Below are 55,971 nucleotides of genomic sequence, written 5' to 3' on the forward strand. Positions count from 1 at the left end.
TTCAATGGCTTGTGGGGTTGGCGCCCCCTGTTCCCCGATCCTGCGTTGCGCCCCGAATCAATCAAGAACGGGCGGGTAGAACCACTACCCGCTGCACGACGCGCCTTGTCTCGGAAAACGGGGGGCGCCAACGCGGACGTGCGATTCAATCAGCGTCTCCCTAGACGGGGCCATCGAGCACCGGGACACGATGGATCACCAGACCCGGCTGAGGGCCGGCGAGGTCCAGGTGATGAGTGCGGGCACGGGCATCCGGCACAGCGAGTTCAACGCATCAACCACCGATCCGCTGCACTTCCTGCAAATCTGGATCATCCCGGATCACAAGGGTGGCGAACCGTGCTACGCCCAGAAGGATTTTTCGGGTGCCGGCGGGCACGTCCTGCTGGTCTCGCCCGATGGCCGGGATGGCTCCCTGCCCATCCGGCAGGACGCCTGCATCCACAGGCTCCGGATGGCGCACGATGCCACTCGGTTTCCGGCGGACCCGAGCAGGGTCTATTACGTACAGATCACCCGAGGCGAACTGACCCTGAACGACCAGACGATGGCTGCCGGCGACGGCGCCACCATCCGCCAGGAACGCGGGCTCGAATTCACCACCGACGGCGAGGCCGAGGCCCTGCTGTTCGATCTGCGCGGCGGCTGATGCCGCCCCCCTGACGAGGACACACCCATGTCACTGAAGCTTCAGACCCTCATCGCCAGTACCCGCCCGGGCCGCATCGGCCCCTCCGTGGGGGACTGGTTTCATACGCTGGCCAGTGAACACAACGCGTTCCAGTGCGAGCGGGTCGACCTGGCCGACTTCCAGCTGCCGGTATACGACGAGCCCCACCACCCCCGGACGCAGAAGTACACGCAGGAGCACACCCGGAACTGGTCGCGCAGTGTCGCCAGCGCCGATGCCTATGTGTTCGTGATCCCCGAATACAACTACTCCGCACCCCCCGCGCTGATCAACGCCCTCGATTACGTCTATCCAGAGTGGAATTACAAGCCCTGCGCGTTCGTGAGCTACGGCGGGGCCTCCGGCGGGCTGCGCTCGGCACAGATGGCCCGGCAGATGGTGACGGCCCTCAAGATGATGCCGATCCCGGAGGGCGTGATGATCCAGATGCCCTGGAATCACCTGGACGACGAGCGGCGATTCGTCCCCGAACCGATGCACGATGAATCCGCCCGGGGCATGCTGGAAGAACTGGCGAAATGGGCCCGCGCCCTCCGGCCCATGCGCGACGCGACACCCGGAGCCCCCCGATGAGCAACACCCTGGAGACCACCGAACAGCCCTGTATCGCCTCGCCTGCCCCCTGCGCGGCAATCGAGACCGTGCTGCAGCCCCGCGAGCGCGACCTGGGCGGCTTCTCCGTGCGCCGGGTGCTGCCCACCGCACAACGGCGGATGGTCGGGCCGTGGATCTTTTTTGATCACATGGGCCCGGCGCGCTTCCCCGCAGGCGAGGGGATCAACGTGCGCCCGCACCCGCACATCGGGATCGCGACGGTCACCTACCTGTTCCAGGGCGAGATCCTGCATCGCGATTCGCTGGGCTCGCACCAAGCCATTCGGCCCGGGGATCTCAACCTGATGGTCGCCGGACGCGGCATCGTCCATTCCGAGCGGGAACGACCGGAGGTCACAGCCGAGGAACACACCCAACACGGGCTGCAGCTGTGGCTCGCCCTTCCGGAAGCCGACGAGGAAACCGAACCCGCCTTTCACCACTATCCGGAACAGACGATCCCGACCGTCACCGTCGAAGAGATCCCCGTCCGCGTGATGATGGGTAGCGCCTATGGCGTGCAGTCGCCGGTGCGGGTGTTTTCCGAGACACTCTATCTGGAGGCCCGCCTGCAGCCCGGCCAGACCCTCACCCTGCCCGATGGCGACGAACGCGCCGTCTATGTGGTCTCCGGCGAGCTGCGCGCGCAGGACACCGCGATGCCAGCCCATTCGATGACGATCTTCTCCCGCCAGTCCGGCATTGCAGTCACCGCCACCACGGCCTCGACCATCGCCCTGGTTGGTGGCGCACCCGTGGGCGAGCGCCACATCGAATGGAATTTCGTCTCCAGCCGCCGCGAGCGCATCGAGCAGGCCAAACAGGACTGGCAAGGCGGCCGCTTTCCCAGGGTCCCCGGCGACGAAGACGAGTTTATCCCCCTGCCCTGAAGGTCCCCTGCTGGCGACGGACTCGAGCTACACGAGCCGCGTTGCCACAACCAGCCCCTGCCGGGCGGCATTCGGGCGCACTGATCAGGCCGGTAGCGGCAGGTGCCCCTGATAAAGAAATTGGCTCAACGGGAATTCATACAGAGTGCCGTCGCGGGGCTTGAGGAAGCGGACGCATTCCGCGTTGAGCTGGCACAGCCAGGGGTCCTGGCGCGTCGGCTTGTTGCGGGTAAACGGGCGCGCATTGAAGAGCGCGAGGTTCAGGCCGGCCTCGCGGTCACGGGCAGACGCATACTCGAACAGGTCGACGCCGCTCTCGCGCATGATGGCACCCAGGGCCTGTGTGGCCTGGTAGTCGGCGGGGTGCCGCAGCCGCTTTATGTGTTCCGCGAACGGAGGCTCGTGGAGCTGCAGGCCATCGGGGCTCAGGTAGCGCGCGGCCAACAGGGTGTGCTGTGTATCCAGCTTGCGCGCTGGCGGCGTCGCCATGCCGTGCCAGAAGACGAACCGGTAATAAGCGGCCTCGGCCAGGACGGTGCGCTCGCGCAGGGCGCCGTAGAACAGGCTGGGCTCGTGGCGACGGCCGAAGCGCGAACCATGGCGCAGTGGCGGATAGCGAAACGGGGTCGCCAGCAGATAATGCAGCCGTTCCGTGCCCGGGCGCCGGGGCGGCTTGGTCGCCTCCAGCATCTCCTCCAGCACAGCCTGACGGTCGAGTGAGGAAACGAGCTGGTTGGTAGCGACCTGCTCCTGGCTCTCGACCAGGCGCAATACCTCCCCTCTCAGCGTGACGCGCGGCGCGGCTTCGACCAGCGCATTCCAGTCCGGCATGTCAGTTTCGCATCACAGCTTGCCGCGGATCGCGTCGAGATACTCCAGCACGCCCACCAGCCCCTGCACCGTGCGGATCTGCTCGGCGGGCACTCCGCCGGTGTGATGATTCTGCGTGTGCATCCAGTGTTTCATGGCCGCGGCGTCCCCGCCGGTCAGGACGTACAGCGCGCGATAGCAGCGGATCAGCAACAGCGCCAGCTCGCCCGGCTTGCTGGCCGGATCGATGTTGCCGCGGCTGATATCCGTACGGCCGCGCCCGACGACGTCGCCCAGATCAGCCTGGGTGAGACCCAGCGCCTTGCCGGCATTGACCAGCGCCTCGCGCAGGACATCCGCGCGCTCCGGGACGGCTACCGTTGCGACACTCATGGCACACCTCCACACCAATCATGCACATTTACAATCATTATGTGCTTTATGCACATTATGGATCGAGATCCCGCGAAATACCAGCAGCCTGGACATCCACGCACCCCGGCAAGCCACAACGGGCACACTGTCACGAACTGGATGCGCACAGGGCTCCCGGTCCGTGACAAAACCCTCTATGTTGAGGGTGTCGATGGACACAAATCACAACGAGGCAAGGAATGACGGTGATCAGAATGCGAGCGGCGTACGGACGACTGGCAGCGGTGCTGGCGCTGGTCGGAGTATTCGTGCTGGCCAGTGCCTGCGCGCCCCGTGTATCGGTACAGGAGGAGCGCGAACTGGGGGACGAGCTGGCCCAGGACCTGAACGCGGAGCTGCCGATTGTCGAGGCGCCCGCGATCCGCGATTACATCAACTCGCTGGGCCAGTCGATTGCGGCGGTGGCCGATGACCGCGACGAGATCGACTACACCTTCTATGTCGTCAACGGCCCGGACGTGAATGCCTTCGCCGTACCAGGCGGGCACATCTACATCTATCGCGGGCTGATCGAACGCGCCGACGACATGTCCGAGCTGGCCGGGGTACTGGCGCACGAGGTCGGACACGTAGTGAAGCGCCACGGTATCGACCAGTGGCGCCGCGCGCAGCAGGCGGAAATGGGGCTTGCGGTCGTCTACGGCGTGATACTCGGGCGCGACCCCGGCGCGGCCGAGCAGGTGGCCGTGCAAGTGGGTGCGGCGGGCGTGTTCGCCGGCTACAGCCGCGAGGCCGAACGCGAGGCGGACGACGTGGCCATCGGCTATCTGGTGGATGCGGGTATCCATCCGATCGGCCTCGTCTCGTTCTTCGAGACCCTGCTGGACGAACGCGATCGGGACCCCAGCCGGGTCGAGCAGTTCTTTGCTACCCACCCCGCTACCCGCGAGCGCGTTGAAAACACCCAGGCCCGGATCGACTCGATACCGGCGGAGACGCTGGACGGCCTAGCCCGCGACAGCGACGATTTCCAGCGTTTTCGCCGCGAGGTCGAGGCGTTGCCGGAACCGGAGTCGGACTAAAACGCCATGTCCATGCTTACCGCGTTACTGCTCATGATCGCGCTTCTGCTCGCAGCAGCAGCGCTGATCATCTGGCAGGCCAGCATCCTGTTCAGCATCGAGATCACAGACGGCAAACCCCGGGCACGACGCGGCGACGTGCCCATGCACTTCGAACATGCCGCCCGGGATATCGCCCGCCGCTACGGGATCCAGCGCGGGCGCCTGACCGCCATGCGCACCCGCGAGGGCCCTCGCCTGCGCGCCTCCAGCTCTATCCCACGGGAGGCGCGCACCGAACTGCAGACCGCCCTGCAACGCATCAAACTCGGGCGTCGCCGCAGAAGAAGACGCCGCTAAGGGAGACGCCGAACAGGGCTACGTCGGCCTGCCCAAAGGCCGTCAGGACCGGCACGCCCCGCTTTGTGCCCCCATCGTCCGCAGATCCTCCGGACCCGGGATGATCAAGCCGCCCCTTCGCCATGATCGGGGGAACGACTCGATGCCGCCCCGGTCGGAAAACCGCACGGAACCACAACGCACGAAAGGACAACGGCCCATGGCTGAGCAGGATGACGCACTTTTTCGCCCCTACAGTCTGGGCCCGCTGGAACTTCCGAACCGGATGCTGATGTCGCCGCTGACGCGCTCGCGCGCCGGACAGCCAGGCGATGTGCCCACGGACCTGAACGCCGAGTACTACGCCCAGCGCGCCGGCGCCGGTCTGATCATCAGCGAGGCCACCCAGGTCTCGCCGCAGGGCAAGGGCTACGCGTTCACCCCGGGCATCCACTCGCCCGAGCAGATGGCGGGCTGGCGCAAGGTGACGGACGCCGTGCATGGCGCCGGCGGACGCATCCAGGCGCAGCTGTGGCACGTGGGCCGGATCTCGCGCCCGGAGCTGCAGCCCAATGGCGCACTCCCCGTCGCGCCCTCCGCGATCAAACCCGAGGGGGCCTACACCTTCATCAGCGCCGAATCGGGCATGGTCGAGGTGCAGCAGCCACGCGCGCTGGAGCTCAACGAACTGCCCGGGATCGTGGAGCAGTACCGTCAGGGCGCTCGGAATGCCAAGGCCTCCGGCTTCGACGGCGTGCAGATCCACGCGGCCAACGGCTATCTGCTGGACCAGTTCATCCGCAGTGGCAGCAACCATCGCACCGACGCCTACGGCGGCCCGGTGGAGAATCGCATCCGCCTGCCGCTGGAGGTGGTCCAGGCCGTGATCGAGGTCTGGGGCCCGGAGCGGGTCGGCATCCGTGTAAGCCCCACCGGCAGCTTCAACGGCATGCACGACGACGACCCCCTGGAGACGTACAGCACCTTCGCCGAGGCCCTGGACGCCACCGGCATTGCCTACATCGAGGTGGTAGAAGACTCCTTCCAGGGCAACCACGAGACCGGTCGCCCGGAATCCATCATCGAGGCGATCCGTTCGCGTTTCAGGCGTACCTACATCGGCAACGGCGCCTACACCGCCGATGAGGCCCGCCAGCGCATCAACGCCGGGCGCTGCGACCTTGTCACCTTCGGCCGCCCGTTCATCGCCAACCCGGACCTGCCCGAGCGCTTCCGCCGGGGCGCCTCGCTCAACGAGTGGGACGAAGCCACCTTCTACGGCGGCGACGAACACGGCTACACCGACTACCCGGCGCTATCCGACTGAAACCGACCCCCGGGGGTCCCCGGGGGTCATTTACGCAACCCATGCACGCGTGGCGTCTTGCCCTTGTCCTGGACCCGGCGTAGACTGCGGCTCGATGCGCACTGCCAACCGTCATACGTGGCTGCACGCCCTGCTGGTCCTGAGCCTGGTGCTGGCCGTGCCCCTGCTGCAGGGCGCAGGGCTGCACCTGCACGTGGGCGATCACGATCATCACGATCACCCCTCGCCGCTGCATGCGGCGCACGATGCCGAGCATGTGCACCATCATAACGAGGCGGCCGAGGTCGATCTGACGCCGCAGGCCACCGGCAAGCCGGTGATCGGATTCGATCTGCCCGGCGCGGCGCTGCCCACCACGGCCGGCGACCTGTCCGTGGCGACCCCACGCGCACCCCCGCGCATCGCCGACCTTGCCTGGCCCCTTCGCGCATCCCCTCCCTGGCTCGCGCCGCCGCTGCGCGGGCCGCCCGCCTGACCCGTTGATTGGAACGTAGCGTGCTGACGCCTTTCGGGGCGCAGCCTGGATCGTCATCAATGGGGAGTGCTTCCCATGCCCAATTCGGTAACTTCCTGGTCGGTCGCCGGACTGATCGGACTGCTTTGCCTGCCCGCCGTGCACGCGGACACGGACCGCTGGACCCTGGAGCGCGCGGTCACGCACGGGCTTTCTGTGGCCCCCGAGGCCGAGGCCTTCGAACACCGTATTGACGCGCAGCGCGGCGCGCGCGATCAGGCGGGACGCTGGCCCAACCCGACACTGGAGGCCGAGGCCTCCGACCGGCTCGGGATGGAGGACGGGCGCGGCGGCTATTCGCTGAGCGGGATCGCCGTGACTCAGCCCCTCCCGCTGTGGGGGCAGATCGGACACCGCCGTGATGCCGCCAGCGCCCGTCTCGCCGCGACCGAGGCGCAGACCCACGCCGACCGCCTGGAACTGGAAGGCCGGATCGGCGCGGCGTTTCATGCCTGGCAGCAGGCAGAGGCGGGGTTCGAGCTGGCGCGCGAGCGCCTGGACGAGGCCGAGCGCCTGGGGCGCATCGCCCGACTGCGACAGGAACGCGGCGACCTCTCCGAACGCGAGCGGCTGCGCATCGACCTGTTCCGTTCCGAGGCCATGCGTCAACTGGAGGCCGCCGAGGGCGAACGGACCGAGGCCCGCGCCACCCTCGCCGCCTGGCTCGACCGGCGCCCGGCCGGGATGGGCACCGCCCCCGCCTTCGACGCCCCGCCGCCGCGGCCCACCCGGGCCGCGCCCGGGACGGTGGTGGACCGCCACCCCGCCCTGCGCGCTGCCTCCGAGCGGCAACAGGCGGCGCAGCTGGAGATTGCCCGTGCCCGCGCCGAAGGGCGCCCGGACATCGGCATCCGGCTGTTCCAGGAACGTGAGGTGATCGACGGCCGCCGCGACACCTCGACCGGCATCGGGCTACAACTGGAACTACCGCTGTGGGACCGCAACCAGGGTCGCGTGCGCGAATCGGTGGCGGATCACTACACCCGCCAGACCGAGCGCCGGGCCCTGCAGCGCGACCTGACCCGACAGGTCGAGGTCGGCACCGTGCACCTGGCGCACCTGCTGGACGAACTCGAGCGCCACCGGGGCGAGACGCTGGCACCCGCCCGGCGCGTGCGCGAGCTGACCTACCGCGGCTACGAGGCCGGCGAGGCCTCGCTGCTGGAGCTGCTCGAGGCCTACAACACCCATTTCAACGCGATCGAACAGGAACACGAGCTGCTCGCCCAGAGCTGGGCCGAGTGGCGCGAACTGCGCATCGCAGCGGGGCTTAGCCTCGCGGAGGACACCCAATGACCCACCGAATCGCCCAGGGAATCGCCCATCGGATCACGCGCATCATCACCCTGCTGGCCCTCGCCCTCGCGACGGCCCTCGCTACCGGTCCCGCCCTGGCCGACGACCTCGAGATCACGCACTGGGGCGCCGAGCTGGAATGGTTCCTGGAGGCCGGCGCCCCGGCGCCGGGGGCAACGGAGACCTTCGTGGTCCATGCCACCTGGCTGGACGACTTCCGGCCGGTCACCACGGGGGAGGTAACCCTGCAGATGCATAACCGCTACGGGGAGATATTCAGCGAGGCCACGGCCGGCCTCGACCGGGAAGGCATCTTCGCGGTCCCCCTGACCCTGCCCGCGCCGGGACGCTATTACCTGACGGCCGTCCACGAAGACGCCGACGGCATGCGCGAGAGCACGCTCGGTCAGGTACACGTCCCCGGGGATCACGACCAAGGGGACGAAGATCACGGTCACGACCATGACCATGACCATGCGGGCGACGACCGCAGGCATGCCCATGGCGAGGACGACCACGGAGACGATCACGGCCACGATGACCATGGACACGATCACGGCCATGGCGACGAAGGGCACGCGCACGACGCGGACGACACGATCACCTTTCTCAAGGAGACCCAGTGGCGCATGCGCTTCGCCACCGCCCCGGCCCGTTATGAGCCGTTCGCCGAACGCATCGAAGTCCCGGGGACCATCCGCGAGGTACCCGGCAAGCGCACGCGGCTGATCGCGCCCGCCGATGGCGTCATCACGGCCGACGGGGAATGGCCGGCACCCGGGCGCGAGGTCAACGCCGGGGACAGTCTGATGCGTCTGGCGGTCTTGCCGGACAGCGGCACCTCCAGCGGCCTGGCCCTGGATCTCGCCCGCGCACAGGAACGTCTGACCGCGGCCGAGGCGGATCTGGAGCGTCTGACGGCGCTCGCCGAGGAGGGCGTGATCGCCGACAGTCGGGTGGTGGAGGCCCGCCGCGAACGCAACACCGCGCGGGCCGAACTGGACGACGCCCGCGACCGCCAGGAACGGCTCGACGGTAGCGCCGTCTCCGGCACCCTGGCCCTGCGCGCCCCGGCGGGTGGCCGGGTGGAGTCCCTGGATGTCAGCCCCGGAGAGGTCGTCCAGGCCGGCCAGCAACTGGCCCGCGTGCTCGATGGCGAGACGCTGTGGCTGGTGGCGCACCTCTACCCGGCGGACCTGGAGCGGGTCACCTCCCTGGCCGATCCGGCCATGCGCCACCCGGGCAGTCGCGAGTGGCATGCCATCGGCGGCGAACCGGTCTGGGAAGGCGGTGCATTCGACGGGCCCGGGCAGACGCTGCCGGTCGCCTTTGCGCTGGAGGACACGGACACCCGGTACCGGCCCGGCATGCCGCTGACCGTCTCGCTGGCGGCAGGGCCATCGCGGCACCGCGTCACGCTCCCGGCCGCGGCACTGATCGACGACGACGGCGTGCAGGTGGTGATGGTCCAGACCGGGGGCGAGACGTTCGAGCGGCGACCGGTGCGTACCGGGATTCGTTCCGCCGGCCGGGTGGAGATCCTCGCCGGGGTCGAGGCGGACGAACGGGTGGTGGTCCAGGGCGCCTATGCAGTCCTGCTCGCGGGCCGCGATACCGATGACATCGGCCACGGCCACAGCCACTAGGAGGCCACCCAATGCTGGATCGACTGATTCGATGGTCCCTCGCCAACCGCCTGCTGGTGATGGCCGGGGCCCTCGGCCTCCTGCTGCTGGGCGCCTGGCAGGCCAGCCAGACCCCGATCGACGTATTCCCGGACCTGACCGCACCCACCGTAACGGTGATGACCGAGGCCCCCGGCCTGGCCGCCGAGGAGGTGGAACAGCAGGTCAGCTACCTGATCGAGTCCGCGGTCAGCGGCGCGAGCGGGGTGCGCCGCGTGCGCTCGCAGTCCGTGGCCGGCTTCTCGCTGGTGTGGGTGGAGTTCGAGTGGGGCGAGGAGATCTACCAGGCCCGGCAGGTCGTCAACGAGCGGCTGGGGCGCGTGCAGGCGCAACTCCCCGAAGGCGTCGCCGCCCCGCAGCTGGGGCCGATCAGCTCGATCATGGGCGAGATCGCCTATCTCGGCGTACGTGACGACGCCCGTGCGGATGGCATGCGCGCCCGCGAAGTCGCGGACTGGGTGGTAGCGCGGCAGCTGGAGGCCATCCCCGGCGTGGCCCAGGTGACCACCCTGGGCGGCCAGGTCCGCCAATACCAGGTGCAAGTCTCCCCGGAGCGCCTCGCGGCGTTCGGCCTGAACCTCGCCGAGGTCCGGGACGCACTGGAACAGGCCAGCCGCAATGCGGGCGGCGACCGGCTCAGCGAGGGCGGCCAGGACTACCTGATCCGCTTCCTCGGTCGCGCCGAGCGGCTGGACGAGATCGAACAGGCCGTGGTCGCAGTACGCGACGGCATGCCGATCCTGGTACGGCATGTCGCGGAGGTCGCGATGGGGCCCTCCATCCCGGTCGGGGATGGCGGCGTGAACGGCCACCCCGGTGTGGTGCTGGCCGTCTCCAAACAGCCAGATGCCGACACCCTCGACCTGACGCGTTCGATCAACGAGACCCTCGCGCGGCTCGAAGCCGGCCTGCCCGAGGGTGTCACCATCGAACCCAACCTGTTCCGCCAGGCCGATTTCATCCAGACGGCAGTGGCGAACGTGGGCAAGGCCCTGCGCGACGGGGCGATCTTCGTGGTGCTGATCCTGCTGGTGTTCCTGCTGAGCGTACGGATCACGCTGATCTCGGCGCTGGCCATCCCGCTGTCGTTGACCGTCGCCCTGCTGGTGCTGCACGCGCTGGGCATCACCATCAACACCATGACCCTGGGCGGCATGACCATCGCCATCGGCGCGCTGGTCGACGATGCCATCATCTTCGTGGAGAACATCTATCGCCGCCTGCGCGAGAACGGCGGCGACCGCGATCGGGCCAGCCTGGACGAGACCGTACGCCGGGCCTGCTCGGAGATGCGCTATCCGGTGGTCTATTCCACCGTGATCATCATGCTGGCGTTCGCCCCGCTGTTCTTCCTGAGCGGGGTGGAGGGCCGCCTGCTGCAGCCGCTGGGGCTGGCCTATCTGGTCGCGATCGCGGCCTCGCTCATGGTCGCCCTGACCGTGACGCCGGTGCTCGCCCGTTGGCTGCTGCCCGCGGTCGCGGAGCGTAGCGCGGGTCGCGAACCGCCGGTGGCCGCGGCCCTGCAGCGCGCCTACCGCCCGCTGCTGCGCGCCACCCTGCGCTTTCGCCGCAGTGTGGTGGTCATCTCGGCAGCCCTTGCCATCGCCACCCTGGCGGCCACGCTGCTGCTCGGGCGCTCCTTTCTGCCCGACTTCAACGAAGGCAGCCTGACCATCGAGATGGCGACCCCGCCCGGCACCGGCCTGGAGACCGCGGCGGAGATGGCCGGCCAGGTGGAACGCTGGCTGCTGGAACAGGATCCGATCCTCTCCGTCGCCCGCCGTACCGGACGGGCCGAAGGGGCCGAACACACCCAGCCGCCCCATCTGAGCGAACTGGATGTCCGTCTGGGCCCGCTGCCGCAGGGGAAGGAAGCGTTTCTCGAGGAGCTGCGCGAGGGGCTGGCCGCGTTTCCTGGCCAGTTCAACATCGGCCAGCCGATCTCGCACCGCATCGACCATATGCTGACCGGCGTGCGCGCGAACCTGTCGGTGAAGATCTTCGGCCCGGGCCTGGGCGAACTGCAGCGCCTGGCGGGCGAGGTCGAGCGAACCCTCGAGGGCATCGACGGCCTGGTCGACCTGTCGATCGAGCCCGTCGCCGCGGTGCCACAAATCCGGCTGCATGCCGATCGCAGCGCCCTCGCCCGCTACGGCCTGACCGTGGCCGACGCCGCGGAGACCCTGGAGACCGCTTGGCGCGGCGCCCGCGTCGCCCAGATCTTCGAGGGGGAGCGGCGTTTCGACCTGGTCGTGCAGCTGCCCGTGGAGCGGCGCGAGCTGGACCGCCTGGCCGACATCCCGATGCGCACGCCGACCGGGCACAACATCCGGCTGGGCGACGTGGCCGAACCGCGGATCGAACGCGGCCCCGCCCAGGTCAACCGCGAAAACGCCGAACGCCGCCTGGTGGTCAGCGCCAACGTGGCAGGGCGTGACCTGCGCGGGGCGGCCGACGAGGTCCGCGCCACCATCGACGAACGGGTAGCACTGCCCGAGGGCTATCGCGTGGAACTGGGCGGCCAGTTCGAGGCCGAGGCCCAGGCCAGCCGGACCATCGCCATCGTGTCCGCCGGCGTCCTGGTCGCCATGCTGGTGGTGCTGCAACTGGCCCTGCGCTCGCTGACCCTGGTCCTGCTGGTGATGGTCAACATCCCGCTGGCGCTGATCGGCGGGGTGATCGCCGTGTTCGCCATGGGCGGCGTGCTGACCATCGCGGCGCTGGTCGGGTTCATCACCCTGTTCGGCATCGCCGTGCGCAACGGGCTGCTGCTGATCAGCCGCTACCAGAGCCTGGCGGCCGAGGGCGTGCCGCTGGACGAGGCCGTGGAACGCGGCGCACTGGAGCGGCTGACGCCGATCCTGATGACCGCGCTCACCGCCGCGCTGGCGCTCGTCCCGCTGGCGCTGGGCCTGGGCGAGACCGGCACCGAGATCCAGGCCCCGATGGCCATCGTGATCCTCGGCGGCCTGCTCGGCTCCACCGCGCTCAACATGATTGTGCTGCCGGCCCTGTACCACTGGGTCCGGTCGCGCGCCGCGGCGCGGGCCTGACGCCGGTTCGACCCTGACGCTGTGGCGTCATGACGCCACAGCGCTACAATGAACCTTGTATCCATCATCCCGGAGGCTCCAATGAACGAGCCGAACAAGCGTTCCACCGTGTATTTCGAACCGGACCTGCACCGCGCCCTGCGTATGAAGGCCGCCTCCACCCAGTGCTCGATCTCCGATCTGGTCAATCGCGCCGTGCGCCAAGTACTGATCGAGGACCAGGAGGATTTGAGGGCGTTCGAGGATCGCGTTGCAGAGCCGACCATGTCCTACGAGGCGCTCCTCGACGACCTGAAGGCGCATGGCAAGCTTTGAGGTTGTGGTCCGCAAGTCCGTCGCCAAGGATCTGCGACGGGTTCCCGACAGGGACGTACGCCGCATCCTGGAGCGCATCGCTTCGCTGGCAGAGGACCCCCGCCCACCGGGCAGCGAGAAGCTTTCCGCGCAGGAACGCTACCGTGTGCGGCAAGGCGCCTACCGCATCCTCTACGAGATCCAGGACGAGCAACTGATCGTCACGGTGGTGAAGATCGGCCACCGCCGTGAGGTCTATCGGTAACTCTAGGTGTGATCTCTCAACAGGCTGTCAGACGGCGACGTCGGCCAGGTGGCCCTTGCCTTCCAGCCAGGCGCGGCGTTCGGAGGCGCGTTTCTTGCCGAGCAGCATGTCCAGCAGCTGCATGGTGTCGTCGGCGGCGTCGAGGGTGAGCTGCACCAGGCGCCGGGTGTCCGGGTTCATGGTGGTCTCGCGCAGCTGTAGCGGGTTCATCTCGCCCAGCCCCTTGAAGCGGGTCACGGAGACCTTGCCCTTCATCTTTTCCGCCTCGATGCGTTCCAGCACGCCGGCCTTCTCGTCGTCGTCCAGGGCATAGAAGGTCTGCTTGCCGACGTCCACGCGGTAAAGCGGCGGCATGGCGATGTACACGTGCCCCCGCTCCACCAGCGGGCGGAAGTGCTTCAGGAACAGCGCACACAGCAGCGTTGCGATGTGCGCGCCGTCGGAGTCGGCATCGGCCAGGATGCAGACCTTGCCGTAGCGCAGCCCGTCCAGGCTGGCCTGGCCCGGGTCCACACCCAGGGCCACGGAGATGTCGTGGATCTCCTGCGAGCCCAGCACCTGGTCAGGGTCCACCTCCCAGGAATTCAGGATCTTGCCACGCAGCGGCATGATCGCCTGGAAGTCGCGATCGCGCGCCTGCTTGGCGGAGCCGCCGGCGGAGTCGCCCTCGACCAGGAACAGCTCGGTGCGCTCCAGGTCCTGGCTGGCGCAGTCGGCCAGCTTGCCCGGCAGGGTCGGGCCCTGGGTGACCTTCTTGCGCACCACCTTGCGCCCGGCGCGGCTGCGCTTTTGCGCGTTCTGGATCGCCAGTTCGGCGATGCGCTCGCCCTGCTGCGGGTGCTGGTTCAGCCACAGACTGAAGGCGTCCTTGACCACGCCGGAGACAAACGGCGCGGCCTGACGCGAGGACAGGCGTTCCTTGGTCTGCCCGGCGAACTGCGGGTCCTGCATCTTGAACGACAGCACACTGGCGACCCGTTCCCAGACGTCTTCCGGGGCCAGCTTGATCCCGCGGGGGAGCAGGCTGCGAAACTCGCAGAACTCGCGCACGGCCTCGGTCAGGCCGGTGCGCAGGCCGTTCACATGCGTCCCGCCCTGGGTGGTCGGGATCAGGTTCACGTAGCTCTCGCTGACGACCTCGCCGCCCTCCGGCAGCCAGGTCACCGCCCAGTCGGCGGCCTCGGTGGCCCCGGAGACCGACCCCATGAACGGCTCCTCCGGCACCCGCTCCAGGCCGTCCAGGGCCTCCACCAGGTAGTCGCGCAGCCCCGCCTGATAGCACCACTCGCAGGCCTCGCCGGTGGTCTCGTCATGGAACGTGACGGTCAGGCCCGGGCACAACACGGCCTTCGCGCGCAGGATGTGCTTGAGCCGGGGCACCGAGAACTTCGCGGAATCGAAATACTGCGGGTCCGGCCAAAAGTGCAGCGTGGTGCCGGTGTTGCGCTTGCCGACGTCGCCGACCGCCTCCAGATCCTGGGTCTTGTACCCGCCGGCGAACGCCATGCGGTACTCGCGGCCATCGCGCTTGATCTGCACCTCGAGCTGCTTCGACAGCGCATTGACCACCGACACGCCGACCCCGTGCAGGCCACCGGAGAACTGGTAGTTCTTGTCCGAGAACTTCCCGCCCGCATGTAGCGTGGACAGGATCACCTCGACCCCGGGGCGATTCTCGCGCGGGTGCAGGTCCACCGGCATGCCGCGACCGTCATCCGACACCGAGACCGAGTCGTCCTTGTGCAGGATCACATCGATGCGCTTGGCGTGGCCGCTGATCGCCTCGTCCACCGAGTTGTCGATCACCTCCTGCGCGAGGTGGTTCGGGCGGGTCGTGTCGGTATACATGCCCGGGCGCTTGCGCACCGGGTCCAGCCCCTCGAGGACCTCGATATCGGATGCGGAATAGCTCACGTAATGGTTCCTGTGTCGATCGCGCGCTCGCGGATGCGCGAAGGGTAGCAAATCAGGGCTGCTTGCAATCGCCCCCATGATCCCAACAATTGCATTGCAAATTCCGTATTCAAGCGTTTCAGGAGGGTTCCCATGGCAGAAGCCGCAAGCGCAACCGGCGAGGACATCCTCGACGTCACCCAGGAAAGCTTCCAGCAGGCTGTGCTGGACGAGTCCCATCAGCGCCCGGTGGTGGTCGACTTCTGGGCCGCCTGGTGCGGGCCCTGCCAGCAGCTGATGCCGCTGCTGCAGCAACTGGCCGCGCAATACGCCGGCAAGTTCCGCCTGGCCAAGGTCAACAGCGACGAGCAGCAGGCCCTGGCCCAGCAGTACGGCGTGCGCAGCCTGCCCACGGTGATGGTGTTCCGCCACGGCAAGCCGGTGGACCAGTTCATGGGCGTGCAGCCGGAGCCGAACATCCGCGCGATGATCGACCGCTATCTGGAAAAGCCCTCGGACAGGATCATCGAGCAGGCGCGTGAACAGGCCCGAACCGGCGACGTGGATGGGGCCCTGGCCACGCTCAAGGCCGCGCTCGAGGAGGACCCCGACCATGGCGACCTGCGCATTGAACTGGCCCGCGCGCTGGCCCAGTCCGGCGATGCGGACGCCGCCGAAACGGAGCTGAACAAGCTGCCGCTGGACCAGCACGAACAGGATGCAGTGAAGGAACTGCGAGCCCGTCTGGTGTTCGCCAAAACCGCTGCCGGCATCGACCCGCAGGCCGTGGCGAAGGAGATCCAGTCCGGCGACCCCAGTCCCGAAGCGCTGGAGAAGATGGCCGCCTACGCGATGCTCTCCGGGCGTGCCGAGGAGGCTCTGGGGCTTTACCTGCAACTGATGAAACAGCACCGCGCCTACAACGACGGCGCCGGCCAGAAGGGCCTGCTGGCAGCGTTCAAGGTGCTGGGCGACGACCACCCCCTGGTCGGACAGTACCGGCGGCAGATGGCGTCGCTGCTGTATTGATCAGGCAAACACCGACGCCCTCATCCACGCGTCGGGGACCTCGCAGGCAAGCCCGATCCTGCATGTGCTGCATCGGCCAGAGGGCTGGCCTCCTACAGGGCGATGTCCCGGGATGGATCGAGGCAACACCACCCGGGAGCTGCTGGCTCAGCTACCGCCGACGATCCGTTCGATCACGGCCTCCGGCTCCTGGTAGCCGGACATCTGCTGGCCGTCCTCGGTGATCAGGGCCGGGGTCCCGCGCACGTTCAGCTGCTGGCCCAGTGCCAAGTGTGCATCCTGCGGGGTATCGCAGCTGCCGTCGATATGGTCCAGGGTGTCGCCAGTCTTGGCGCGGTCCATCGCGTCCTCGCGGTCATCCGCGCACCAGATCCGGTCCATGATCTCCGGGGAATTCTGTCCCAGCACAGGGAACATCAGGTAGCGCACCTTGATGCCGGCCTCCAGGTACTGCGGGATGTCCTGGTGAAGCTCACGGCAGTAGGGGCAATTCGGATCGGTAAAGACATTCAGCACGCCGCGGGTGTCGCCGTTCGGTGAATAGACCACCAGTTCGCGGTCGTCGATCTCGGCGAACATGTCAGCGCGCACACCACGCAGTGACCCTTGGGTCAGGTTGTCGCGGGTATCCAGGTCAATCAGGTTGCCCTGCAGCAGGTACTTGCCATCCCCGGAGACATAGAAGATCTCGGTGCCATAGCGCACCTCATAGATCCCGTCCATGCCGGTCTCCTGGATGCTGTCGATCTCGGCATTGGGGATCACGTCCGCCATGCGCTCTTCGATGGCATCGGTCGCGGCGGCGGTGGAGGTGAAGGCGGCCAGCAGCATGGCCAGGGGCAGTGCGCGTTGTACAAACATGGACTCTCTCGTAGCTGTGCAAGAAAACGGGGCCAGTCTAGCAGTCCCGAAGCGGGGTGCCTGCCGAGGCCGGCAAGATCGCAGTAATAGACGTCAGCCGCGGGGATGATGTTCCGCATGCAGGCTCTGCAGGCGGGCGCGTGCGACGTGGGTATAGATTTGCGTGGTCGACAGGCTGCTGTGGCCCAGCAGCATCTGCACCACACGCAGATCCGCGCCGTGGTCGAGCAGATGGGTCGCGAACGCGTGGCGCAGGGTATGGGGCGACAGCGGCACTTCGATTCCGGCCACTTGGGCGTAGTGCTTGATGCGATACCAATAGGCCTGACGGGTGAGCCCCCTGCCTCGCCGGGTCACGAACACGGTATCCACTGGCGGATGGCCGGACATCAGTGCACCGCGTGCCTCTCGCAGATAACGCGCCAGCCAGTGGGCAGCCTCCTCACCCAGCGGTACCAGGCGTTCCTTGTCGCCCTTGCCAGTGATGCGCACCACCCCCTGACGGCTGTTCACCTCGGACTGCTCCAGCCCAACCAGCTCGGATACGCGCAGGCCGGCGGCGTACATCAGTTCGAGCATCGCGCGGTCACGCAGGCCCACTTCAGTGTGCAGCTCGGGGGCCGCCAGCAGCGCATTGACTTGAGTCTCGGACAGGCTGTCCGGCAACGGGCGGCCGGCACGCGGGGATTCGATTCCGGCGCTGGGATCGTCCTCGCGTTCGCCCTGATGCACCAGATAGCGATAGAAGCGACGAATACTGGACAGCGCGCGGGTAATGGATTTCGGCCGTGCCCCCGCCTGCATGCGGGCACTGACGAACGCCAGAAGATCGGCGCTACTGGCTGCCTCGAGCGCAACCCCGCGCCCATGCAGCCAGCGCGCCAGGGCCTCGAGGTCGCGCCGGTAGGCCGCCAGGGTATGGTCCGAGAGGCCCTCGACCGCCCAGAGCTCGTCCAGGAAGCGGTCGAGGACCGGTGAGGTCGTCGCGGCGGTGGTCACGCGTTACGACTGACCGCCTCCGGGAGTACCCGGGTTGCCCATATTGCCGGGCGCCTCCGGGTTCTCTGCACGAAACTTGCCGGCGAGGTTCTCGAAGACCTTAGTCAGCTCCAGCGGCAACGGGAAGAAGATGGAGTTGGCGTTGCCGTTGGTCGACATGTCGGCCATGGTCTGCAAATAGCGCAGCTGCAGCGCGGCGGGGCTCGCCTCCATCTTCTGCGCGGCCTGCACCAGCTTTTCGGCCGCCTGCAGCTCGCCCTCGGCGTGGATGACCTTGGCGCGCCGCTCGCGCTCGGCCTCGGCCTGGCGGGCAATGGCGCGAATCATCGAGTCGTCCAGGTCGACATGCTTGATCTCGACATTGGTGACCTTGATGCCCCAGGCATCGGTCTGGCTGTCGAGGATTTCCTGGATGTCGTTGTTCAGCTTGTCGCGCTCGGACAGCATCTCGTCGAGATCATGCTTGCCGAGCACCGAGCGCAGCGTGGTCTGCGCAAGCTGGCTGGTGGCCGCGTAATAGTCCTCGACCTGGATCACCGATTTGGCGGAATCCACTACGCGGAAGTACAGCACCGCGTTCACCCGGACCGTCACGTTGTCCTGCGAGATCACGTCCTGGCTGGGCACGTCCAGCGTAATGATGCGCAGGTCGATCCGCACCATCTGCTGGATGCCCGGGATCACGATGATCAGGCCCGGGCCCTTGACCGACTGGAAGCGACCGAGGAAGAAGATGACGCCGCGCTCGTACTCGCGCAGCACCTTGATCGACATCACGATGATGGCGACCAGGATGACTAGCGGGACGACAAAGAAACCGAGATCGTTCATGTCCTGCTCCTTCTTGTTGTGAACACCGTTCGACCGGTCAGCCGGCCGAGGCGGTATCCGGGGTGTCTTCTTCGGTCACGGGTTCGACCTGCAGCTTCAGGCCGTCGATGGCCGTTACGCGCACTTTCTGCCCTTCGCGGACCGGTGCGGAGCTCTCCGCGTTCCATTGCTCGCTGTGGACCCATACCCGGCCACTGTGGTCGAAGTCCTCGCGCGCCTCGCCGATCATGCCGATCATCTCTTCATAGCCGGTGGCGGGCTTCTTGCCACGCAGACTGAACAGCCGGCCCAGCACCCACACCGACAGGATGCCAATGGCAATGGCGGTGCCGATCACCAGCGGGATCGCCACATTCAGCTGCGGGTCGTCCCACAGGATGATGGAGCCAACGGTAAAGGCCACGATTCCTCCTATGCCCAGCGCCCCGAAACTGGGTACGAAGGCCTCTGCAATCATGAAGATCATGCCCAGCAGCATCAGCGCCAGGCCCGCGTAGTTCACCGGCATCACCTGCAGCGCGAAGAACGCCAGGATCAGCGCGATCGAGCCGATCACCCCGGGATAGATCGCACCCGGGTTGGCCAGCTCGAAGATGATGCCGTAGATCCCGAGCAGCATCAGGATATAGGCAATGTTCGGGTTGGTGATCACTGACAGCAACTGGGTGCGCCAGTCCGGGTCCATGCGCACGATCTCCAGCCCCTCGGTGGACAGTGTGCGCTCGCCATCGTGCATGCGCACAGTGTGGCCGTCGATCTGTGTCAGCAGGTCGTCGAGGTTGTTCGCGACGAAGTCGATCACGTTCTGTTCCAGCGCGGCAGTCGCGGTCAGGTTGGAGCCCTCGCGCACGGTCTCCTCGGCCCACTCGGCGTTGCGGTCGTAGCGCTCGGCCAGGCCGCGGATGTAGGACACCGCATCTTCCAGCACCTTGCGCTCCATCGCGTCGCCGCCTCGGCGGGGTGAAGGAGGATCGTCTTCCAGCAGTTCGTCCTCGGTGGCCGGTTCAACCTCGCCGTTGTCGCCGTTGCCGTTGCCGTTGCCGTTTTCGCCGTTGTCCTGCTCCTCGGCCCCGTTGGTGTCATTGCCCCCGCTGCCGTTGTCGTTGGCTTCGTCGGTGGCCTCTTCCTCCTCCTCTTCCGGCGGATCCATGCCCGGCAGGCCGCCTCCGCCCATCTGCACCGGCGTGGCGGAACCGAGGTTGGTGGCCGGGGTCATCGCCGCGACATGCGAACCGTAGAGGATGTAGGTCCCGGCACTGGCCGCACGAGCGCCCGAGGGGTGGACATAGGTGACCACCGGGACATCCGATTGCAGGATATTGCGAATGATGCTGCGCATGCTGGAATCCAGCCCGCCCGGGGTATCCAGCATCAGGACCATGAGCTCGGCATCCTCGGCCTCCGCGCGCTCGATGCCGCGACGAATGTAATCCCCAGTAGCCGGCCCAATGGCATCCTCTACGGTCAGCACCAGGGCGTGCCGTTGTCCGGTTTCCGCCAGCGTGGACACCGCCAGCCAGCCGGCCCCCAGCAGCAGGAACACCAGCCAGACTGCGGTTCGCCAGACGCGCATGCCGCCTCGCTTCATGGGCTTCCTCTCCCGTCGGTCCCGTTTCGTCGTACACTCCGCGACGGCCATACCGGCGCGCACATCCACTCTACACAATAGGCCATTGTCGCCCCGAATCCCCAGCCGAGATGCCTGATACTTCCGCAGCCAATACCGCGCATCCGCCGCTTGGCCTGGTTCTGGCCGGCGGACAGGGTCGGCGCATGGGCGGGCGCAACAAGGGCTGGGTGGAGTATCGGGGCCGCCCGCTGGTGGAACAGGTGATCGAACGTCTCGCGCCGCAAGTGGGCTCCATCGTGATCAGCGCCAACACCGATATCGACCGTTATCGCGCGCTAGGGTTTCCCTGTCTGCCGGATACCCGTCCGGACTACCCGGGACCGCTGGCCGGGATCGCCGCGGCATGGGCGCACTACCCCGGACACACCCTGCTCAGTGTCCCGGTGGATGCCCCGCACCTGCCGCTCGACCTGTCCGAACGACTGGGTCAGGCGCTGGACACCGGTGACGCCCCGGCCGCGATCGCCCACGACGGCGAACGGCTGCAACCGCTATTCGCCCTGCTCAGACCCGACCTGGCCGCGCGCCTGGAGACGGATCTCGCACATGGCCCACTCGCAGTTGGCCGCTGGTTTCGCGATATCGGCGCCACGGTGGTCGACTTCTCCGACCAGCCCGGCGCCTTCGCCAACCTGAATACGCCCGAGGACCTGGTCGGCTGAACACCCCCTCCCGCTGCCGCCGGTTATCGCTATACTCGGGCGTGCATAACGCAAGCCAACGACCATGACGCCACACCCGTTCAATCTGCCGCGCGTCGGCTTTGCCGCCTGGAGCGGCAGCGGCAAGACGACCCTGCTCAAGGCGGTGATCCCCGCCCTGCGCGCCCGCGGCCAGCGCCCGGCCGTGATCAAGCATGCCCATCACGCCTTCGACGTGGACACCCCCGGCAAGGACAGCTACGAGCTGCGCCACGCCGGCGCGGACCAGATGCTGGTCGCCTCCTGCCGACGCTATGCCCTGATGGTGGAGACCCCGGAGACCGACGATGGCCGCGTACCGGACCTGGACATGCTCTGCTCGCGCCTGGACCCGGAGCGCGCGGACCTGATCCTGGTCGAGGGCTTCAAGCAGGCCGACCTGCCGAAGATCGAGGTCCACCGCCCAGCCATCGGCAAGCCGCCGCTGTACCCGGAGATTCCCGGCGTGATCGCAGTCGCGACCGATGCCGCCGAGCTGGACTTTGACGGTCCGCTGCTACCGGTCAACGACCCCGATGCGGTCGCGCGCTTCATCATCGACTATTGCAACCTGAACCCCTGACCCGGAGACGCCGAGCGCCATGTCCGTGCCCAGCTGCGACGAGTTCGACCCCAACGCCCTGACCCTGGAACAGGCACGCGCGGCCATCCTGCAGGCCTGCGACGCACTGACCGAATCCGAGACCGTACCGCTGGAATCCGCGCTGGGGCGCACCCTGGCCGAGCCGGTCGCCGCCCGCATCGACGTCCCGCCGGCCGCCGTCTCCGCGATGGATGGCTATGCCCTGCGCGCCGACGATGCCGTCGCGGGGCGCGAGCTGATGCTGGCCGGGACCTCGGCCGCCGGGCACCCCTGGAATGGCCGCGTGGAACCGGGCCAGTGTGTGCGCATCCTGACCGGCGCCGTGGTCCCGGACGGCGCCGATGTCGTAATCATGCAAGAACAGGTCGAGCGCGTCGGCGCGGCCGGGATCCGCCTGAACAACGGCGGCCTGGCGCCCGGGCACAACATCCGCGGCCCCGGCAGCGACACGGCCAGCGGTACCGCTCTGTTCGACAAGGGGCAGGTCATTGGCGCCGCCGAGATCGGCGTACTGGCCAGCCAGGGGATCGCCGAACTGCGAGTGCTGCGCAAGCCGCGGGTCGCATTCTTCTCCACCGGCGACGAGCTGGTACCGCTGGGCGAGCCGCTGGATCCCGGTCAGATCCACGACTCCAACCGCCACACGCTGCGCGCGCTGCTCGCCGCCTATCCGGTCGAGGCACTCGACTACGGCGTGATCCGCGATACCGAGGCGGCCGTGCGGGAGGCGCTGGAACGCGCCGGGCAGGAGGCGGACCTGATCATCACCACCGGCGGGGTCTCGGTGGGCGATGCCGACCACGTGACCCGCGTGCTGCAGGCCTCGGGCCAGGTCGGCTTCTGGAAGATCGCGATCAAGCCCGGCCGTCCGCTGGCCTTTGGCCGTTTCGGCAATGCCCACTTCCTGGGTCTGCCGGGCAACCCGGTCGCGGTGATGACCACCTTCGCCCTGCTGGTACGCCCCGCCCTGCAGGCCCTGTCCGGACGCGACACCACACCGCCGCAGACCATCAGCGCGCGTCTGGTGGAGGACCTGCACAAGACCCCCGGGCGCAAGGACTTCCAGCGGGCAGTGCTCGCCACCGACGATCGTGGATGGACCGTGCGCTCGGCCGGTGGCCAGAGTTCGCATCAGCTGCGCGCAATGAGCGAGGCCAATGCCTACATCGTGCTGCCACGCGAATCCGACGGGGCGCGCGTGGGTGAATGGGTGGAGGTGCTCCCGTTCCGGGAGATTTTCTGATCACCCCCTCCATCGGGGATGCCAACAGGGTCCCTCTTTAGACAGGGTCCCTCTTTAGAAAGCAGGCTTATTCGCGAGGCGGGGCGGACTCGGCCATCGCGGCAAACTCCCGCTCCAGCAAGGCCTCATCGCCCAGATTGAGCTCGACCAGGCGGCGCAGGTGCGTCGCCGATTCCAGCGGCATCGCCTCGATCTCGAGCCCCAGCCACAGACCCTCCTGCCAGCGCACGCGCCCCTCGAAGGTGATGCGCGCCTCCTCGGACAGCGGGATATCCAGCGTCACCAAGGCGTCCGGCGCGACCGCCGGAATCCGGGATCCCTCGACCAGCACACCGCGCAGCGAGATATCCTCGACACGCACGGGACACTCCCCGTTCGCATGGACCAGGGTGGCCGGAAACTCCAGAGGGATACGTTGAAACCGTCGCTGCATACAGGAAGACTACGCGCTCCTTGCCCGTTCCACCAACCCGTGCCCCGAGCCCGACCCTGCCCATGAGCCAAGACCCGAAGAACATTGAAGGCCTGCCCGCCGGCCTGCTGCGCCGCTTCGGCGCGATCCTCTACGACGCCCTGCTGCTGATCGCGATCTGGATGGTGCTGGGCATGATCGTGGTGGCGCTGGGCAACCTGACCGGCTGGTACTCCACCCGCGCGCATTTCATCGCCAACCTGTTCGTCGGCTGGGCCTTCTTTTTCTGGTTCTGGACGCGTACCGGGCAGACCCTGGGCCTGCAAACGTGGAACATCCAGCTGCGCACCGAGCATGGCCAGCCGGTCAACGCCTGGCAGGCCACGCTGCGCTATCTGGTGGCGGCCGCCCAGTGGCTGGTGGTGCTGATGGCGATCTGGGCGGTGCGCGAACACGGCGCCGTGGCAACCGTGGCGGTCACCGCCGCGGCAATCTTCGCGCTGGGGCTGTCGCAGTTCCATCCGCGGCGCTGGATGCTGCACGACTGGCTGTCCGGTACCGAGCTGGTACGCATTCCGGGCCTGGCCAAGCCGCGCTGGAAAAAGGACAAGGCGGCCTGAACCGACGCCGCCTGGGGCCCCGGAGCCCGCAGGGTCCTTTACATCAGGGGGCAAGCCACAGGCCGAGATCCTCCAGCCCTTCGGCGATTTGTTCCGCCATTTGCTGATAGCCGGCCGCGTTCGGGTGGATGCGATCCGCGCGCAGGTCGCCGTTCGAGAGCACCCCTGACAGCACCCCGTCGATTAGCGGGACCTCCTCCTCGCGCGCCAGCTCGCCATAGATATCGTCGTCGCGCAGGCGCCCCGTCGCGGCCGCAAAGGCCGAGGCCGAGGGCACACCAAGCAACAGGGGCTGGGCGCCATGCTCGCGCACCTCGTGGATCAGGGCCCGCAGGTCCTCCTTGACCGACGACGCGGCGCGCTGGCGCAGGAAGTCATTGCCGCCGAGGCCGATAATCACCAGGTCGGGCTCGTGCTCGCGCAAGCTGGGGCCCAGTCGGTCGCGCGCGCTGTCCGCCCGGTCGCCGGGCACGCCGTCGTTCACCACCTGCCAGCCAGTGATCTCGGCCAGCCGTGCCGGAAAATCCTCCCCGCGCGAGGCACCCGTCCCGTGGGTCACGCTGTCCCCGAACGCCAGCACGGTGGCCGCGCGCGGCAGCGGCTCCAGGTCACCGGGGCCACTGCCACCGCAGCCGGCGAGCAGCGCCAGCAGCCCCGCCATCCCGCCTGCCAGAAACCGCCGTCGCGAACAAACGATCACGCCCGCACCGCCATGCGTCGCAGCGCGAACAGCGCGATGGCCAGAAACAGCAACACCGGCAGGCTGGCCGCCAGCAGCGGCGGCAGGTTGTACACCAGCCCCAGGTGAGTGATCGCGCGCATCACGATCACGAACGAGACCCCGATCGCGATCCCGATAAACAGGCGCTGGCCGGCGCCGCCCTCGCGCTGCGAGCCGAACAGAAACGGGATCGCCAGCAGCAGCATCACGAAGGTGCTCGCCGGCAGGGTGAAGCGCTGCCAGAAGGCGACCTCGTACGGGGCCGCATCCAGCTGGTTCTCGCGCAGGTAGTCGATGTAGCGAGACAGATCGAGCGCAGCCATCTGGCTCGGCTCGACCACCAGCACGTCGAAATACTCGGGCGCGATCAGGCGGTCGATCGTCTCCTCCGCGCGATGCTCGGCGACCACGCGGTCATGCGACAGGAGCGAACGCTCCACGTCTTCCAGGCGCCAGTCACCATCGACAAACCGGGCCCGTGCCGCACGGGTAATCCAGCTCGGCTCGCGGTCACCGGTGAACTCGATGATGCGCACACCCACGAGCTGATTCCCGGCCAGCACCGACTCGGCGTGGATCATCCGCTGCCCATCGCGCGCCCAAAGCCCCATGGAGCCCACACTGATTTCCTCGTCGAAGGCCGAGGCCTTCAGCGCCTGGGCGCGCGTCTCCGAGGCCGGGGCAAAGAATTCGCCGATAATCAGCATCACCATCACCACCACCAGCCCCGCCTGCAGCACCCAGACGATAAACCGACCCAGCGTCATGCCGGCCGCCCGCATCGCCGTCAACTCGCTGTTGGCCGCGAGGTTGCCCAGCCACAACAACCCGCCGACCAGAGCGGCCGGAGGCAGCATCTCGTACATCCGCCGCGGCAGGGTCAGCGCCACGTAGAGCATGGCCTCGGTGACCCCGTAGTTGCCGGCCCCGGTGTCGCGCAGCTCGTCGATCATCGCGAACACCGCATCCAGCGCGACCAGCAGCACAACGGCCAGTGTGGTGCCGATCAGCACCTGGCGGATGACATAGCGCCCCAGCACGGTAGTCATGAGGCCCCTCCACCGTCCTGCAACCGGGGCGTGGCCGGGCGCAGCCGCAACAGGCCCTTGTGCCAGGCCAGCACCACCCACAGCACGAGCATCAGGCCATGGGTCCACCACAGCCCCAGGGCCAGCGGCGTGCGGCCGTCGGCCAGCTGCCCCTGCCCGAGGATCAGGAAGTTCGCGTACAGCACGTACACACCGATCGCGGCCGGGATGCGTGCGTAGCGCCCGGTGCGGGGTGGCACCTGCGCCAGCGGCAGCGCAAGTAATGCCAGCACCAGGATTGACAGCGGCATCGCCAGACGCCATTCCAGCTCGGCGCGCGCCTCGGGATCATCGCGCTGCGCCCACAACGCGGAGGTCGGCAGCGCATCCAGGCTGGCGCGCCGCGTGGTTGGGTCGGGCTCGGTAATCTGGGTGCGCAGGCGCTCGAACTCCAGCATGCGGAAGCTCGCGGTGCCGGGCTCGCCGACATAGCGGTAGCCATTCTCCAGCAGCAGGAAGCCACTGCCCTCGGCCTCGGGATCGGGCACCGCGCGCTCGGCCACGGTGATCTGCGACTCGCCGTCCACCTCGCGATAGATGAAGACCTCCAGCAAGGCCTCGCGATCCGCGCTCATGCGCTCGGCGAAAAAGACCTGATCGCCCACCCGCGAGCGCAGGAATCGCCCCGGGGCGATCCCCACCAGGTCGGAGCGCTGTTCGGCCAGGTCGCGCAGCTGGTCAATCTGCGCCTCGGTCCGCGGCACGACCATGGTCATCAGCACCAGCAGCAGGATCGCGGCCGGGGCGGCGACCCAGAACAGTGCACGGTACAGCGCGGCGAACGACATCCCGCTGGCCTGCAACGCGGTCATCTCGCTGTCACGCTGCATGCGCCCGAACACCAGCATGAACGCCAGAAACAGCGCCACCGGCCAGAGAAAGACGATGCCCTTGAACGCCCCGAACGCGACCATGCCGGGGAGGAAGTCGACCGGCAGTCTGCCCTCGGCGACGTCGCGCAGCACCCGCGCCAGCACACCGCCGATAATGACCAGCAGCAACACCACGCTCACCGCGGCCTGGGTCAGCCACAGCTCGCGGGCGATGAAGCGCTCGGCGCGCCGCAGGATCACGCGCGCATCACCCCGCGTCGGACGCGACGCGTGGTCGGGCGCCACTCGGCGCTGGTAACATGCTCGGACTCATTTTCGGGAGGCATTCATGCAATTCTCCGTCACCACCTCGACCCTCGACAAACCCCGCGCCGGCATCCGCGCCGCCGGGATTAATCACAAGCGCAAGCCGGCCGCGGGTGCCACGGCGCTGGATGCCGCGCGCGACGGCGAGATCACCGCCCTGCTGAAGGCCGGCGAGATGGATGGCGAGGCCGGCAGCCGGCTGCTGCTCCCCGGCAGTGGAAGCAAGGGTAGCGCACTCCTGATCGGCCTGGGCGCGAAAAAGGACTTCGACGCCCGCGCCGCGCGCAAGGCGGCGCAAACCCTGGCGAGCGCGCTGGTCGAACGCCCGGCCACCAGCGCGGCGATCGCGGTCGCGGACTTCCAGCCGCGCGGCAAGGACATCGCCTGGGTGGTGCACACCCTGGTCGCGGCGATCTCGGACGCCGCCTACCGCTTCACCCCGTTCAAGGGCAAGGAGAAGACGACCCCGGTGAAGCTGGACAAGATCCAGCTATGCGTGGAACGCAAGGATGCCGAGTCCGCCAAGAACGCCTGCACCGAGGCCGCGGCCATCGCCACCGGCGTAAACCGCGCGAAGGACCTGGGCAACACCCCGCCGAATGTCTGCTACCCGGAGAGCCTGGCCGAAACGGCCCGCGAAATGGCGAAACAGCACAAGAAGCTGAAGGCCACGGTACTGGACGAGAAGGACCTGGAGAAGCTCGGGGCCGGGGCCATCCTGGCGGTGGGCAAGGGTTCCGAGCGCCCGCCGCGCCTGATCGCGATGGAGTACTCCGGCGGCAAGAAGGGCGATGCCCCGGTGGTGCTGGTCGGCAAGGGCATCACCTTCGACACCGGGGGGATCTCGCTCAAGCCCGGTGCCGAGATGGACGAGATGAAGTACGACATGTGCGGCGCGGCCAGCGTGTTCGGGGTGATCGAGGCCTGCTGCGAGCTGGGGTTGCCGGTCAACGTGGTCGGCGTGGTCACCAGCGCGGAGAACATGCCCGACGGCCGCGCAACGCGCCCCGGCGACATCGTCACCACCCTGTCCGGGCAGACGGTGGAGATCCTGAACACCGACGCCGAGGGCCGCCTGGTGCTGGCCGATGCACTGACCTGGGTGGAGCGCTACAAGCCGAAGGCGGTGATCGACATTGCCACCCTGACTGGCGCCTGCATCGTCGCGCTGGGCCACCAGGGCGCGGCCGTGCTCGGCAACAACGAGCGCCTGGCGAAGGCGTTGCTGGCCGCCGGTGAAGAGACCGGGGATCGCGGCTGGCAGCTCCCGCTGTGGCCGGAATACCAGGAGCAGTTGAAGAGCAATTTCGCCGACATGGCCAATATCGGCGGGCGCCCGGCCGGCACCATCACCGCCGCCTGCTTCCTGTCGCGCTATACCGAGGACTACACCTGGGCGCATGTCGACATCGCCGGCGTGGCCTGGAAAAGCGGCAAGGAGAAGGGCGCGACCGGCCGCCCGGTACCGATGCTGATGCGCTACCTGCTCGATCAGGCCTGATCCGGGTCGGGCGCGGATGACCCACGTCAGCTTCTACCTGCTGCAGGACCCGGCCCCGGAGGCGCGGCTGCGCTTCACCTGCCGCCTGGCGAAAAAGGCCAGCGGCCAGGGGCATCGCGTGCACATCCACACCGGCTCGCCGGAGCTGACCCGCACCCTGGACGAGTGGCTGTGGACCTTCGAGGACACTACCTTCCTGCCGCACAGCACCGACGTGCGCAACACCGACGTGCCGGTCTCCCTGCACGAGGCCCATGCCCCTTCGGATCGCTGCGACGTGCTGATCAATCTGGCGGCCGACGTGCCGGAATACTGCGGCCGCTTCGAGCGCGTCGCCGACATCGTCGGCGGCGAGGAGTCGGAGCGCGAGGCCGGCCGCGCCCGCTACCGCTACTTCAAGGAACGCGGCTACCCACTGAAGCACCACAACATCTGACACGCACCACGCCAGGGAAACACGGACTCTTCAGGCCTTGTGCCAGATCAGCACCTGGTTGTTGACCGGCATCTCCACGACCTCGGCCCGGCCGAGACTATGCTGCCCGGCCAGCGCGTCCAGATCGGCGCGGTCGCGCACGCCCATGCCCGGGTCCTGCTGACGCAGCATCGCGTCGAAACGGGCATTGGACGACGCCGTGTGCGTGCCGTCATGCGCGAACGGGCCGTACAGCGCAAAAATGCCGCCCGGCGCCAGCACCCGCCCCACGCCAGCAAAAAAGACCTCGACCGCCGGCCAGTGCATGATGTGCACGGTATTCGCGCTGTAAACGTAGTCGAAAGGCCCCTCGGGCCAGGGGTCGGCAAGCACGTCCAGCGCCACCGGCACCCGCAGATTCGGCAGCGCCGCGTCCGCGCGCCAGGCCTCCACCCCCGGGAGATTCTCCGCGACATCGCTCGGGAGCCAGTCAAGGTGTGGCAGGGCGCCGGCGAAGTACGCCGCGTGCTGCCCCGTTCCCGCCCCGACCTCCAGCACACGCCCCGGTGCGGCAAAACGCTCGCGCAACACGGACAGGATGGGGTCGCGGTTTTCCTCCGCGGCTGGGGCGTACGGCTTGTGTCGGGACATCATCTCTCCTGCATACGATTTCGGGTCATTCTGGACGCACCCGGGGCGGACTGCCATGATCGAGGGACATCCTGAACACAGGCCCGCCCCATGTCGCACCCCCGCTGGTTTGCCTGGCCCCGAGTCCTGATCGTTTCCCTGGCGCTCACCCTCGCGCTCGCCGCCAGTGACGCGCTCGCCCGCGAAGTCGATCCGGAGGCACTGGAACGCGTGCTGCCGGTGGAACTGGCGACGGTCGGCATGGACGCCCAGACCGGCGCTCCGATCGCCCTGCTGCGCGACCCCGACTCCGGCGAGGTGGTACCGATCGTGATCGGCCCCGACCAGGCGCAGGCCATCCTGCTGGCGATGCACGAGGTCCAGCTGTCGCGTCCGCAGACGCACGACCTGATGATCGACCTGCTGGAGGAACTGGACGCGACCCTGGAGCGCGTGATCGTCGACGGCCTGGTCGACGGCACCTACCTTGGCTGGCTGGAGCTGCGCGTGGAAGGCGAGGACGAACCGCGCTATATCGACACCCGCCCCAGTGACGGCCTGGCCCTGGCCGTGCGCACCGGTGCCACGATTGCAGTCTCGCCCGACGTCCTCGAGGCCGACGTGCCGTTCGAGTTCAGTCCACCCGGCGACGACGAGGTGGTGACCGCACTCGGTATCACCGTAATCGCGGTGCGCGACGACCTGCGCGATGCGCTGGAACTGCCGGATGAACCCGGCGTGCTGGTCAGCCGTGCCCAGGGCGCGGCCGCAGCCGCCGGCCTGGCGCAGGGCGCACTGATCCTGGAGGTGAACGGGCAAACCCCCGAGACCCCAATCGAGTTTCTGGATGCGGTCTCCGCGACCCCGGATGGCGAAGAGGCGGAAATCCGCTTCTGGCTGGACGGCGAGGAACAGACCATCACCCTGCCCACCGACGTCCCGCAGATCGAGGAGTCGGACGACGCGCTGGCCGTATAGCGGATCGGGCCCGGAAAGGGGTCAGTCGGCAGTCGGCAGCCGCTGGCGCAGCCAGTCCAGCGTCGCGCCCGTGGCCGCGTCCGGCTGCCCGCCCTCGCCGCGCAGGGCCTGCAGGGCCTCGCCGGCCAGCTGCTTGCCAAGCTCCACGCCCCACTGGTCGAAGGCATTGATGCCCCAAAGGGTCGCGAGCACATAGATCTTGTGCTCGTACAGCGCGATCAGGGCCCCAAGTGTGGCCGGATCGAGCTGCTCCAGCAGGATCACGGTGCTGGGCCGGTTGCCCGGGAAGGTCCGGTGCGGGGCCAGGGCATCGACCTGCTCCGGGGCGATCCCGGCTGCGGCCATCTCCGCGCGCACCGTGTCCTCATCCTTGCCCAGCGCCAGGGCCTGCGCCTGCGCCACCAGGTTCGCCAGCAGCAGCGGGTGCTGGGCCGGCAGGTCGTGTTCCGGCCGGGCCACGCCGATGAATTCCGCCGGGATCACCCGCGTGCCCTGATGCAGCAGCTGGAAGAAGGCGTGCTGGCCATCGGTTCCAACCGCCCCCCAGACGATGCTGCCGGTCTCCTCCTCCACCGGGCGGCCATCCAGACGCACCCGCTTGCCGAGACTCTCCATCTCTGCCTGCTGCAGATAGGCGGGCAGCAGGGCCAGGCGCTCGTCATAGGGCAGGACCGCGCGGGCGCAGGCCCCCAGCAGGTTCTGGTTCCAGTAGTCGACCAGGGCCATGCGCACGGCGACATTGTCGGCGAGGGTCGTGTCGCGCACGTGCTCGTCCATCCTATGCGCCCCGCCGAGGAAGGCGCGGAAGCCATCCATGCCCAGAAGCAGCGCCACCGGCAGACCGATCACCGACCACACCGAATAGCGCCCGCCAACCCAGTCCCAGAAGCCGAACATGTTGGCCGGGTCGATCCCGAACGCCACCACTCGCTCGCGCGCGGTGGACACCGCGACGAAGTGGCGGGCGACCGCCTGCTCGGGAAAGCGGCCGAGCAGCCAGTCGCGCGCGGCGCGGGCATTGGTCAGGGTCTCCTGCGTGCCGAAGGTCTTGGAGGCGACGATGAACAGGGTCGTCTCGGGGTCGGCCTCGCGCAACTCGGCGGACAGCGCGGCGCCATCCACGTTGGAGACAAAGCGCACGATGAGCGGATCGCCCGCGGTGGTCGGACGGGCATGTGCGGCCAGGGCACGGCAGACCATCCGCGGCCCCAGGTCGGAGCCGCCGATGCCGATATTGATCACGCGCCGGATCGGCCGGCCGGTATGGCCCGTGTGTTCGCCCGCGTGAACCCGGCGCACGAAGGTCTCCATGCGCTCGAGTTCCGCGTGCACCACCCGCGCCAGGTCCTCGCCCGCGACCTCGCAGCGAGCGCCGGGTGGCAGGCGCAGCGCCGTGTGGAGAGCCGCACGGTCCTCGGTGATGTTCACGCGCTCGCCCGCGAACAGGCGTTCCAGGGCCCCGGCCACACCGCAGTGATCCGCATGCGCTGTCAGGGCCTGCCAGGCCGGGCCGTCCAGCCGCTGGCGGGTCCAGTCCAGGCGCAGCCCCGCGATCTCCTGCACATCCCGCTGCACGCGGCCCGAGTCTTCTTCCAGCAGGTTTCGCAGGGGGCGCTCGTTCAGCCGCCCTGCATGTGCAGCCAGATCATTACTCCGTGCCGCTTCGTTCCCTGAGATCATCCGTGTGCCCCTCGCGATGGTGACTCCAGATTGCAGCGCGCCGCCCGTCCGTTCAATGCCCAGGCGCGCGTTGTCGCCCGTCCCGTTCCATATCGCTCCGGGCGCGTGCGTTACACTCTTGGAAACACAGCCGGGGCTCCCGGTTCCACCCTTGTTTCCCCAGGGAACTGTTATGCGCATCCTTTTCGCCAGTAGCGAGGCGTACGGCCTGACCAAGACCGGGGGCCTCGCCGACGTCAGCGCCAGCCTGCCCGTCGCCCTGCGCCGGCGTCGACAGGATGTGCGGCTGGTCGTGCCCGGCTATCCGGAGGCCTGCAGCCAGCTGGCCCACGCGCAAGCCTTGCCCGGCCCGCCGGATGCGCCCTGGCAGCTGATCGAAGGCCACCTGCCCGGCACCAAACTGCCGGTCTACCTGGTCGACTGGCCGGAGTACTTCCAGCGGGCCGGCAACCCCTACAGCGCCAGCAATGGCATGGACTGGCCGGACAACGCCCAGCGTTTCGCCGGGTTCGCGCGGGCGATCACCGCCATCGCCCGCGACGAGGCCGGGCTCGACTGGGCACCGGAACTGGTGCACCTGAACGACTGGCAGACCGGCCTGGTGCCCGTGTTCCTGGACCCCGAGCGCAGTGGCGCCCCGCGCCCGCGCACGATCTTCACGATCCACAACCTCGCCTATCAGGGCCTGTTCCCGGCGCAGGCGATGGACGATCTTGGGCTGCCGCCCGATCTGTGGGCCCCAGACGCCCTGGAGTTCCACGGTCAGTTGTCGTTCATGAAGGCCGGACTGGTCTTCGCCGACGCCATCACCACCGTATCGCCCACCTACGCCCGCGAGATCCAGGAGCCGGAATCGGGCATGGGCCTGGACGGCGTGCTGCGCGCCCGCGCCGACGACCTCTACGGCATCCTGAATGGGGTCGACTACCGCGCCTGGGATCCCTCCCGCGATCGCCACATTGCTCAGACGTACTCGTCGGAGGACCTGGCCGGCAAGGCCCAATGCAAGGCCGCCCTGCAAAAGCGCATGGGGCTGGATGTGGATCCGGACGTGCCCATCCTCGGCCATGTCGGGCGCATGGTCGAGCAAAAGGGCGTGGACCTGATCCATGCGGCCTGCACCCCGTTGCTGGAGACTGGCCGTGTGCAGCTCGCCCTGGTCGGCTCCGGACAGAAGGACCTGGAACATGCGACCGGCGCACTGGCCCGGACCTACACCGGCCGCGTCGGGGTGCATATCGGCTACGACGAGCCGCTGGCGCACCAGATCGAGGCCGGATCCGACCTGTTCCTGATGCCCTCGCGCTTTGAGCCCTGCGGCCTGAACCAGATGTACAGCCTGCGCTACGGCACCCCGCCGGTGGTGCATGCCACGGGCGGGCTGGCGGACACCGTTGTGGACGCCAGCCCCGAAAACCTGGCCGACGGCACGGCCACCGGTTTCAGTTTCACGCCCGATACGGTCAGCGCCCTGACACAGGCCCTGGAACGCGCCCTCGAGCTGTACCAGCAGCGCGCCGACGGGCGCTGGGAACAGCTCCTGCGCACCGGCATGAGCCAGGAATTCGACTGGACCGCCAGTGCCGAGCACTACCTCTCGCTGTATCGCCAACTGGTTCCCCGCAGGCGACAGGCTACGACCGGCTGATCTGCGCTATAATCATCCTCTTTTCGCGCTAGCAACGTTCCCCACAAGGCCGGCCCATGGGCCGGCCTTGTGCGTGCAGAAGGGCTTATGACTCAAACCGACCTAGACGACCGATTCCTGCCCAAGGACAAGGAACTGCGCGCCCGCGTGCGCCTGTTCGGCGAACTGCTGGGTAACGTCATTCGCAAGCTGGAAGGCCAGACCGTATTCGACGCGGTGGAAAAGCTCCGCCGCGGTTTCGTGAGCCTGCGCAAGGACGAAGATCCCCAGCTGCGCCAGCGTCTGATGGCGGACATCACCCATTTTGACGCCGCCCTGACCGAACGCGTAATCCGCGCGTTCAGCATCTACTTCAGCCTGGTCAACATCGCCGAGGAAGACCTGTTCTACCGCTGGCGGCGCGCGCAGGTCTCCAGCGGAGAACCGCTGTGGACCGGTTCGTTCGACCAGACGCTGCGCGAATTGCACAACGAGGGCGTGACCGCCGCCGAACTGGAACGCCTGCTCGCGGAACTGCACTACCAGCCGGTGTTCACCGCGCACCCCACCGAGGCCCGTCGCCGGACCACGATGGAGAACCAGCGCCGTGTGTTCGAGACGGCCGACCGGCTCAACCAGCCCGAGCTGGGCGAGGAAGAGCGCCGCCTGATCATCGAGGAGCTGGAGACCCAGATCCAGCTACTGTGGCGCACCAACGAGGTGCGGGTGAAAAAGCCGCAGGTCCAGGACGAGATCAAGTACGGGCTGTTCTATTTCGAGGAGAGCCTGTTCGAGGCGATACCGCAGTCCTACCGCTTCCTGGAGAAGGCCATCCGGCGCATCTACGGGGTACACCCCGACGGCAGCCTGCCCGTGCGCATCCCGGCCTTTCTGCACTTCGGCTCCTGGATCGGCGGGGACCGCGACGGCAACCCGAACGTCACCCCGGAAGTCACCGAACTGGCCTGTCGCCTGGCGATGGAACAGGTCCTGCGCGAATACATCAAGCGGGTCAACCACCTGCGCAATGTCCTCACCCACTCGGCCTACATGTGCCAACCGTCGCAGGAATTCCTCGACAGCCTGGACGCCGACAGCAACATCGCCAACGCCGTGTTCCACGGCGCCTCCGACCGTTTCGAGAGCGAGCCGTACCGGCGCAAGCTGTACATCATGCGCTACCGCCTGCGCGAGACGCTGGAGACGGTCTGCCGGCGCATCCAGGGCGAAGCGGCCGTGCTGCCGACCAACAGCGCCTACGCCGACGCCGATGCCTTTCTGCAGGACCTGAACCTGATCCGCGACTCGCTGATCAGCCATGGCGACCGCAACATCGCCTCCGGCGCGCTGACCGACCTGATCCGCCTGGTCGAGACCTGCGGCTTCCACCTGCATCACCTGGATGTGCGCCAGGAGTCCACGGTCCATGGCGAGGCCGTCGCCCAGCTGCTGCAGCAACTGGCCCCGGAGGTCGACTACAACACGCTGGACGAGTCCGACCGTCAGAAGGTCCTGAGCGATCTGATCGCGGCACCGGCGCTGGCCGATCTGAATCGCGAGGCCCTCGACGAGGGCGCGCTGGAGACCCTGCGCGTATTCGAGGTCATCCAGGCGATGCGCCGCGAGATCGGTCCGGACGGCATCGGCACCTATGTGATCTCGATGACCCATGCCGCCTCGCATGTGCTGGAGGTCCTGCTGCTGGGCCGTCTGGCGGGGCTGGCCGGCGAAGACGAGAGCGGCGAGCCGTTCTGCCACCTGCGCATCTCGCCACTGTTCGAGACCATCGAGGACCTGCTGCACGTCGAGGATGTGCTGGAGGGCCTGCTGTCCAACCCGGTCTATGCCCGCCTGCTGGCGGCCTCCGGCAACGTCCAGGACGTGATGCTCGGCTACTCCGACTCCTGCAAGGATGGCGGCATCCTCGCCTCCAGCTGGAACCTTTACGAGGCGCAGAAGAAGATCGTCGGGATCACCGACCGCTTTGGCGTGCGCTGCCAGCTGTTCCACGGGCGCGGCGGCACCGTGGGCCGCGGTGGCGGCCCGACCCATGAGTCCATCCTCGCCCAGCCCCCGGCCACCGTGCAGGGGCGGATCAAGTTCACCGAGCAGGGCGAGGTACTGTCGTACAAGTACTCCAATGCAGAGACCGCGGTCTACGAACTGGGCATGGGGGCGACCGGTCTGATGCTCGCCTCGCGCAGCCTGATCCGCCCGGCACGCCAGGACCGTGACGAATACCGCGCCACGATGGACGAGCTGGCCCGTGCCGGCGAGGATGCCTACCGCGACCTGATCGACCGCACACCGGGGATTCTCGACTACTTCTACGAGATCACCCCGGTGCAGGAGATCGGTTTCCTGAACATCGGCTCGCGGCCCTCGCACCGGCGCAAGACGGACCGTTCCAAGAGCTCGATACGGGCGATCCCCTGGGTGTTCGGCTGGGCGCAGTCGCGCCATACCCTGCCCGCCTGGTACGGGATCGGATCGGCGCTGGAGCAGTGGCGGGGCGAGGATCCGGCACGCCTGGAACAGCTGCAGCGGATGTACCAGGAGTGGCCGTTCTTCCGGTCCCTGCTGTCAAACTGCCAGATGGCGCTGACCAAGGCCGACATGCGCACCGCGGCCGAGTACGCGCGCCTTTGCAGCGATCCGGCACTGGCCGAGCGCCTGTACTCGCGCGTACGCGAGGAACACACGCGCACGGTCAACGAGGTCCTGCGCGTCGCCCGGCTGGACAACCTGATGGACGAGACGCCGCTGCTGGCGCGCTCGCTGCAACGGCGCAACCCGTATCTGGACCCGCTCAACAGCATCCAGATCCACCTGCTGCGCGAGTCGCGTCAGTTCGATGCCCAGGCCGACGATGACGCGGACAACCCCTGGCTGTCGCCACTGCTGCGCTCGATCAACGCGATCGCCGCCGGGATGCGCAACACGGGCTGAACACAGTCATCCGCCCCCGCGCTGGACCGGGGGGCGGTGCGCACCGCCTTGCGTTAGAATCGCGGCATGCGCCTGCTGCTGCTCATCGTTGCCATCGTCGCTGTCTTTCTGGCGGTCCGCACCCTGGTGCGCTCCACCAGCGCACGCAAGGAGTCCGTCTCGCGTGACACCCGCCCCGAACGCCTGAAGGAAGGCGGCGCGGTGATTCGTTGCGCCTACTGTGGCGTACACGTCCCGGAGGCCGAGGCCCACCGCGATGGCGATCGCCTCTACTGCTCCCCGCAACACGCCGAGATCGACCGCAACCGGCAGAACGCCGGGCCCGGTTCCGACTCGGGCGCCGACTGATCCAGCGGGAGGTCGGCATCCATGGGGGGCCCCATCGCGCTTGATGCCGACACGCGCCGCTCGGCCTGGCTGTTCGCGCTCTACCGGGTCTTTGTCGCCAGCGTCCTGCTGATCCTGGGGCTGGTGCCCGAGGGCCCCGTGGGGCTGCAAGCCGTGGCACCGGAGATGTATCCCGCGCTCGCCGGTGGCTATCTGGTCTTTGCGCTGTTCGTCGCGGCGATGACCTGGCGCCCGGCCCGCGACCCCAACACGACCAGTCTGGCGGCTCTCGCGCTACTGGGCGGGATTGGCGACACCATCAGCCTGGTCGCGCTGGTCCTGGTCGCAGGCGGCGTGGGCACCGGCATCGGCCTGTTGCTGATCCCCGCGGTGGTGGCCGCCACCCTGCTCTCCGGAGGACGGCTGAGCCTGTCGCTGGCAGCCGTGGCCACCCTGGGCCTGCTAACGGCCGAGGCAGCCGCGATTGTTCTGCTGGACCAGGACGGCTCGGGCCTGACCCAGGCCGGGCTGCTCGGCGCCACGCTATTCGCCGCCGGGCTTCTCGCCCGGCATGTCGCACGCCGGGCCGGGGCGACCCGCGCCCAGGTCGAGCGACAGGAAGAGGACCTGGCCAACCTCGCCGAACTCAACGCCCAGATCATCGCGCGGATGAGCGCCGGCGTCATCGCGGTCGACCCGGATGGCGAGATCCGTTCGATCAACGAGGCCGCGCGCCGCCTGCTCCCGCCTCGCCCCGGCCGCCAACTGGCCGCGATCTCGCCCGCGCTGGCCCAGCGGGTCGAGCAATGGCAAAGCACGGGGATGCGCACGGACACGCAACAGCTGCCGGGGGATCGTGACCAGCCCGCCCTGCAGGTCCGCCTGACCCCCCTGGGCGACCGCGGGACACTCCTGATCCTTGAGGATCTCGCGGAGATCCAGCGCCAGGCACAGGCCAGCAAGCTGCAGGCGCTCGGCCGCCTGACCGCGAGTATCGCCCACGAGATCCGCAATCCGCTGGGCGCGATCAGCCACAGTGCCCAGTTGCTCGCCGAGTCACCCCAGCTGACCCGGCCCGACCAACGCCTGCTGACCATCATCAACAAGCAGAGCAAGCGCGTGAACGAGCTGATCTCCAACGTGCTGAGCCTGTCGCGACGCGATACCGGGCAACGCGAGCGGCTGAACCTGCAGGAGTTTCTCGACCGCTTCGTCGACGAGTTCTGCGGCGCCCTGCAGATCCCGCGCGTCGCACTGCACGCCAGGGTCGAGCCGTATGATTCCGAAGTGCTGTTCGACCCGTCGCAGCTGAATCAGGTCCTGTGGAACCTGTGCACCAATGCCCGCATACACGGGGGCCACGACCAGCCGGGCGCACCGCCGATCGTGCTGCGTGGCGGCGCCGGCCAGGTCGCCCGGGTAGTCAGTCTCGATATCCTCGACGCAGGACCCGGCATTGCGCCGGATCAGCGCTCCGACCTGTTCGAACCGTTTGTCTCGAGCAGCGGCGGGGGTTCCGGGCTGGGCCTGTACATCTCGCGCATGTTGTGCGAGAACAACGGGGCAACCCTGGAGTACGTCAGCACACCCACCGGCGGGTGCTTCCGCATCCTGTTCGCCCCGACCGAAACAGTCGCGGGCAATAGCAGCACGGAAGCATCGTCGACGGACCCCGCGAGGGAACGCGCATGAGCATTCGCCACGTCCTGGTCGTGGACGACGAACCGGACATCTGCGAACTCCTCGAGATCACCCTCTCCCGCATGGGGATCGAGGCCACCACGACGGAACACCTGAACGGGGCGCGCGAACTGCTCGCCGCGCGGGACTTTGACCTCTGTCTGACCGACATGCGCCTGCCCGATGGCGACGGGCTGGACCTCGTGCGCCACATCCAGGGTCAGCGCCCGGACCTTCCGGTGGCCGTGATCACGGCCCACGGGAGTGTGGACACCGCTGTCCAGGCCCTCAAGCTGGGCGCATTCGACTTTGTCAGCAAGCCGGTGGACCTGCAGCAGCTGCGCGAGCTGATTGACACCGCACTGCGAATGGAACCCGCCCCCGACCTGCCCGGCGCGCTGAATACCGACACGGTCCCGGACGCCGAAACCACCCGCATCGACAGCCCCCTGCTCGGTCAGGCCCCGCCGATGCAGACCCTGCGAGCGACGATCCAGAAGCTGGCGCGCAGCCAGGCACCGGTGTTCATCCGTGGCGAATCCGGCTCCGGCAAGGAGCTGGTGGCACGCGAGATCCATCGCCTGGGGCCGCGCAGTGATCGCCCATTTGTGCCGGTCAATTGCGCGGCAATCCCCGGCGAGCTGATGGAGAGCGAGTTCTTCGGCCACCGCAAGGGGGCCTTCACCGGGGCCACGCAGGATCACACCGGGCTGTTCCAGGCCGCCAGCGGCGGCACGCTGTTTCTCGACGAGGTCGCCGACCTGCCGCTGCCCATGCAGGTCAAGCTGCTGCGCGCGATCCAGGAACGCGCGATCAAGCCGGTCGGGGGCACGCGCGAGATCCCGGTGGACGTGCGCCTTTTGTCGGCCACCCACCACGACCTGGAGCGCGCGGTGGCCGAGGGGCGCTTCCGCCAGGACCTCTACTACCGCCTGAACGTGATCGAACTGAAGGTCCCTGCGCTACGTGAACGACGCGAGGACATCCCGGTGCTGGCCCAGTGCGTGCTGGCACGGATCAGCGAGCAGTGGGGTACCGAACCGCTGGAACTGGCGCCGGACGCACTCGAGGTTCTCGCCCGGCATCCCTTCCCGGGGAACGTGCGCGAACTGGAGAACATCCTCGAACGCGCGGCCACCCTCAGCGAGGGCCCCACGATACACGCCGACAGCATTGACCTGCCCCGTTCCGCACATGGCGAACCCTTGCCATCGGCCGAGGCCCCGGGCTTTGTACCACCCCCGCCCCGGCGCGAGATACCGACGGCCACGGCGGACGACGTCGCCCTGGACCAGCGCCTGGCCGAGCAGGAACGCCAGGCCATCGCCACGGCGCTGCAGCAGACCGGCGGCAACCGCACGGCGGCGGCGCGCCTGCTTGGGCTCAGCTTTCGCCAGCTGCGCTATCGGCTCAAGAAGCTCGGGATCGAGTAAAAGGGACAGATCAGGCGCGGCGCGGCGGCGGGTCGGGGATTCTCGCCAGCCACTGTTCGAGCTCGAACAGCGGGAGGCCGACCACGTTGGTATAGGAACCCGCGATCCACTCGACAAAGGCGGCACCGCGCCCCTGGATCGCATAGGCCCCGGCCTTGCCGCGGGGCTCGCCCGTCGCCCAGTAGTGCTCGATGTCGGATGGCGTCAGCGGCCGCATGCGCACACGGGTCGTCACAGTGCGCGCCCGCATGGATTCACCGGGGCGGCCCAGCGCCATGCCGGACACCACCCGGTGCTCCCCGCCGGAAAGGCGCTGCAGCATGGCCGCGGCGTCGGCAAAAGCCGCGGGCTTTCCCAGGGCCTCGCCGCCCACCGCGACTACGGTATCCGCGGCCAGCACCCACTGCCCCGGGGCGCTGCGTTCGAGGGCCGCCTCGGCCTTGGCGATGGCGAGGCGCTCGACCAGCACCTCTGGTGACTCGCCCGGCCGCGGGGTCTCGTCCACATCCATCGGGGCTACTTCGAAGACGAGCTGGATCTGCTCCAGCAGCTCGCGGCGGCGCGGGGAGGCGGAGGCCAGTAACAGCGGATGAGCCACGGGCGTCACGCGCGATGGTAGGGGTGGTTGTTCAGCAGCGACCAGGCACGGTAGATCTGCTCGGCGACCAGTACCCGCACCAGCATGTGCGGGAAGGTCAGCGGCGACAGCGACCAGGCCCATTCCGCGCGGGCGCGCACGGCCTCATCCAGCCCCGCGGCCCCGCCGATCACCAGTGCGACATCGCGCCCGTCCTGCTGCCAGTCCGCCAGGCGCCGCGCGACGCCCTTCGTGTCCACACCCTTGCCGCGCTCGTCCAGCAGGATCACGCGGGCGCCCTCGGGGATGGCCTTCAGCAGGATCTCGCCCTCACGCCGCAGCAGCGTGGCCGTATCCATGGACTTGGCCCCGGAGGGGCCGGCCAGGCCCTGCAGGTTCAGGTTCAGCTCGCGCGGCAGGCGACCGGCGTATTCGTCGAAACCGGCCGCCACCCAGTCGGGCATGCGCTTGCCGATCGCGATCAGGTCCAGGCGCATGGCGGCGCGCCCCGGTCAGCCGCGCAGGCGGCGGACGCGCTCCAGGCTGGGGTCTTCCGGGGCGGCCTTTTCGGTATCCGCGGCCTCCTCGGCCAGCCAGAGCTTTTCCAGGTTGTAGAAGTCGCGGGTTTCCGGGAGCATCACGTGGACGATCACGTCGTTCAGGTCCACCAGCACCCACTCCTGGCTCTCCTGGCCCTCGACCCCCAACGGCTGGATGCCGGCCTTCTTCGCCTCGAGTGCGACCGATTCGGCCGCCGACTGCACATGCCGCCCGGAGGTCCCGGAGGCGATCACCATGTAGTCGGCCAGTGTGGTCTTGCCGCGCACATCGATGGTGCGAATGTTCTGCGCCTTGATGTCTTCCAGCGCGGTGGTCACGAGTTCAAGCAGTTGTTCGCTGTTCATGTATCGATCAGGTTCCGTGATGTCGTTGGACCCCGGCCCGGTACAGGCCGTGGTCCTGAATGTAGCGGTTAACGGCCCCAGGGAGCAGAAAGCGCGGGCTGCGCCCGGCGCGCAACTCGTCGCGGATGGCCGTGGCGGAGATATCGAGCTGGGTCACCGCCTGGAAGTACACCCGGCCCGCCGGGCTGGAACGCAGCGCGGCCGAGTCATGCGTGGCCGCATTGCCCAGCCAGCCGCCCAGTTCCTGCGAGGCCGGACTGCCCGGGCGATGCGAGACCACGATATGGGCCAGATCGAACAGCTGTTCCCAGCGGTTCCACGACGGCAGACCGGCGAAGGCATCCATGCCCATGATCAGCACCAGCGGGGTCTCCGGCCCCAGCTCCTCGCGAAAGCTCAGCAGGGTATCGACCGTATAGGAGGGCCCTTCGCGATCCAGCTCGCGGCGGTCGGCCACGAAGCCCGGCACATGGCGGACCGCCTGTTCCACCATCGCCAGGCGGTCAGCGCTGCCGGTGCCCGGGCTCGTGCGATGCGGCGGGACATGACAGGGGACGAAACGCACCTGATCGAGCCCCAGATGCTGCTGGATCTCCAGAGCCGGGCGCAGGTGGCCGAAGTGGATCGGGTCGAAGGTGCCGCCGAGAATCCCGATCACGCGGGAATCGCCCCAGGGAGACGCTGATTCAATCGCGCGTCCGCGCTCGAATCAGCGTCTCCCTTAGCTACGTACATGACCGTCGCCGAACACCACATACTTGAGGGTGGTCAGGCCGTGCAGGCCCACCGGACCGCGCGCGTGCAGCTTGTCGGTGGAGATACCGATCTCCGCGCCCAGACCGTACTCGAAACCATCGGCGAAGCGGGTGGAGGCGTTCACCATCACCGAGCTGGAATCCACCGCGCGCAGGAAGCGCCGGGCCCGGGTGTAGTCCTCGGTCACGATGCTGTCGGTGTGGTGCGAGCCATAGGTGTTGATGTGGTCGATCGCCGCATCCAGGTCGTCGACCACGCGGATCGCGAGGATCGGTCCCAGGTACTCGGCCACCCAGTCGTCCTCGGTGGCCTCGGCGATGTCCGCCGCGCTGTCGGCAAGGATGGCACGGGTGCGCGCGCAGCCCCGCAGACTCACCTGGTGCTCCGCCAACGCCGCCGCCAGACGCGGCAGGAAGGCCTCGGCCTGATCCGCGTGCACCAGCAGCGTCTCCATGGTATTGCAGGTGCCATAGCGCTGGGTCTTGGCGTTCACCGCCACGGCCAGCGCCTTGTCGAGAGCGGCCCCGCCATCCACGTAGACATGGCAGACACCGTCCAGGTGCTTGATCACCGGGATCTGCGACTCGTTGCTGACACGCTCGATCAGGCCCTTGCCGCCGCGCGGGACGATCACGTCCACGTACTGTGGCATGCGCAGCAGCGCGCCCACCGCCGCGCGGTCGGTGGTCGGCACCACCTGCACCGCCTCGCGCGGCAGGCCCGCCTGCTCCAGCCCGGCCTGGATGATCGCGGCCAGGGCCTGATTCGAGTGCAGGGCCTCGGAACCGCCGCGCAGGATCGCGGCGTTGCCGGACTTCAGGCACAGGGCCGCGGCGTCGATGGTCACGTTCGGACGCGACTCGTAGATGATGCCGATCACGCCCAGGGGCACGCGCATCTGACCCACCTGGATGCCACTCGGCTGATAGGCCATATCGGTGATGGTGCCCACCGGATCGGGCAGCCCGGCCACCTGGCGACAACCCTCGATCATCGTGTCAATGCGTGCGTCGGTCAGCGCCAGGCGGTCCAGCATCGCGGCGTCCAGGCCGCGCTCTCGCCCCGCCTCCAGGTCGCGGCTGTTGGCCTCCACCAGCTCCGCACGCCGCGCGGCGATACCCTCAGCGATCGCGTGCAGTGCCGCGTTCTTCGCGCCCGGCTCGGCCTCGGCCATGCGCCGCGAGGCCACGCGAGCGGCGCGCCCCAGGGCTTCGACCTGGGCGATCACGTCGGCGGCAGCGGATTCGGTCGGGTGTACGGCAGCGTTCATGCAATCAGACTCGTTCGGTGTTCAGTGCTGGCAATGGCCGGGACAACCGGCGTCCTGCCATACGGGCCACCAAGTTTAGCAACCCCTGCCGGGCGTTGCCGTTTTCCTGACCCTTGATGACCCGATCCACACGCGCGGCCTCGCCCAGCAGCCCGCGCGCCGCCGGCAGGCTCAGCCGCGACATCGCCTGGCGCAAGGCCTTCTGGCCGTCCCCGAAGCTGCCCTGGAAGGCCTCGCGATCCGGCGCCCCGGCCGCCTTGCGTTCCATCGCCTGCACCAGCAAACGGCATTCGCGCGCCAGCGCCCAGAGGATCAGGGGCTCCGGCTGCCCCTCGTCCAGCAACCCTTCCAGCATGCGCAGGGCATGGCGGGCATCGCCGCGCAGTGCGGTCGGGGCCAGGGCAAACAGTTCGAAACGCGCGGCGTCGGTGGTGGCCTCCGCCAGCACGGCCTCGTCGATCTCGGTCACGCCCGCCAGCGCCAGCTTCTCGATCTCCTGGCGCGCGGCCAGCAGATTGCCCTCGATGCGCGAGACCAGCAGCGCCAGCGCCGGCTCCGTGATCGTCAGGCCGTGGCGCTGCAGGCGGGCGCGGACCCACGGACCCAGCCGGGATGGAGGGATCGGGCGCGCGTGCAGCACCACGGCGCGGTTCTCCAGCGCCTTGAACCAGGCCGCCCGGCGCATGTCCCGATCCGGCCGCGGGAGCTGCACCAGCAGCACGAGGTCATCCTGGGGCTCGACCGCATACGCCTTCAGGTGATCGCCACCCACCTTGCCCGGCTTTCCGGTGGCCAGGCGCAGGTCCAGCACGCTGCGCTCGGCGAACAGGGACCGGTCGCGGATCGCGGACTCGAACGGCGCCCAGTCGGACTGCGCGGTCATGTCCAGCACGGTCCGTTCCAGATAGCCCTGGTCACGGGCCGCCGCGCGGATCGCATCGGCTGCCTCGATCGCCTGCAGCGGCTCCTCGGCCAGTAGCAGGTAGATCGGCGCCACGCCGCGCGCCAGATCCTGTTCCAGGCGGGCGAGATCCTGGGCCATCAGTCGGTAGGTTCTCCAGTTAAGGGAACACTGATCCATGTACACGCTCGCGCTCGAGTCGCTTTTGCGTGCGAACAAGGCGCGGTGACTGCCGTGCAGTCATTCTGCACAAGGGAGCCGCAACGCGGTTCCCACGCCCGTTTTTGATCACAACGGGCGGCCGAGCCCCTTCGGGGTTGGCACCCCAGGTTCCCCGATCCTGCGTTGCGCCGCTTGCGGGTAGAACCACTACCCGCTGCCCGACGCGCCTTGTCTCGGAAAACCTGGGGTACCAACGCGAGTGTGTACATGGATCAGTGTTCCCTTGACGGTTCGTCGTCCTCGAACTCGACATCCGTGCGCAACTGCCCGTCGGGGCCGATCACCGCCTCGATGCGACGCTGCAGCTGGCTGACGATATCCCGGTTCATCGCCTCGCGCAGGGTCTCCTCGCGCTCGGAACGGCTGAGCACCGCCGAGCCGTCGAACAGGTAGATCCGACTCGCGTGCAACGTGCCCAGATCCACGGCCTCTCCGTCCACCGGGCGCAGGCGCACGTCCACCGACCGGATCAGTTCGTACTCCGCGACCCGTGCGGCGTCGGTCACCGACAGCGTGCGCCGCCGGTCGCGCACGGAACGCACGTCCAGGGTGGCCCCCTGCCCCTCGGGACGCTGATCGACCACCTCGACCCCGGCCGAGCCGAAGGCCACTGCCAGCTCGCGGTACAGGGAATCACGCGGATTCACGCCAGTGATCTGCACCGGGGCCAGGGCCTCCGGCCAGTCCATGCTGCCGCGCAGCTGGAAGCCGCAGGCGGCCACGGCAACCGCCAGCCATACGACCAGCACTGCGCGTAGCACCGCGCTCATTGCGGCTTCACCACGAAGTTCACCAGGCGACCGGGCACCACGATGACCTTCACCACGTTGTGCCCCTCGATGTGCCGCTGCACGTTCTCGTCACCCCGCGCGGTGGCCTCGATCGCGTCGCGATCGGCACCGGCGGGGACCGCGATCTCGGCGCGCCGCTTGCCGTTCACCTGCACCGCCAGGGTCTCCTGCGCGGCCTGGCGCGCGGCCTCGTCAACCGTCGGCCAGGCGGTGGTCGCGACCAGCTCGTCATGGCCCAGCACGCGCCACAGGGTCTCGGTCACATGCGGGATGATTGGCGCCAGCATGCGCACGATGCCCTCCAGCGCCTCCTGACGCACCGCAGCGGCCCCGGCCGCGTCCTGCGGGAACTTGCCGAGGTCGTTCAGCAGTTCCATGTTCGCGGCCACCGCGGTGTTGAAGGTCTGGCGCCGGCCGATGTCGTCAGTGACCTTGGCGATGGTGTCGTGCAGCTTGCGCCGCAGTTCGCGCCCGGCATCGTCCAGCGCGTCCACCTCCAGCGCGCCCGGCGCATCGCCGTTCACGTGCTCGTGCACCGCCCGCCACAGGCGCTTGATGAAGCGATGCGCGCCCTCGACGCCGGAGTCGGACCACTCCAGCGACAGGTCCGGGGGAGCCGCGAACATGGTGAACAGCCGCGCGGTATCCGCGCCGAAGCGTTCGATCAGGGCCTGCGGGTCCACGCCGTTGTTCTTCGACTTGGACATCTTTTCCATGCCACCGACCATCACCGGCAGACCGTCCTCGCGGTGGCGCGCGGCCTTGACCGAGCCATCCTCTGCGCGCTCCAGCTCGACGTCCGCCGGGTTGATCCAGTCCTTCCCGCCGTCATCGCGCTCGCGGTAGAAGGTCGGCGCGATCACCATGCCCTGGGTCAGCAGCCGGGTGAAGGGCTCGTCCGAGGCCAGCAGGCCCTCGTCGCGCAGCAGCTTGTGGAAGAAGCGCGCATACAGCAGATGCAGCACCGCGTGCTCGATGCCGCCAACGTACTGATCCACCGGCAACCAGTGGTCGGCGCGTGCATCCAGCATCGCCGTGTCGTTGTCGGCACAGGCGTAACGGGCGAAGTACCAGCTGGATTCGAAGAAGGTGTCGAAGGTATCGGTCTCGCGCCGTGCCGGCTTGCCGCATTCCGGGCAGGTCGCCTCGAAGAACTCGGGCATGCGCGCCAGCGGCGAGCCGGCGCCGTCCGGGATCACGTCCTCCGGCAGGCGCACCGGCAGGTCTTCTTCCGGTACCGGCACCGCCCCGCAGGCGTCGCAGTGGATCACCGGAATCGGGCAGCCCCAGTAACGCTGGCGCGAGATGCCCCAGTCGCGCAGGCGGTAGTTGCGCCGACGCCGGCCCAGCCCGGACTGCTCCAGGTGCTCGGCGATCGCGGCCTTGGCCACCTCGGAGGCCTGCCCGTCGAAATCGCCGGAGTTCACCAGCACGCCGGGATCGGTGAAGGCCGCAGCCTGTACATCGCACTCGGCACCGTCGGCCGGGGCAATCACCTGCCGAATCGGCAGGTCGTATTGGGTCGCGAACTCGTGGTCGCGCTCGTCGTGCGCGGGCACGGCCATCACCGCGCCGGTGCCGTATTCCATCAGCACGAAGTTGGCGACCCAGACCGGGACCTCCGCACCGGTCAGCGGATGGCGGGCGGTAAAGCCCAGCGACCGGCCCTTCTTCTCCATGGTCGCGAGATCGGCCTCGGCCACCCCGCCCTGCGCACAGTCGGCGACGAACGCGGCCAGTTCGGCGTCGTTCTCCGCCAGCGCCTGCACCCGCGGGTGTTCCGGGGCCAGCGCCATGTAGGAGACGCCGAACAGGGTGTCCGGGCGCGTGGTGTAGACAGTCAGCGGCTCGCCACCGTCCACCGCGAACTCCAGTTCCACGCCCTCGGAACGGCCGATCCAGTTGCGCTGCATGGTACGCACCTGGTCCGGCCAGCCGTTCAGCCCGTCCAGGGCCTCCAGCAACTCGTCGGCGTAGTCGGTGATACGCAGGAACCACTGCGGCATCTCACGGCGCTCGACCAGCGCACCGGAGCGCCAGCCGCGGCCCTCGATCACCTGCTCGTTGGCGAGCACGGTCTGGTCCACCGGGTCCCAGTTCACGGTCGCCTTCTTGCGATAGACCAGGCCCTTCTTCAGCAGGCGCACGAACAGCCACTGTTCCCAGCGGTAGTAGTCGGCGTCGCAGGTGGCGAACTCGCGCGACCAGTCGTAGGCGAAGCCCAGGCGCTTGAGCTGGGTGCGCATCTGCTCGATGTTCTGGCGCGTCCAGGCGGCGGGAGGTACGTGATTCTGCATTGCCGCGTTTTCCGCCGGCAGGCCGAAGGCGTCCCAGCCCATCGGCTGCAGCACGCTCCGGCCCTGCATGCGCTGAAAGCGCGCGATCACGTCGCCGATGGTGTAGTTGCGCACATGGCCCATGTGCAGCTTGCCCGAGGGGTAGGGGAACATGGACAGGCAGTAGAACGGCTCGCCAGGGGCGTCCTCGCGCGCACGGAAGCAGTCGGACTCCTCCCACTGGCGCTGTACCTGCACCTCGATCTCCTCCGGGGAATACTGCTCCTGCATGCGCCTCACCTGTGCCTTTATCGCGGGAAACAAAGAACTGCGCAGAATACCAGCCGCCCGTACCCCCTCCAAGCAAACCACGCTGACCGGGGCACCCGGGTAACCCGCCGGTTTTCGAGACTGACTTCAAAAAATGACCGGAACCACTGCGCATCGCGACGGACGGAATCAGTGAGCCCACGAAAAAAGTCCCAAGGAGTTGAGGACATGAGTGAGGAAAAGGACGAAATCCCCGTTGTAAAACGCGCCTACCCCGAAGATCTGGGCGAAGTCGAAAGGGAACACACACCCGAGACCGAGAGTCCCGCGATACGCACGGTGGAACCCGACCATCTCGGGACCTGGCTGGGCAAGGGCTGGCGAGACCTCTGGAAAACCCCCGTGGCCCTGATACACGGTCTGGTGATCGCGATCGTCGGCCTGGTGCTGCTGGGAATGTCATGGAACCAGCCCTGGATGGCCTTTTCCTTCCTGGCCGGTTTCCTGTTTCTGGGGCCGGTGCTCGCCGTCGGCGTGAACTACCTGGCGATGGAACGCGAACAGGGGCATTCCACGGGTGCTGGGCTGGGCTGGCTTACCCATCTGGGAGGCTCGGTCTGGGTGTTCGCCCTGCTCCTGGCCCTGATCTTCGTCATCTGGGCAAGCTTTGTCTGGATGTGGATCGCCGTGCTGAATATCGGCGAACTGGGCGTGACCGGGCAGCTGCATCACCTGGTGGGCACCATGCTGACCACGGGCTCCGGGATTATCTCCCTGATCGGCGTGATTGTGGCCGCCGTGGTGTTCGGGCTCATTGTCTTCGTGCTGAGCCTCGTCACCTTGCCCGCCATGATCGATCATCGTGCCCGCGAGGAGGCCCCGCAGACCACGCTGATTGACGCGATCGGGATGAGCCTGAAGGCCTTCAGCCACAACCGGGGCACGCTGATCCTCTGGGGGCTGATCATTACCGCCCTGTTCGCAATCTCGGTGGCCACCGCCCTGCTGGCACTGATCGTGATCTTCCCGTGGCTCGGCTTTGCGATGTGGCACGGCTACCGGGATCTGGTCGAAACTGCGTAAAAAGGCTCTAATCCTGGGGAGGGGCATCCGCCCCTTCCCAGCAATCGACGGAGGAATCGATGAGCGAAGAACGCAGGGACGAGGAACGCGAGAACCGGTTGAGCAGCGCCTACCACCGGATGCTGCACGAGGTCACCGAGGACCTCGAGAAGCTGGAAGACAAGACCAGCAAGGCGATCACCGAGACACTGGAAAACGCCCGCGACCGCGTACAGAAGGCCAGCGACCTCACGCGCGAAGAGGCGCACGAGGTCATGGACTATCTGCGCCGCGACCTGCAGGACTTGGGGGCCTATCTGGACAGCCGCAGCGAGGACTGGCGCGGCTGGCTGCGGATCGATCTCGGGCTGATCGAGGCCAGCGTTCTCAATGCGCTGGAGCGCATCGCCGACAGGACCCGCATCGAGATCACCGAGCTGACCGCCCGCGCCCAGGTGATGGGCGAATGGCACACCGGCGAGATCACCGGCCCCGGCGAGCTGTTGTGCAAGAAGTGCGGCCACGCGCTGCACATGACCAAGGTCGCGCGCATCCCGCCCTGCTCCAACTGCCACAATACGACCTTCCGCCGCGGCCCGGGCGGCCCCGAGGCCGCAGAGGCCTAAGGGCCGTCAGACCGACGGTGGCGGAGTGCGGCGGCGACCCACCGCCGCACCCAGCACCACCAGGACCAGCGCGGCCAGCACCGCCGGGCCCTCACCCAGCGCGGCGGCGGGGGTCAGCCCGGTGCGCGGTTCCAACGTCCCGCGGACCACCTCGCGGGTGAAAAGCCCCGAACGCTCCAGGATACCGCCGTCGGCATCGATCAGCGCCGAGATGCCCGTATTGGTTGAGCGCACCATCGGGCGCCCAGTCTCCACCGCCCGCACCCGGGCGATCTGCAGGTGCTGGGCCGGGGCCAGGCTGTCGCCGAACCAGGCGTCGTTGGAGACATTGACCAGAAATCCGGCCTCCGGCAAGGCCGCGCGGATGTGACGGGCATAGGCGGACTCGTAGCAGATACTGACCCCGGCGGTCGTCCCGGCCATCTCCATGCGGCCATCGCCCCTGCCCGGGGAGAGATCCGACATCGGAATCTGCAGCAACCGGTCCAGCCAGGCCAGGCGGTCGCGCAGCGGGATGTACTCGCCAAAGGGCACCAGCTGACGCTTGTTGTAACCCGCGCCACTGCCGACGTGCACCACCGAGTTGAAGACATCCCGCCCCTCGGCCTCGTAGTCGAAGATCCCCACCACCAGCTCGCCACCGGCCTCGGCCAGCTCGCTTGCGATGCCTTCCAGGGGCCGGTGCACCTCGGTGTAGAAAGCGGGAATCGCGGTCTCCGGCCAGACGACCAAGGCATCCCCGGCGGCCTCGCGGGTCAGCTCCTGATAGATGTCCAGCGAATACTCGATGCCGTCCGGGGCCCACTTGCGCGCCTGGTCGATGTTGCCCTGCACCATCGCCACCGGGATCTCCTCTCCGGTGGGCTCCACCCAGCGCACGAGCCCCAGCACCACGGACGCGATGACCACCGCCACCGCCAGCCCCGCGCCCAGCCAGCGCTGCCCGGACAGGAACACGCTGACCACCGCCACGGCCAGCAACGCGACCATCAGGCCGGCACCCAGCTCCCCGGCCAGAGGCAGCCAGCCCTGCAGCGGGGTATCCAGCACCGTGTGCCCGAACAGCAGCCACGGGAAGCCCGAAAACAGCCAGGACCGGGCCAGCTCCATCAGCACCACGCCGCCGGCCAGGGCCAGCAGACCGGCAGGTCGCGTCAGCGGCAGAAAGCGCGCGGCAACCCCTGCGAGCAGGGCCGGATAAAGGGCCATCACCAGCACGAAGAGCACCGTGATGAACGAGGCCACGACCAGGGGGGCCTGCCCGAACACCAGCAGGCTGTTGAAAATCCAGGTCACGCCGGTCCCGAAGAACCCGAGCCCGAAGGCATAGCCAGTCCAGGCGGCCTGCCGCGTCGGTGCGTCGATCAGCAGGCCAAACCAGACGGCCAGGCCCAGGGGCGCGGCCAGAAACCAGCCGACCGGGGCAAAGGCGAGGGTCGCCCCCGCCCCGGCGACCAGGGCCAGCACTGCAATGGCCCAGGCGGGCAGACGCTCGGCCAGTGGCTGCATCAGGCCCCCTTGTGCTCGCCGCCGCCGTCGGCCGGCTGGCCCTCGAAGGTCTGGCCCGGGTCATCCGAGGCCGGGGCCACGTCGGGCTCCGGCAGGCGCATCTCCAGCAGATGCAGGCGGCGGTTGTCCGCGCGCAGCACGCGAAAGCGCATCCCGTCGATCACGATCTGCTCGCCGCGGCGCGGCACATGGCCAAAGTGCGACAGCACCAGCCCGCCAATGGTGTCGAAGTCATCCTCGCTGTAGGCAGTCTGGAAGTAAGCGTTGAACTCTTCCATCGGCGTCAGCGCCTTGATGGTGTAGCGCCCGCCGGGGTGCTGCATGATCTGGGTGAGGTAGTCCTCGACGTCGTGTTCGTCCTCGATCTCGCCGACGATCTGTTCCAGCACATCCTCGATGGTCACCAGCCCGGCCACGCCACCGTACTCGTCCACCACGATCGCCATATGATTGCGGCTCAGGCGGAACTCCTTCAGCAAAACGTTCAAGCGCTTGCTCTCGGGCACGAACACCGCCGGGCGCAGGATCTCCTGCATGTCGAAGGCGGCATCGTCGGGCTCGCCGAAGAAACGCAGCAGGTCCTTGGCCAGCAGGACGCCGACGACCTCGTCGCGGTGGTCCCCGACCACCGGCAGGCGCGAGTGGGCGGAAGCGACCACGTCGGGCAGGAACTCGGACAGCCTGGCGTCACGACGCACCACCTCCATCTGCGCACGCGGGATCATGATGTCTCGCACCTGCATGTCGGCCACGTTGAGCACGCCCTCGAGCATGGTCAGGGCCTCGGGATCGACCAGCTCGCGACCGTGCGCGTCGCGCAGCGTCTCGATCAGTTCGCGCCGGGTGGCAGGATCGCGGCGCGGCCACAGGCGCGTCTTCGCGCGCTCCAGCCAACGCCGCCAGGTAGGTTGCTCGTCGGGTACGGGTTCAGCCATTGGGGACAGTTCCGGTGGCGGGCGCGCTTGGGTCACGGGCCGGAGAGCCGGTCTGATAGGGGTCGGGATAGCCTAACCCGGCCAGGATCGAGCGCTCAACGGCCTCCATCGCCTCGGCCTCGCCGGATTCCTGGTGATCCATGCCCTGCAGATGCAGCAGGCCATGCACCACCATGTGACTGTAATGGGCCCGCAGGGACTTGCCCTGTTCGGCCGCCTCACGCGCCAGTACCGGTGCGCAGAGCACGATATCACCGAGATAGCGCGGCTCGCCCGCCGCCATCGGAGGCAGATCGGGGGCGGGGAAGGACAGTACGTTGGTGGCGTAGTCGCGCCCGCGAAAGCCCCGGTTCAGTTCCAGGCCCTCGTCGGCATCCACCACGCGCAGGGCTACGTCGGCCCGGCCGGTCCCACGCCATGCGGCGCGCGCGGCCCGGTGCAGGGTAGCAGCGGACGGGAGCCCCCGGCGCGGCAGGGCATACTGAACCACGACCTCAAGCGTCGCCATCGCCTCGGGGTCCGCCCTCCTGCGCCGCGTCATCCTCGTGTGCGTCGTAGGCCTCGACGATGCGCTGCACCAGCGGGTGGCGCACCACGTCGCCAGCCTGGAACTGCGTAATGCTCACACCCTCCACACCCTGCAGGATCTGCATCGCGTGTTTCAGACCCGAGCGCTGGCCGCGCGGCAGATCCACCTGGGTGATATCGCCGTTGACGACCGCCGTGGAACCAAAGCCGATGCGGGTGAGGAACATCTTCATCTGCTCGACGGTGGTGTTCTGTGCCTCGTCGAGGATGATGAAGGCCTCGTTCAGCGTGCGCCCGCGCATGTAGGCCAGCGGGGCCACCTCGATCACCTGACGCTCCATCAGGCGTGCGGTCTGGTCGAAGCCCATCAGTTCGTACAGGGCGTCGTACATCGGCCGCAGGTAGGGATCGATCTTCTGCGCGAGATCGCCGGGCAGGAAGCCCAGGCGCTCGCCCGCCTCCACCGCCGGACGCACCAGCACCAGGCGCTGCACGCGGTCCTGCTCCAGCGCCGCGACAGCGGCGGCGACCGCGAGAAAGGTCTTGCCGGTCCCGGCGGGTCCGATCCCGAAGCTCAGGTCATGCTGCTGGATCGAGGCCAGGTAGCCGCTCTGGCGCGGACCACGGCCCCGGATCACCGCGCGCTTCAGGCGCAGGGCGGGATCGGCTGCGGCCGGCTCGGCCTCCGCCAGCCCTTCCATATGCGCGGTCTGCAACGCGGCGTGCACCTGTTCCAGGCTGACCGGTTCCTCCTGCGCCATGCGGTGGAGGTCGTGAATCAGCGCGCCGGCAGCCTGCACCGCGGCCTTTGGCCCGGTCAGGTTGAAGCGCGGTCCACGGTTGTGCACCGCCACACCCAGGCGCGACTCGATCAGGCGCAGATGGGCATCCAGCGGACCGGACAGACGCGCCAGCGTCTCCTGGTCCCCCGGCTCGAGGGTGAAATCCAGACGGTTGCTCATCAATCAGGCGCCGACGGCGGCGGGCATCGCCCGCTCGACCGCACGGCCGCGCAGGGAATGCGCCAGGGCCTCGGTGATCTCGACCGGGATCATCTGTCCGATCAGGCTGGGGTCGCCCGCAAAGTTCACGATGCGGTTGTTCGCCGTACGTGCGGCCAGTTCGCCGGGATTGCGTTTGGCCGGGCCCTCGACCAGCACGGGCTCGATGTTGCCGACCATGGCCTGGTTGCGCTCGCGCCCGTGCTGCTCGATCAGGGCCTGTAGCTCGGCCAGGCGGGCCTTCTTGGTGGCCAGCGGCACGTCGTCCGGCAGCGAGGCCGCCGGCGTGCCCGGGCGGGCGCTGTAGATGAAGCTGAAGGAGAAGTCGAAATGCAGCTCCTCGATCAGCTTCATGGTCGCCGCGTGGTCGGCATCCGTCTCGCCGGGGAAGCCGACGATGAAGTCGGAGGACAGGTCCAGATCCGGGCGCGCCTCGCGCAGGCGGCGGATCTTGGACTTGTATTCCAGGATCGTGTGGCCGCGCTTCATCTGCGCCAGGATGCGGTCGGAACCGCTCTGTACCGGCAGGTGCAGGTGGCCGACCAGCTTGGGCTCGTCGGCATAGGCCTGGATCAGCGAATCGGAGAACTCCACCGGGTGCGAGGTGGTGAAGCGGATGCGCTCGATCCCGTCCACCGCGGCGACATAGTGGATCAGCAGGGCGAGGTCGGCGGTATCACCGTCCTCCATCGGCCCGCGGTAGGCATTCACATTCTGCCCCAGCAGGTTGATCTCCTTGACCCCCTGCCCGGCCAGCGCCACGACCTCGGCGATCACGTCGTCGAACGGCCGGCTGATCTCGTCGCCGCGGGTATAGGGCACCACGCAGAAGCTGCAGTACTTGGAACAGCCCTCCATCACCGAGACGAACGCGGTCGGGCCATCGGCCTTCGGCTCGGGCAGACGGTCGAACTTCTCGATCTCGGGGAAGGAGATATCCACCACCGGCGCCCGCTCGCGGCGCACCGACTGGATCATCGCCGGCAGGCGGTGCAGCGTCTGCGGGCCGAACACCAGATCCACGTACGGGGCCCGTTCGCGCAGGGCATCGCCCTCCTGGCTGGCCACACAGCCGCCAACCCCGATGATCACCTCGGGTCGGCGCTCCTTGATCTGCCGCCAGCGCCCCAGCAGCGAGAACACCTTCTCCTGTGCCTTCTCGCGGATGGAGCAGGTATTCATCAGCAAGACATCAGCCTGCTCGGGGTCATCGGTACGCTCCGCCCCGTGCAGCTCGCGCAGGGCGTCGAGCATGCGGTCGGAGTCGTACTCGTTCATCTGACACCCGTGTGTCTGGATGTATACCTTGCGAATCATGCGTGCGTACTTGTGTTGGTGGACGTCAGGTACTTCTCAGAACGGGACGTCGTCGTCATCGAAGGCGCCGCCGGAGACCGGGGCGCTGCTGCGGTTGCCGCCCTGTTGGCCACCGCCGCCGTAGGAACTGCCGCCGCCATAGCCCGGATCCTGGTCGAACCCGCCGCCACCGCCGCTGCCCCCGCGGCCGCCGATCAGCTGCATGTCGTTGGCCACGATCTCGGTGCTGTAGCGGTCATTGCCGGACTGGTCCTGCCACTTGCGCGTCTGGATCTTGCCTTCGATGTAGACCTGCGAGCCCTTGGACAGGTACTGCGCGGCGATATCGGCCAGACGCCCGAACATCACCACGCGGTGCCATTCGGTGTTCTCGCGCTTCTCGCCGGAGTTCTTGTCGGTCCACTGCTCCGAGGTGGCCAGACGCAGATTGGTCACGGTAACCCCGTTGGGGGTCTCGCGCTTTTCCGGGTCGGCCCCGAGGTTGCCGAGCAGGATGACTTTGTTGACGCCGCGGGCCATGGGAACTCCTTGTGTCTGACGCCTTTGCAGGGCGCGGGAAACGAACCGTTAAGGAAACACTGATCAATGTACACGCTCGCGCTGGTACCCCAGGTTGTCCGAGACAAGGCGCGTCGTGCAGCGGGTAGTGGTTCTACCCGCAAGCGGCGCAATGCAGGATCGGGGAACCTAGGGTGCCAACCCCGAAGGGGCTCGGCCGCTTTTGCGTGGGAACGGCGTTGCGGCTCCCTTGTGCAGAATGACTGCACGGCAGTCACCGCGCATTAAACGCACGCAAAAGCGACGAAGCAGCGAGCGCGTACATTGGTCAGTGTTTCTTTAATTGTAGCAGGGCGTCCGCCG

The 55,971-nt window shown here is 68.0% G+C and carries 54 protein-coding genes; 27 read left to right on the forward strand and 27 right to left on the reverse strand.

Annotated elements, in window-relative coordinates:
• Window positions 1-172 precede the first annotated feature (172 nt).
• Genes F813_RS13635 through F813_RS0109250 form a run of 3 tightly spaced genes read left to right on the forward strand, consistent with a single transcriptional unit; the run spans window position 173 to window position 2,175 of the window.
• Window positions 173-649, forward strand: a complete 477-nt coding sequence (locus F813_RS13635; RefSeq protein ID WP_231289549.1) for a pirin family protein — start codon at window positions 173-175, stop codon at window positions 647-649.
• 27 nt (window positions 650-676) lie between these two features.
• On the forward strand, window positions 677-1,264 hold the full coding sequence (locus F813_RS0109245) for an NADPH-dependent FMN reductase (RefSeq protein WP_012983451.1): 588 nt from the start codon (window positions 677-679) through the stop codon (window positions 1,262-1,264).
• Window positions 1,261-2,175 (forward strand): pirin family protein, encoded by a 915-nt coding sequence (locus F813_RS0109250; protein WP_012983452.1) that lies wholly within the window; start codon window positions 1,261-1,263, stop codon window positions 2,173-2,175. The genes F813_RS0109245 and F813_RS0109250 overlap by 4 nt, the downstream gene beginning before the upstream one ends.
• Before the next feature lie 84 nt (window positions 2,176-2,259).
• Here F813_RS0109250 and F813_RS0109255 read toward each other — a convergent pair whose 3' ends face one another.
• A complete protein-coding gene (locus tag F813_RS0109255; RefSeq protein WP_012983453.1) occupies window positions 2,260-3,006 on the reverse strand; it encodes an RES family NAD+ phosphorylase in 747 nt (248 codons plus the stop codon).
• A gap of 12 nt (window positions 3,007-3,018) precedes the next feature.
• Window positions 3,019-3,378 (reverse strand): MbcA/ParS/Xre antitoxin family protein, encoded by a 360-nt coding sequence (locus tag F813_RS0109260; RefSeq protein ID WP_012983454.1) that lies wholly within the window; start codon window positions 3,376-3,378, stop codon window positions 3,019-3,021.
• A gap of 236 nt (window positions 3,379-3,614) precedes the next feature.
• Between F813_RS0109260 and F813_RS0109265 the strand changes: the two genes are divergently transcribed.
• The 9 genes from F813_RS0109265 (at window position 3,615) to F813_RS0109305 (ending at window position 13,194) form a co-directional block, all read left to right on the forward strand.
• Complete coding sequence (locus tag F813_RS0109265; protein ID WP_026148232.1) at window positions 3,615-4,442, forward strand: M48 family metallopeptidase; 828 nt, start codon at window positions 3,615-3,617, stop codon at window positions 4,440-4,442.
• A 12-nt stretch (window positions 4,443-4,454) separates the two neighbouring features.
• Window positions 4,455-4,781: a DUF3634 family protein gene (locus F813_RS0109270; protein WP_026148233.1), complete on the forward strand. Its 327-nt coding sequence runs from the start codon at window positions 4,455-4,457 to the stop codon at window positions 4,779-4,781.
• Window positions 4,782-4,980: 199 nt separating this feature from the next.
• On the forward strand, window positions 4,981-6,087 hold the full coding sequence (locus F813_RS0109275; protein ID WP_017926344.1) for an alkene reductase: 1,107 nt from the start codon (window positions 4,981-4,983) through the stop codon (window positions 6,085-6,087).
• Window positions 6,088-6,181: 94 nt separating this feature from the next.
• Window positions 6,182-6,562 carry a hypothetical protein gene (locus F813_RS0109280; protein WP_012983458.1) on the forward strand — a complete coding sequence of 127 codons (381 nt, stop codon included), beginning with the start codon at window positions 6,182-6,184 and terminating at the stop codon, window positions 6,560-6,562.
• A gap of 75 nt (window positions 6,563-6,637) precedes the next feature.
• Complete coding sequence (locus tag F813_RS0109285) at window positions 6,638-7,897, forward strand: TolC family protein (protein ID WP_017926345.1); 1,260 nt, start codon at window positions 6,638-6,640, stop codon at window positions 7,895-7,897.
• Window positions 7,894-9,543 (forward strand): efflux RND transporter periplasmic adaptor subunit, encoded by a 1,650-nt coding sequence (locus F813_RS0109290; protein WP_017926346.1) that lies wholly within the window; start codon window positions 7,894-7,896, stop codon window positions 9,541-9,543. Before F813_RS0109285 ends, F813_RS0109290 begins: the two co-directional genes overlap by 4 nt.
• 11 nt (window positions 9,544-9,554) lie before the next feature.
• Window positions 9,555-12,635, forward strand: coding sequence for an efflux RND transporter permease subunit (locus F813_RS0109295; RefSeq protein ID WP_012983461.1), 3,081 nt, complete (start codon window positions 9,555-9,557; stop codon window positions 12,633-12,635).
• An 81-nt stretch (window positions 12,636-12,716) separates the two neighbouring features.
• Complete coding sequence (locus tag F813_RS0109300; RefSeq protein WP_012983462.1) at window positions 12,717-12,950, forward strand: hypothetical protein; 234 nt, start codon at window positions 12,717-12,719, stop codon at window positions 12,948-12,950.
• Window positions 12,937-13,194, forward strand: coding sequence for a type II toxin-antitoxin system RelE/ParE family toxin (locus tag F813_RS0109305; protein ID WP_012983463.1), 258 nt, complete (start codon window positions 12,937-12,939; stop codon window positions 13,192-13,194). Before F813_RS0109300 ends, F813_RS0109305 begins: the two co-directional genes overlap by 14 nt.
• A 27-nt stretch (window positions 13,195-13,221) precedes the next feature.
• Here F813_RS0109305 and parE read toward each other — a convergent pair whose 3' ends face one another.
• Window positions 13,222-15,108 (reverse strand): DNA topoisomerase IV subunit B, encoded by a 1,887-nt coding sequence (gene parE / locus F813_RS0109310; RefSeq protein ID WP_012983464.1) that lies wholly within the window; start codon window positions 15,106-15,108, stop codon window positions 13,222-13,224.
• A gap of 132 nt (window positions 15,109-15,240) precedes the next feature.
• Here parE and trxA point away from each other — a divergent pair, with 132 nt between their 5' ends.
• Window positions 15,241-16,116, forward strand: a complete 876-nt coding sequence (gene trxA, locus F813_RS0109315; RefSeq protein ID WP_012983465.1) for a thioredoxin — start codon at window positions 15,241-15,243, stop codon at window positions 16,114-16,116.
• A gap of 147 nt (window positions 16,117-16,263) precedes the next feature.
• Here trxA and F813_RS0109320 read toward each other — a convergent pair whose 3' ends face one another.
• From F813_RS0109320 to F813_RS0109335, 4 genes are all read right to left on the reverse strand, one after another.
• Entirely contained in the window at window positions 16,264-16,977 is a 714-nt protein-coding gene (locus F813_RS0109320; RefSeq protein ID WP_012983466.1) for a DsbC family protein, read from the reverse strand.
• A gap of 93 nt (window positions 16,978-17,070) precedes the next feature.
• A complete protein-coding gene (gene xerD, locus F813_RS0109325) occupies window positions 17,071-17,976 on the reverse strand; it encodes a site-specific tyrosine recombinase XerD (RefSeq protein ID WP_017926347.1) in 906 nt (301 codons plus the stop codon).
• A gap of 3 nt (window positions 17,977-17,979) precedes the next feature.
• Entirely contained in the window at window positions 17,980-18,807 is an 828-nt protein-coding gene (locus F813_RS0109330) for a slipin family protein (protein ID WP_012983468.1), read from the reverse strand.
• Between the two features lie 37 nt (window positions 18,808-18,844).
• Entirely contained in the window at window positions 18,845-20,395 is a 1,551-nt protein-coding gene (locus tag F813_RS0109335; RefSeq protein ID WP_017926348.1) for a nodulation protein NfeD, read from the reverse strand.
• Window positions 20,396-20,505: 110 nt separating this feature from the next.
• Between F813_RS0109335 and mobA the strand changes: the two genes are divergently transcribed.
• From mobA to glp, 3 genes are all read left to right on the forward strand, one after another.
• Window positions 20,506-21,099 carry a molybdenum cofactor guanylyltransferase MobA gene (gene mobA, locus F813_RS0109340; RefSeq protein ID WP_038060130.1) on the forward strand — a complete coding sequence of 198 codons (594 nt, stop codon included), beginning with the start codon at window positions 20,506-20,508 and terminating at the stop codon, window positions 21,097-21,099.
• A 64-nt stretch (window positions 21,100-21,163) separates the two neighbouring features.
• On the forward strand, window positions 21,164-21,700 hold the full coding sequence (gene mobB / locus F813_RS0109345; RefSeq protein WP_017926350.1) for a molybdopterin-guanine dinucleotide biosynthesis protein B: 537 nt from the start codon (window positions 21,164-21,166) through the stop codon (window positions 21,698-21,700).
• Window positions 21,701-21,719: 19 nt separating this feature from the next.
• A complete protein-coding gene (gene glp, locus F813_RS0109350; protein ID WP_017926351.1) occupies window positions 21,720-22,964 on the forward strand; it encodes a gephyrin-like molybdotransferase Glp in 1,245 nt (414 codons plus the stop codon).
• 67 nt (window positions 22,965-23,031) lie between these two features.
• Here the strand turns inward: glp and F813_RS0109355 are convergent, their stop codons facing one another.
• Complete coding sequence (locus tag F813_RS0109355; RefSeq protein ID WP_017926352.1) at window positions 23,032-23,397, reverse strand: PilZ domain-containing protein; 366 nt, start codon at window positions 23,395-23,397, stop codon at window positions 23,032-23,034.
• A 62-nt stretch (window positions 23,398-23,459) separates the two neighbouring features.
• Between F813_RS0109355 and F813_RS0109360 the strand changes: the two genes are divergently transcribed.
• Entirely contained in the window at window positions 23,460-23,996 is a 537-nt protein-coding gene (locus tag F813_RS0109360) for an RDD family protein (RefSeq protein ID WP_017926353.1), read from the forward strand.
• A 43-nt stretch (window positions 23,997-24,039) separates the two neighbouring features.
• On the opposite strand, the gene F813_RS0109365 is transcribed toward F813_RS0109360, so the two are convergent.
• The 3 genes from F813_RS0109365 to lptF are packed head-to-tail and all read right to left on the reverse strand — an operon-like array spanning window position 24,040 to window position 26,878.
• Entirely contained in the window at window positions 24,040-24,657 is a 618-nt protein-coding gene (locus F813_RS0109365; RefSeq protein ID WP_017926354.1) for a GDSL-type esterase/lipase family protein, read from the reverse strand.
• A 35-nt stretch (window positions 24,658-24,692) separates the two neighbouring features.
• The gene (lptG, locus tag F813_RS0109370) at window positions 24,693-25,766 is read right to left on the reverse strand and encodes an LPS export ABC transporter permease LptG (protein WP_017926355.1); all 1,074 of its coding nucleotides are present in this window, start codon (window positions 25,764-25,766) and stop codon (window positions 24,693-24,695) included.
• A complete protein-coding gene (gene lptF, locus F813_RS0109375; RefSeq protein ID WP_026148237.1) occupies window positions 25,763-26,878 on the reverse strand; it encodes an LPS export ABC transporter permease LptF in 1,116 nt (371 codons plus the stop codon). The genes lptG and lptF overlap by 4 nt, the downstream gene beginning before the upstream one ends.
• 88 nt (window positions 26,879-26,966) lie before the next feature.
• On the opposite strand from lptF, the gene F813_RS0109380 reads away from it, so the two are divergent.
• Together F813_RS0109380 and F813_RS0109385 are read left to right on the forward strand one after the other, a co-directional pair.
• A complete protein-coding gene (locus F813_RS0109380; RefSeq protein ID WP_017926357.1) occupies window positions 26,967-28,445 on the forward strand; it encodes a leucyl aminopeptidase in 1,479 nt (492 codons plus the stop codon).
• Between the two features lie 16 nt (window positions 28,446-28,461).
• Window positions 28,462-28,881, forward strand: a complete 420-nt coding sequence (locus F813_RS0109385; protein ID WP_012983479.1) for a DNA polymerase III subunit chi — start codon at window positions 28,462-28,464, stop codon at window positions 28,879-28,881.
• Window positions 28,882-28,911: 30 nt separating this feature from the next.
• On the opposite strand, the gene F813_RS0109390 is transcribed toward F813_RS0109385, so the two are convergent.
• Complete coding sequence (locus F813_RS0109390) at window positions 28,912-29,511, reverse strand: DUF938 domain-containing protein (RefSeq protein WP_017926358.1); 600 nt, start codon at window positions 29,509-29,511, stop codon at window positions 28,912-28,914.
• 90 nt (window positions 29,512-29,601) lie between these two features.
• Here F813_RS0109390 and F813_RS0109395 point away from each other — a divergent pair, with 90 nt between their 5' ends.
• Window positions 29,602-30,468 (forward strand): bifunctional nuclease domain-containing protein, encoded by an 867-nt coding sequence (locus F813_RS0109395; RefSeq protein WP_017926359.1) that lies wholly within the window; start codon window positions 29,602-29,604, stop codon window positions 30,466-30,468.
• Window positions 30,469-30,489: 21 nt separating this feature from the next.
• Here F813_RS0109395 and pgi read toward each other — a convergent pair whose 3' ends face one another.
• Entirely contained in the window at window positions 30,490-32,148 is a 1,659-nt protein-coding gene (gene pgi / locus F813_RS0109400) for a glucose-6-phosphate isomerase (protein WP_017926360.1), read from the reverse strand.
• 172 nt (window positions 32,149-32,320) lie between these two features.
• Here pgi and glgA point away from each other — a divergent pair, with 172 nt between their 5' ends.
• The 5 genes from glgA (at window position 32,321) to F813_RS0109425 (ending at window position 40,164) form a co-directional block, all read left to right on the forward strand.
• Window positions 32,321-33,796, forward strand: a complete 1,476-nt coding sequence (gene glgA / locus F813_RS0109405) for a glycogen synthase GlgA (protein ID WP_017926361.1) — start codon at window positions 32,321-32,323, stop codon at window positions 33,794-33,796.
• An 87-nt stretch (window positions 33,797-33,883) separates the two neighbouring features.
• The gene (ppc, locus tag F813_RS0109410; protein ID WP_017926362.1) at window positions 33,884-36,724 is read left to right on the forward strand and encodes a phosphoenolpyruvate carboxylase; all 2,841 of its coding nucleotides are present in this window, start codon (window positions 33,884-33,886) and stop codon (window positions 36,722-36,724) included.
• Between the two features lie 66 nt (window positions 36,725-36,790).
• Complete coding sequence (locus tag F813_RS0109415) at window positions 36,791-37,072, forward strand: PP0621 family protein (RefSeq protein ID WP_012983485.1); 282 nt, start codon at window positions 36,791-36,793, stop codon at window positions 37,070-37,072.
• Between the two features lie 21 nt (window positions 37,073-37,093).
• Window positions 37,094-38,743: a PAS domain-containing sensor histidine kinase gene (locus F813_RS0109420; protein WP_012983486.1), complete on the forward strand. Its 1,650-nt coding sequence runs from the start codon at window positions 37,094-37,096 to the stop codon at window positions 38,741-38,743.
• On the forward strand, window positions 38,740-40,164 hold the full coding sequence (locus F813_RS0109425) for a sigma-54 dependent transcriptional regulator (RefSeq protein ID WP_012983487.1): 1,425 nt from the start codon (window positions 38,740-38,742) through the stop codon (window positions 40,162-40,164). Before F813_RS0109420 ends, F813_RS0109425 begins: the two co-directional genes overlap by 4 nt.
• Window positions 40,165-40,174: 10 nt before the next feature.
• On the opposite strand, the gene F813_RS0109430 is transcribed toward F813_RS0109425, so the two are convergent.
• The 8 genes from F813_RS0109430 to leuS form a co-directional block, all read right to left on the reverse strand.
• The gene (locus tag F813_RS0109430) at window positions 40,175-40,771 is read right to left on the reverse strand and encodes a nucleoside triphosphate pyrophosphatase (protein WP_012983488.1); all 597 of its coding nucleotides are present in this window, start codon (window positions 40,769-40,771) and stop codon (window positions 40,175-40,177) included.
• A complete protein-coding gene (gene rlmH / locus F813_RS0109435) occupies window positions 40,768-41,238 on the reverse strand; it encodes a 23S rRNA (pseudouridine(1915)-N(3))-methyltransferase RlmH (RefSeq protein WP_012983489.1) in 471 nt (156 codons plus the stop codon). The genes F813_RS0109430 and rlmH overlap by 4 nt, the downstream gene beginning before the upstream one ends.
• Before the next feature lie 15 nt (window positions 41,239-41,253).
• On the reverse strand, window positions 41,254-41,646 hold the full coding sequence (gene rsfS, locus F813_RS0109440) for a ribosome silencing factor (RefSeq protein WP_012983490.1): 393 nt from the start codon (window positions 41,644-41,646) through the stop codon (window positions 41,254-41,256).
• 7 nt (window positions 41,647-41,653) lie between these two features.
• Window positions 41,654-42,304 (reverse strand): nicotinate-nucleotide adenylyltransferase, encoded by a 651-nt coding sequence (gene nadD / locus F813_RS0109445; protein ID WP_017926364.1) that lies wholly within the window; start codon window positions 42,302-42,304, stop codon window positions 41,654-41,656.
• Between the two features lie 63 nt (window positions 42,305-42,367).
• Window positions 42,368-43,672, reverse strand: a complete 1,305-nt coding sequence (locus F813_RS0109450; protein WP_017926365.1) for a glutamate-5-semialdehyde dehydrogenase — start codon at window positions 43,670-43,672, stop codon at window positions 42,368-42,370.
• Between the two features lie 4 nt (window positions 43,673-43,676).
• A complete protein-coding gene (gene holA, locus F813_RS0109455) occupies window positions 43,677-44,714 on the reverse strand; it encodes a DNA polymerase III subunit delta (RefSeq protein WP_017926366.1) in 1,038 nt (345 codons plus the stop codon).
• A gap of 293 nt (window positions 44,715-45,007) precedes the next feature.
• Window positions 45,008-45,565 (reverse strand): LPS assembly lipoprotein LptE, encoded by a 558-nt coding sequence (lptE, locus tag F813_RS0109460; protein WP_026148238.1) that lies wholly within the window; start codon window positions 45,563-45,565, stop codon window positions 45,008-45,010.
• The gene (gene leuS / locus F813_RS0109465) at window positions 45,562-48,153 is read right to left on the reverse strand and encodes a leucine--tRNA ligase (protein WP_017926368.1); all 2,592 of its coding nucleotides are present in this window, start codon (window positions 48,151-48,153) and stop codon (window positions 45,562-45,564) included. Before leuS ends, lptE begins: the two co-directional genes overlap by 4 nt.
• 207 nt (window positions 48,154-48,360) lie before the next feature.
• Here leuS and F813_RS0109470 point away from each other — a divergent pair, with 207 nt between their 5' ends.
• Both F813_RS0109470 and F813_RS0109475 read left to right on the forward strand, forming a co-directional pair.
• On the forward strand, window positions 48,361-49,215 hold the full coding sequence (locus F813_RS0109470; RefSeq protein WP_012983496.1) for a DUF2189 domain-containing protein: 855 nt from the start codon (window positions 48,361-48,363) through the stop codon (window positions 49,213-49,215).
• A 59-nt stretch (window positions 49,216-49,274) separates the two neighbouring features.
• Window positions 49,275-49,820: a zinc ribbon-containing protein gene (locus tag F813_RS0109475; protein WP_012983497.1), complete on the forward strand. Its 546-nt coding sequence runs from the start codon at window positions 49,275-49,277 to the stop codon at window positions 49,818-49,820.
• Between the two features lie 6 nt (window positions 49,821-49,826).
• Here F813_RS0109475 and lnt read toward each other — a convergent pair whose 3' ends face one another.
• From lnt to ssb, 6 genes are read right to left on the reverse strand one after another with little or no spacing between them, the layout of a single operon-like run.
• Window positions 49,827-51,329, reverse strand: coding sequence for an apolipoprotein N-acyltransferase (lnt, locus tag F813_RS0109480; protein ID WP_017926369.1), 1,503 nt, complete (start codon window positions 51,327-51,329; stop codon window positions 49,827-49,829).
• On the reverse strand, window positions 51,329-52,264 hold the full coding sequence (locus F813_RS0109485; RefSeq protein ID WP_017926370.1) for an HlyC/CorC family transporter: 936 nt from the start codon (window positions 52,262-52,264) through the stop codon (window positions 51,329-51,331). The genes lnt and F813_RS0109485 overlap by 1 nt, the downstream gene beginning before the upstream one ends.
• Window positions 52,257-52,772 (reverse strand): rRNA maturation RNase YbeY, encoded by a 516-nt coding sequence (ybeY, locus tag F813_RS0109490; protein WP_017926371.1) that lies wholly within the window; start codon window positions 52,770-52,772, stop codon window positions 52,257-52,259. Before ybeY ends, F813_RS0109485 begins: the two co-directional genes overlap by 8 nt.
• The gene (locus tag F813_RS0109495) at window positions 52,759-53,754 is read right to left on the reverse strand and encodes a PhoH family protein (protein ID WP_012983501.1); all 996 of its coding nucleotides are present in this window, start codon (window positions 53,752-53,754) and stop codon (window positions 52,759-52,761) included. Before F813_RS0109495 ends, ybeY begins: the two co-directional genes overlap by 14 nt.
• 3 nt (window positions 53,755-53,757) lie before the next feature.
• Window positions 53,758-55,110, reverse strand: coding sequence for a tRNA (N6-isopentenyl adenosine(37)-C2)-methylthiotransferase MiaB (miaB, locus tag F813_RS13640; protein WP_012983502.1), 1,353 nt, complete (start codon window positions 55,108-55,110; stop codon window positions 53,758-53,760).
• A gap of 36 nt (window positions 55,111-55,146) precedes the next feature.
• Window positions 55,147-55,629, reverse strand: coding sequence for a single-stranded DNA-binding protein (gene ssb / locus F813_RS0109505; protein ID WP_012983503.1), 483 nt, complete (start codon window positions 55,627-55,629; stop codon window positions 55,147-55,149).
• Window positions 55,630-55,971: the final 342 nt, after the last annotated feature.

Source organism: Thioalkalivibrio sp. HL-Eb18 (assembly GCF_000364985.1).
Classification (GTDB): Bacteria; Pseudomonadota; Gammaproteobacteria; order Ectothiorhodospirales; family Ectothiorhodospiraceae; genus Thioalkalivibrio.

Excerpts from the sequence above, each read along its gene's own strand:
- F813_RS0109245 (WP_012983451.1), top strand. The coding sequence starts at position 677 with ATGTCACTGAAGCTTCAGACCCTCATCGCCAGTACCCGCCCGGGCCGC.
- F813_RS0109250 (WP_012983452.1), top strand. The coding sequence starts at position 1,261 with ATGAGCAACACCCTGGAGACCACCGAACAGCCCTGTATCGCCTCGCCT.
- F813_RS0109255 (WP_012983453.1), bottom strand. The coding sequence starts at position 3,006 with ATGCCGGACTGGAATGCGCTGGTCGAAGCCGCGCCGCGCGTCACGCTG.
- F813_RS0109260 (WP_012983454.1), bottom strand. The coding sequence starts at position 3,378 with ATGAGTGTCGCAACGGTAGCCGTCCCGGAGCGCGCGGATGTCCTGCGC.
- F813_RS0109265 (WP_026148232.1), top strand. The coding sequence starts at position 3,615 with ATGCGAGCGGCGTACGGACGACTGGCAGCGGTGCTGGCGCTGGTCGGA.
- F813_RS0109270 (WP_026148233.1), top strand. The coding sequence starts at position 4,455 with ATGCTTACCGCGTTACTGCTCATGATCGCGCTTCTGCTCGCAGCAGCA.
- F813_RS0109275 (WP_017926344.1), top strand. The coding sequence starts at position 4,981 with ATGGCTGAGCAGGATGACGCACTTTTTCGCCCCTACAGTCTGGGCCCG.
- F813_RS0109280 (WP_012983458.1), top strand. The coding sequence starts at position 6,182 with ATGCGCACTGCCAACCGTCATACGTGGCTGCACGCCCTGCTGGTCCTG.
- F813_RS0109285 (WP_017926345.1), top strand. The coding sequence starts at position 6,638 with ATGCCCAATTCGGTAACTTCCTGGTCGGTCGCCGGACTGATCGGACTG.
- F813_RS0109290 (WP_017926346.1), top strand. The coding sequence starts at position 7,894 with ATGACCCACCGAATCGCCCAGGGAATCGCCCATCGGATCACGCGCATC.
- F813_RS0109295 (WP_012983461.1), top strand. The coding sequence starts at position 9,555 with ATGCTGGATCGACTGATTCGATGGTCCCTCGCCAACCGCCTGCTGGTG.
- F813_RS0109300 (WP_012983462.1), top strand. The coding sequence starts at position 12,717 with ATGAACGAGCCGAACAAGCGTTCCACCGTGTATTTCGAACCGGACCTG.
- F813_RS0109305 (WP_012983463.1), top strand. The coding sequence starts at position 12,937 with ATGGCAAGCTTTGAGGTTGTGGTCCGCAAGTCCGTCGCCAAGGATCTG.
- trxA (WP_012983465.1), top strand. The coding sequence starts at position 15,241 with ATGGCAGAAGCCGCAAGCGCAACCGGCGAGGACATCCTCGACGTCACC.
- F813_RS0109320 (WP_012983466.1), bottom strand. The coding sequence starts at position 16,977 with ATGTTTGTACAACGCGCACTGCCCCTGGCCATGCTGCTGGCCGCCTTC.
- F813_RS0109330 (WP_012983468.1), bottom strand. The coding sequence starts at position 18,807 with ATGAACGATCTCGGTTTCTTTGTCGTCCCGCTAGTCATCCTGGTCGCC.
- F813_RS0109335 (WP_017926348.1), bottom strand. The coding sequence starts at position 20,395 with ATGAAGCGAGGCGGCATGCGCGTCTGGCGAACCGCAGTCTGGCTGGTG.
- mobA (WP_038060130.1), top strand. The coding sequence starts at position 20,506 with ATGCCTGATACTTCCGCAGCCAATACCGCGCATCCGCCGCTTGGCCTG.
- mobB (WP_017926350.1), top strand. The coding sequence starts at position 21,164 with ATGACGCCACACCCGTTCAATCTGCCGCGCGTCGGCTTTGCCGCCTGG.
- glp (WP_017926351.1), top strand. The coding sequence starts at position 21,720 with ATGTCCGTGCCCAGCTGCGACGAGTTCGACCCCAACGCCCTGACCCTG.
- F813_RS0109355 (WP_017926352.1), bottom strand. The coding sequence starts at position 23,397 with ATGCAGCGACGGTTTCAACGTATCCCTCTGGAGTTTCCGGCCACCCTG.
- F813_RS0109360 (WP_017926353.1), top strand. The coding sequence starts at position 23,460 with ATGAGCCAAGACCCGAAGAACATTGAAGGCCTGCCCGCCGGCCTGCTG.
- F813_RS0109365 (WP_017926354.1), bottom strand. The coding sequence starts at position 24,657 with ATGGCGGGGCTGCTGGCGCTGCTCGCCGGCTGCGGTGGCAGTGGCCCC.
- lptG (WP_017926355.1), bottom strand. The coding sequence starts at position 25,766 with ATGACTACCGTGCTGGGGCGCTATGTCATCCGCCAGGTGCTGATCGGC.
- F813_RS0109380 (WP_017926357.1), top strand. The coding sequence starts at position 26,967 with ATGCAATTCTCCGTCACCACCTCGACCCTCGACAAACCCCGCGCCGGC.
- F813_RS0109385 (WP_012983479.1), top strand. The coding sequence starts at position 28,462 with ATGACCCACGTCAGCTTCTACCTGCTGCAGGACCCGGCCCCGGAGGCG.
- F813_RS0109390 (WP_017926358.1), bottom strand. The coding sequence starts at position 29,511 with ATGTCCCGACACAAGCCGTACGCCCCAGCCGCGGAGGAAAACCGCGAC.
- F813_RS0109395 (WP_017926359.1), top strand. The coding sequence starts at position 29,602 with ATGTCGCACCCCCGCTGGTTTGCCTGGCCCCGAGTCCTGATCGTTTCC.
- pgi (WP_017926360.1), bottom strand. The coding sequence starts at position 32,148 with ATGATCTCAGGGAACGAAGCGGCACGGAGTAATGATCTGGCTGCACAT.
- glgA (WP_017926361.1), top strand. The coding sequence starts at position 32,321 with ATGCGCATCCTTTTCGCCAGTAGCGAGGCGTACGGCCTGACCAAGACC.
- ppc (WP_017926362.1), top strand. The coding sequence starts at position 33,884 with ATGACTCAAACCGACCTAGACGACCGATTCCTGCCCAAGGACAAGGAA.
- F813_RS0109415 (WP_012983485.1), top strand. The coding sequence starts at position 36,791 with ATGCGCCTGCTGCTGCTCATCGTTGCCATCGTCGCTGTCTTTCTGGCG.
- F813_RS0109420 (WP_012983486.1), top strand. The coding sequence starts at position 37,094 with ATGGGGGGCCCCATCGCGCTTGATGCCGACACGCGCCGCTCGGCCTGG.
- F813_RS0109425 (WP_012983487.1), top strand. The coding sequence starts at position 38,740 with ATGAGCATTCGCCACGTCCTGGTCGTGGACGACGAACCGGACATCTGC.
- rlmH (WP_012983489.1), bottom strand. The coding sequence starts at position 41,238 with ATGCGCCTGGACCTGATCGCGATCGGCAAGCGCATGCCCGACTGGGTG.
- rsfS (WP_012983490.1), bottom strand. The coding sequence starts at position 41,646 with ATGAACAGCGAACAACTGCTTGAACTCGTGACCACCGCGCTGGAAGAC.
- F813_RS0109450 (WP_017926365.1), bottom strand. The coding sequence starts at position 43,672 with ATGAACGCTGCCGTACACCCGACCGAATCCGCTGCCGCCGACGTGATC.
- holA (WP_017926366.1), bottom strand. The coding sequence starts at position 44,714 with ATGGCCCAGGATCTCGCCCGCCTGGAACAGGATCTGGCGCGCGGCGTG.
- lptE (WP_026148238.1), bottom strand. The coding sequence starts at position 45,565 with ATGAGCGCGGTGCTACGCGCAGTGCTGGTCGTATGGCTGGCGGTTGCC.
- leuS (WP_017926368.1), bottom strand. The coding sequence starts at position 48,153 with ATGCAGGAGCAGTATTCCCCGGAGGAGATCGAGGTGCAGGTACAGCGC.
- F813_RS0109470 (WP_012983496.1), top strand. The coding sequence starts at position 48,361 with ATGAGTGAGGAAAAGGACGAAATCCCCGTTGTAAAACGCGCCTACCCC.
- F813_RS0109475 (WP_012983497.1), top strand. The coding sequence starts at position 49,275 with ATGAGCGAAGAACGCAGGGACGAGGAACGCGAGAACCGGTTGAGCAGC.
- lnt (WP_017926369.1), bottom strand. The coding sequence starts at position 51,329 with ATGCAGCCACTGGCCGAGCGTCTGCCCGCCTGGGCCATTGCAGTGCTG.
- F813_RS0109485 (WP_017926370.1), bottom strand. The coding sequence starts at position 52,264 with ATGGCTGAACCCGTACCCGACGAGCAACCTACCTGGCGGCGTTGGCTG.
- ybeY (WP_017926371.1), bottom strand. The coding sequence starts at position 52,772 with ATGGCGACGCTTGAGGTCGTGGTTCAGTATGCCCTGCCGCGCCGGGGG.
- F813_RS0109495 (WP_012983501.1), bottom strand. The coding sequence starts at position 53,754 with ATGAGCAACCGTCTGGATTTCACCCTCGAGCCGGGGGACCAGGAGACG.
- miaB (WP_012983502.1), bottom strand. The coding sequence starts at position 55,110 with ATGATTCGCAAGGTATACATCCAGACACACGGGTGTCAGATGAACGAG.
- ssb (WP_012983503.1), bottom strand. The coding sequence starts at position 55,629 with ATGGCCCGCGGCGTCAACAAAGTCATCCTGCTCGGCAACCTCGGGGCC.